Here is a 55420-nt window from a genome sequence, read left to right on the forward strand (position 1 = left end):
GCTGGTGGTGGCCCGGGAGGCCCGGCGGCCCTCCCGAGAGGTGTGGCGCGCTGGGGGCGGGCAGCCTACAGCAGGTCCTCGACGCCCAGCTGGCTTTCGGGAAGGGTGGTGAAGCGGCCGCCCTGGAAGGCGAGCGCGTCCCCGGAGCGGTATCCGAAGTCGACGACCTCGCCGACATAGAGGGTGTGGTCGCCGCCGTCGTAGGCGGCCCACGGCGTGCACTCGAAGTACGCGAGCGGCCTTGAGAGCCGCGGCGCCGTCGGTCCCTCCACCCATACAGGCTCGACACCGGGCCGCCCGGCGAAGTGGCGCGCGAGGGCCTCCTGCTCGGCGCCGAGGATGTTGACCGTGAAGGGGCGGCCGACGAGCTCGTCGTGCGCCTTCGCACGCCGGGCGATGCTCACGAGAACGAGGGGCGGCTCGAGCGACACCGAGGTGAACGAGTTGACGGTGATGCCATGGCGCTTGGTGGGGCCGTCGAAGGTCACGATCGCGACGCCGGTTGCGAACCGGCCGAGGCTCCCCCGGAAATGGTGCGAGCGCGAGTGCCTGATGCTCATGGTCGAAACCTCCGTCGTCCCGCCGCGGTCGCCGCGCCCGTCTGTGGGGGATTCTTGCCGATCGGGGCGAAACGTTCGATAATCGAACTGATCGTGCTCATATCGAACAGTGTCACTGTAGGACAGCGGTGTCCCAGGACACAAGTACCCCAGCTTCGTGCTGGGACACAGGAAACTAGGATGGTCCAATGCCTCGCACCGCCGCGGAGACCGGCCCGCACTCGCAGACCCTCTCCCGCGGGATCCGAGCCCTCGAGATCCTCGCGGACGCGCGGAGTCCCCTGACGATCGCCGAGCTCTCCACGGCCCTCGACGTGCATCGCTCCATCGCGTACCGGATCGTTCGGACGCTCGAGGACCACGCGCTCGTCACGCGGGACGACTCCGGGCGCCTCCAGCCCGGGGCGGGCCTCGCCGTCCTGGCACGGGCCGTGTCGCGGGACCTCCAGACGGCGTCGCTCCCCGAGCTGGGGACCCTCGCGGCGGACCTGCGCATGACGGCGTTCGTCGCGGTCTGGGACCGGACCGACTGCATCACACTCGCCACGGTGGAGCCGCAGCACAACGGGGCGACGCTTGCGCAGCATCCCGGAACCCGCCACCCGTTGGACCGGGGAGGGCCTGGGATCGCGATCCAGTCGGCCATCGGACGGACGGACTGGGAGCAGCGGGTCCCGGGGGTCCCGTACCGGCCGGAGGCGGACGAGTCGCGCGCGCGGGGGTATGCGCTGAGCCACGACGAGGTGATCCCGGGGCTGTCCTCGGTGGCCGTCCCGCTGATCCTGCCGCACCACCGGCCCGCGGCCCTTGCCGTCGTGTACCTGGGCACCGGGATCGATCCTGAGCCGATCGGCGCGGCACTGAACGCCGCGGCTGAGAGGATCGCGCGCGCCGTCGGCTGAGCAGTGACGGCCTCGGGTCCGGGCTCGGCGCCGGCTCGGCGCGCTCCTCAGGAGCCGCCGCCCGCTCGCCGGGCCACGAGGACGACGACGCCGAGGGCCAGCAGCGCGCCTGCCGACGCCACGGGCACCCCGAACGCCGACGCCGGGCCGCCGCTCTCGGCCAAGGCGCCCGCGAGCGCCGCTCCGAGCGCGGTCCCTGCGACGATCCCGCTGGCGAGCGCCGTCATGACCGTCCCGACCCGTCCCGCAGGGGCCACCCTGCCGCCGATCCCGAAGACGGTGACCATGATCGGGCCCACGGGCAGTCCCAGGAGAAGGAGCGTCGCCGTCATCGAGCCGAAGGTCTCCGGGACGAAGAGCAGCACCGAGAACGCGAGCATTGCGCCCGCGGCCGCGACCCACCGCATCGGCAGGCCCAGCGTGGCCGGCCACGCAGCGACGCTCAGGGCGGCGGCCGCCGAGGTCAGCCCCACCGCGGCGTAGAGCAGCCCGCCGACCTCGGCGGCCCCGCGCGCGCCCGCGAAGGCCGTCAGCCCCGCCTGGGTGCTTCCGAAGAACGTGCCCATCGCCACCATGGCGGCCACGGGCACCAGGACGAGGAGCCAGGAGCGCGCCGGGACGGGCGACGCCGCGGCGTGCGGCTGCGGGTGGGCGGCGCGGGCTGTGGGATGGAGGGCGAAGGCGGTCACAAACCCGAGCGTGAGGGCGGCCCCCACGACGAGCGGCACCCACGGGGCCACGAGTGCGGCGAGTGCTCCCACGAGGGCGGGACCGAGCACGAACGTCAGCTCGTCCGCTGTGCCCTCGTAGGACAGGGCCGCATCCAGCTCGAGCACCCGGCGCGGCCGGCCCTCGGTGAGCGCCATCCACCGCGCGCGGGCGAGCGGCCCGACCTGCGGCGTCGTGAGCCCCGCAGCGAGCGAGGCCGCCAGGACGCCCCAGGGAGCGCTCTCCCGGAGGCCGCCGTGAGGGTAGCTCGCGCCGACGAGGGCGAGCATGGCAGCGGCGTTGAGCAGGCCGGCGACGAGGACCACCCGGCGCTGCCCGCTCCTGTCGGCGAGCCAGCCGACTGCGGGCGCCCCGACGGCGGAGCCGAGACCGACGGCCCCGGCGGCAAGTCCGCCGAGCGCGTACGAGCCCGAGGCCACCGATGCGAGCGTCAGGGCACCGATGGTCAGCATGGCGAGTGGCAGCCGCGCCACCAGCGCCACCGGGATGAAGGCGGGCCCGGCCAGAGCCGGCAGGGCGGCATAGCGGGCAAGGATCGAGACACGGATCGGCATGGAGCACACCTGTTGGACGTGCGCGGCGTCCCCGCCACCCGCCGCGCCTGACCCGGTAGCCCTCACATCCTAGCGCGGGCCTACGGCCCGACGGCTGGCTCGTCAGAGCTCCTCTGCCGTGCCCACGACCGAGAGGCTCGACCCGCTCCGGCCCTTGGCGACCCGGATCTGGGCGGCGATCCGCTGCTTGAGCTCGGGGACGTGGCTCACGAGCCCGACGACGCGGCCGCCCGCCCTGAGCCCCTCGATCGAATCCATGACCTGCTCGAGAGCCTGCTCGTCGAGGCTTCCGAACCCCTCATCGACGAAGAGCGTCTCGATGTCTATGCCTCCGGCCTCCTGCTGGACGACGTCTGCGAGCCCCAAGGCGAGGGCGAGGGACGCCATGAAGGACTCCCCGCCCGAGAGGGTCGACGGGTCCCGCCGCTGCCCCGTCCACCCGTCGACGACCTCGAGCCCGAGGCCCGACGCGGCGCCGCGCGCCGCGAGCGCGTCGGTGTGCTCGAGGCTGAAGCGCCCGTCGCTCATTGCGGCCAGCCGCTCGGTGGCTGCCGCTGCCACCTGTTCGAGCCGCGCTGCCAGGACGTAGGTGTGCAGGGACATCCGCAGGGTGTTCTCGCCCTGCCCGCGGAGCGTGCGCGCGAGACCGCCGAGCATGTCGGCGCGGTCCCTGTGCCGTGCGAGGGCCGGCACGAGGTCCTCGAACGCTGCGAGGAGCCTCGCGCACCGCTCTCCCGACGCCTCGGCACGGTCAGCGGCGCGGGTCGCTGCCTCGAGGCGGGCCTCCGCCGCGGCCGCCGCAGCCCGGCGGGCCTCAAGCTGCTCGCGGGTGGCGGCGCGGCCCTCGGCCACCTCGCGGACCGCACGGTTCACCGCGGCCGAGGCGAAGAGGCCCGCGAGGTGGTCGCGTTCGGCCTCGTGCACGCGGCTGGCCTCTTCGAGCGCGCGGGCCTGCGCGGCGGGCAGCAGCGCGGCGCGCGCCGCCGCCTCGTCGGGGAAGGAGGAATCGACGAGTGCGGAGTGGAGCCGCTCGAGTGCACGGCCCCTCGCCTGCTCGGCCTGCTCACGGCGGACCAGCGAGTGCTCGAGCGCGTCGAGCGTCCTGGCCCTGGCGGCGACGTCGGCCTGCCGCGCCGCAAGCGTCGCATGGCCTCCTCGCCATTCCTGCACGTCGGCGCGGAGCCGGCGCACCTGGGCCTCGAGGAGCTCCAGCGCCTCCTCCGCGCGGGCGCGCTGGGTCCGCGCGCCGTCTAGCGCGTCCTGGGCCGCCGCGCGCCGGACGGCAAGGTCGGTGAGACGTGCTTCGGCCGTGGCGCGCGCTGCCTCGGCCTCGGCCGCAGCCTCGACCCTGCCGATGCACTCCCCCAGGACCCTTGCCGCCTTCTCGGGGTCGGTGGCCCCTCCCCTCGCGTCCACGCCCGCGAGCAGTGCGCGGGCTTCGGCGAGTGCCTCGCGGGCCCGCCGCTCATCCTCGACCGCGAGTTCGGCGGCATCGGCCGCCGACCGCTCGGCGTCGACGAGCTCGAGGGGGTCCTCGGCGCCGCGCGCGGGCGCAGGGTGGTCGGTGGACCCGCACACGGGACACGCACCGCCGTCGTCGAGCTGGGCGGCCAGCTCGGCCGCCGTGTGGTTGAGCCGCCTCTCGCGCAGTGCGAGCCATTCCTCCTTCGCGTCGAGCGCCGCGGAACGCGCACGCCCGTGCTCTGCCTCGGCGGCGCCGAGGCGCCTCGTCGCCTCCGCGTGCTCCTCGACAGCGCGCACCACCGCGCGCGCGGCCTCTTCCTCTAACCTGGCCACGGCGAGGCCGGACGCGAGAGGCTCGAGCCGGGTACGCTCGGCCCCCAGCTCGTCGAGCTCGGCCGCCAGCCGCGCGAGGGCAGCCTGCGCCCGATCTGCCTCGGCGTCCAGCCGCGATCGTTCTGTCCCGGCGTGGGCGAGGCGGACCTCGAGTCCGGCCAGCTCTCCTTCGGCGGGGACCCTCTCGGCAAGCACTGCCGCCTCGGACGCCGCAGCCGCGGCTGCGACCCGCACCGCGGCGACCGACGGGAGCGCGTTCGCCGCATAGTCGGGCGCGGACGCTGGCCCGGACCCGACGGTCCGCGACATCGAGGCCGGTCTCGTCTCCGAGCCCGCACCGGCCTCCCCCGTCCAGCCGGCGGCGTGGGCCGCCTCGAGTGCCGCGGCGCCCTCCTCGAGTGCCCGCCGCGACTCGGCGGCGGTCTCATCGGCGTCGGTGAACAGGGCCGCGAGCTGCGCTGCGGCTCGGTGGCCCGAGAGGGCCGCGAGGCGGGCCTCCTGCCCGGCGGCGTCGGCCTCCCACTCGTCCCGGCGCTGCCTCGCCACGGCGAGTTCCGCCGCGTCCTCGAGCGATCTCTCAGCCTCGCCGACCTGCCGGCGGGCGAGCTCACGGGCAGCCTTCGCCTCCTCGGCCTGGGCCGCGGCGTCCCGTCCCCGCTCCGCCAAGGCACGTCGGGCCCAGGCGAAGCGCCCCAGCGCGCTCCCGGTGTCGAGGGCAGCTCCGGCGCCGGGTGCGAATCCTGCCGAGGAGAGCCCAGGGGCTCCCCCAGGGACCGGCGTGCCGTCGGACGCCAGTCCGATGCCGGCGGCCTCAGCCTCCGCCTCCAGCTGGGAGAGGATCCCGGCGGCGTCCCGTTCGGCCGATTCGGCCGCCGAACGCGCCTGCTGCGCGCGGAGGGCGGCCTCGGATTCGACGTCCGCGAACTTCCCGGTGCCGAAGAGCTTCTCGAGCAGTTCAACCCGCTCCGAGGCCTTGGACCGCAGGAACGAGGCGAACTCGCCCTGGGGAAGCAGCACCACGCGCGTGAACTGTTCCCTGGCCATCCCCAGCACCTCGCCCAGGAGCGCCCCCGCCTCGTCGTTTCGGGCGGTGACGGCACGCCATTCTCCGTCGATGCGCTCCCTCAGGTGGGTGGAGGCCTTCTGGACCGACCATCCGCTCGACGCGCGCGCACTGGGCTTCGACCACTCCGGGGTCCGGCGGACCTCGAACCGCCGGCCCTGCGCCGTGAACTCGAGCAGGACCGAGGGCTCCGCGTCCGCTGCCGCGTGGTGGCTCTTGATCGCCTTGCTCCCGAGACGGGCCCCGGGAAGGCTGCCGTACAGGGCGAAGCACACGGCGTCGAGGACGCTCGTCTTGCCCGCGCCGGTCGGTCCATTGAGCAGGAAGATGCCCTGCGCCGCGAGCGCGTCGAAGTCGATGGCCTCCCGCTGCGCGAACGGCCCGAATGCTGTGACTTCGAGCCGGTGGATCCTCATGACGACACCTCAGCGAGCCGGACAGCCTCGAGGATCTCGTCGAGCGCGGCGGATTCCTCCTCGCTCGGGCCCCGCTGGCGGACGTGGTCGAGGAAACCGCGGCAGACGCCGAGATCGGAGGTCGCCGCGGCGAGCTTCGAGCTGTAGCTCGCCTCCGCGCGCCGCCTGCCTCCCTCCGGCTCGAACGCCAGCCCCACCGTGAGCGGGAACCGTTCGCGCAGGCGCTCCATCGCCCGCGCGGGACGCTCGGCGTCGGTCAAGGTCACGTGGCAGTACGCATCCTCGGCATGGCCGTGCTCGGTGCCTGAGAGCAGGTCGTCGAGGGCGCCGCGCAGCACCGCCAGACGATGCCTGGTGGGCCAGCCCACCGGTTCCACGGCCTCTATCCCGGCCGGCCCGACGTCGAGCATCCAGCCACCCTTGGCCTGCCTGGCCTCGGAGAAGGAGTAGGCCAGCGGCGAACCGGAGTACCGGATGGAGGGCGAGAGCTCCTGCCGCCCGTGCAGGTGGCCCAGGGCAACGTAGTCGAAGCCGTCGAACGCGGCGAGCGGCACGACGTCGAGCCCGCCGACGGAGAGGGCCCGCTCGCTGTCCGAGGCAGTCCCGCCTCCGGCGAAGGTGTGCGCCATGACGACGGAGTGGACCGTGCCGGCGGCACGCCGTTCGGCGAGATCGGCACGGACGAGGGCGAGCGCGGCCTCGGTCACCGACCCGTGCGTGGGCGATGCGACGCCGAGGGACTCGGCGACGAGGCGCGGCTCGAGGTACGGGAGGGCGTAGACCGCGACCCGGGCGCCGCCCGCGACCGGGAGCACGACCGGGGAGCCGATCTGCGCGACCCGGGTCCGCAGGTGCACGCCGCCCCGCTCGAGCAGGCTCGCGGCGAAGCCCAGACGCACCGCGGAATCATGGTTTCCGCTGCTGATGACCACCTGCGCGCCGGCCTCGGTGAGCCGCACGAGCGTGCGGTCGAGGAGGTCCACGACGTCGACCGCCGGCAGGGCGCGGTCGTAGACGTCGCCCGCGACGAGCACCGCTTCGACGCGCTCCTGGACGACGGTCGCCACGAGGCCGTCGAGCCACTCTGCCTGCGCCGCGAGCATGCCGACCCCGTGGAACGATCGGCCCAGATGCCAGTCCGAGGTGTGCAGGATCTTCATGGACGGGACGCTATCGGGTGGCTCCGACATTTCTCGACGCGCCCCGCCCTGCACGCGTGGGCCGGGCACGGAAGCGCGCGCGTGCCCACGGCCGTCAGCGGTTCTTGTCGAAGAAGTCCCGCGCGTCGTCGTCCGGCGAGGACGCGCCCTCGGCCGGCGAGGCCGTGCCCGAACCGGAAGCATGGGGGGCCGCCTCCGCCGTCGCCGACCCGGCCGGGACATCCTCGGCGCTGCGGGCAGCGGTGGGCGCGTCGGCTGCCTCGAGGCCAGGTTCCGCCTCGGCCTCCGCCTCGGCGGCCTCCGTGTCGGCGGCCTCCGTGTCGGCGATCGCTGCGCCGGCCACTGCCGGATTCTCCGCGCGCGTGGCCCGGGCGGTGGCGTCGTCGAGCGCCCCCGCCGTGGCGCCGTGGAGGTCCTCGGAGGACCCGAAGCCGCGGAAGATGAGACCGGTGAGGGCGGCGCCGAGGATGGGGGCTGCCCAGAAGATCCAGAGCTGGCCGATCGCCGAGGCATCGGCGAAGATGACCGTGGCGGTCGACCGGGCAGGGTTGAGCGAGGCGTTGGTGATCGGGGCGAGCGCCTGGATGAGGATCGCTAGGCCGAAGCCGATGGCCCAGGGGGCCATGCCCTTGGCTGCGCGCCTGCTCGTCGCGAAGAGGACGATCGCGACGAACACGGCTGAGGCCGTGACCTCCGCGAGCAGGCCCGCCGCGAGCGGGAACGCGTTGGGCGAGTGGTCGTCGACGCCGTTGGACAGCTGCGTGAAGATCGTCGAAACGTTGGTCAGGTTCGGCAGGGTGCGCACGAGGACCCACAGGACGAGGGAGCCCAGGGCTCCGCCGACGAGCTGCGCGGCGATGTAGCCGGGGACCAGCCGCCAGTTGGTGCGTCCCGCGACGGCGAGGCCGACCGTCACAGCGGGATTGAAGTGGCCGCCGGAGATGTGGCCGACCGCGGCGATGCCGACGGCGACGCTGAGGCCGAACGCGAGCGAGGTGGGCAGCGGGGCTGCGGACGGGTTGCCGAACAGGGCAACGCCGAGCGCGCCGAAGATCAGGAGGAACGTGCCGAAGGCCTCGGCGACGAGCTTCGCCACGGCGCCGTACTCGGCCGGAGCCTTGGCAGCCGCAGGGGTGGCCACGCTGGTGGTCATGGAGGAGTCCTCTTTCGTGGGGTTCGGGTTCAGTCTCACAGGGCACGGTCCGGACCGGGCCCGCGCGGGCCCGAAGTGAAGGTTACCGCTCGATGATGACCACAGCGATGGTGGCCCCCGCCAGCATGACGGCTCCCGCCGTCGCCCAGCGCAGGACGGAGGCGGGCGGCGCCGTGGTTCCGTGATGGAGCTCACGCGAGCGGGCGTGCGCGCACAGCGCGAGGACGGCGGTGGAGACGGCGGCGGCGGCAACGCACACGCCGAGCCCGACCGCATGCGCGGAACTGCCCTCGCCCGCCCTCCCAAGCGCGAGGAACCACGCCCGCACCACCAGGACGTCGAGGACCATCAGGGCAAGGAGGGTCCGGCGCCAGGCGAGGGCGGTGCGCTCGGGCTGCAGGCCCGGGTCCCGCGCCTCTCCCCCGGCCTGGGGGGCCGCGGGAACGCTCACCGGCGCATCAGGACGAGGACCGCGAACACGAAGGCGGCGATGGCCACGACGATGGTCATGCCCAGCATGACGCGCGAGAAGGGCAGCTCGCGTCCGTGCCGCATGGCCTGCTCCGCGAGCGACCACCGGCGGTACGCGTTGACGGCCAGGGCCGCCCCGACTCCGGCGAGGGCGACGGAGAGCACGCCGCGCACGATCGCCGGTGCGATGTTCGGCGTGAGCTGGTCCAGGGCCACCGCACCGGCGAGGAGCGCGAGGGAGGTGCGCAGCCACGCGAGGAAGGTGCGCTCGTTCGCGAGCGAGAACCGGTAGTCGGGCGTCGAGCCCGTCTTCCGCCACGCTGGTTCCCGCATGTCGCCTCCTGGATGTCCTCCCACTCCCGGCGCCGGCCGGCTCCCGTGAAGGATACCGTCCGCCGGACGCCGACGGCTGACGGGACGGCCAGCCGGTAGATTGGGCGGCATGAGCGCCCCCTCTGCGTTGTCCCGCATCCACGGGTGCCTCGTCGGCGCCGTCGTCGGCGAGGCTTCGGCCCTCGCCGGCCTCGCCGGGGCTCACGGCCGCGGCACCGGCCTCGAGCCCGGGCCCGGCCCTCTCGGCCTGGGGCCCGCCGGGCAGCTGACCCTGTTCACCGCCGACGGCCTCCTCGAGGCGATCGAGTGGGCAAACGACGGAGTGCACGCGGACGAGGCGGCGTGCGTCTGGCTCGCGTCGCTCAGGTGGGTGTCCGGCCAGGGCATTCCGCTGTCGCCGTCGGCCCCAGCCGCCCAGCCGAGGTGGCTCGACTCGCAGGAGGGTGTCCGCGTGCCCGCCGCCGCCCAGCCCGCGTGGGTCGTCTCGCTCGCGGGGGGCGAGATGGGCAGCACGGCGCGTCCGCTCGGTCTCGAGTTCGACGACGCCGGCGCCGCGGCGCATGCGGCTCCCTTCGGCCTCGTCCCCCATATCCCGGCCGCCGGGGTGCTCAAGATGAGCGCCGAGGGGGCGGCGCTCACCCATGGGGCCCCGGTCGCGGTGCAGACCGCGGTCGCGGTGGCCTCGTTCACCCACTTCCTCTCGCTCGGAGCGGACGCACTCACGGCCCTCGGGTCCGCCCGCGCCCAGGTGGCCAGCCTCCGCTCTCCCGACGCCAAGGTCCTCGGGGCGCTCGACGCCGCGGTCCGCGAAGGCGTCGCGGGCGACGCCGCAACCGCGCACGACGGCGACGCCTCAGTCGCGCTGCGGGGCGCCGCGGCCGCCGTGCTCGCCGCCGAGAGCGCCGTCCAGTCCGGAGACCGCCACGATGCCGCGTTCGCCACGGGTGTCAGCCTTGCTGCCGCCGCCGGGAGCGACGCGGCAGCCATCGCCGGGGCACTGTTGGGCACGCTGTGGGGGCGGGACTCGGTGACGGACGCGTGGTCGTCGAGGACCGCGGGGGTCGCAGCCGCCGATGGGCTCGCGGACCGGTTCGCGCGCCTCACAGGCGCCTAGAACCGCCCAGCGGGGCGGCTCGGGCTGCTGCCGCGCCCGGTCGCGCTACCTGGAGCGGCGCTGCGCGATGTCGCTGCAGGCCTCGCAGACCGAGGCGGGGACCAGCCCAGCGAGCTGCAGACGGCCGAAGATCCAGCACCCGAGGCAGAATCCGGCGAATGCCTCGAGGGACGCGGCGACGATGAGGACTTCGAGCGCGATCCATGCGCCGGCGGGCAGGCCGGCGGCAGCGAAGACCACTGCAGTGCTCGAGACCACGGCTCCGATGCCCTGCGCGAAGCGCTTGGGCGGTCCGGCGACGAGCTTGGCAGCCCCCAGCCGCGGGGCAATGACGTGCACGGCGAGCCGGCCGGCTGGCGAGTAGCGGGGGCCGCCGGCCACCCGGAGCCAGAATCCGAGCGCTATGGCCCACAGCGGCCACGTCGCGCCCGTCGCGAGCCCGAGCACCAGGGCCATCGTGCTGAGGCAGACCACAATGGCGGCAGTCGAACGCGCGGCGTACTCGTTGACCGGGTTCGGGAACGCGAACGCGCGGCTGAGGACTCCGGGCCTGTGCGACGGCGCCTGGACGAAGAGGGCTGGCTCCGGCCCGGCGAACAGCGTGTCGACGGATTCGGCGCGCGAGGGTGCAGGGCCTTGGGTCATGCCCACCATGCTAGGAACTGCAGCGGCAGGGTCCGAAGCAGTGTTGCGCCGCGTGACGCCCCGAACCGGAACGCCGGGCCTCAGGCGCTCTGTGCTGGCCAGCGGCCTCCCAGCATCTGCAGGAACTCGCCTTCGGAGAGCACCTCGACGCGCTGCCCCTTGGCGCGCAGCTCGAGTGCCCGCCGGGCCTTCGTGGTCACGCGCCCGACCGTCAGGTCCGTCGCCGTGAAGCCGTCGCCCACCACGAGGATCGTCGTGGCCCGCGTGACCGAGCTCGCCGGCTGGGCGCCGAGCTCGGCGGACCGCGACTTCGCCTCGGCCCGCGTCATCCCGAGGGCCCCCGTGAAGACGATCCGGTGGCCGTAGAGCGGGTGGCTCGGATCAGCGCCCTCGTTGGCAGGCGGGTTCGCCCCCTCCTGCGGCCACGGCACCCAGGCGCGGCCCGCGCCACGGGGACCACTCGCCGTCGTGCGTAGCCGTCCCGACCGGCCCGGTGCGCTGCCCCCGCCGAGAGCCCGCGCCGTCGCGGCCGAGACCTCGTCGACGCCCGGGACGAATGCGGGCTGCCGCGGGAGCGAGAGCCCCAGCGTGGCGTACAGCCCGTCGATGTCGGTGGCGCCGTGCCGCGCGGCGATGTCGACCAGGATCCCGGCGCACGCAGCCGCGTCCTCACTCGCGTCGTGGTGCCGTTCGAGCGGGACGCCTGCCGCCTGCGCCGCGAACGGGAGCGAATGGGAGGGGAGGTCGTAGGTGCGGCGGGAGAGGATCACCGTGCACGCGTAGTCGTAGGCCGGGGCACCCATCCCGCTGACCTCGAGGGCCGAGCGGATGACGCCGAGGTCGAACGCCGCGTTGTGCGCCACGAGGACGTCGTCTCCGATGAAGCCGCCCACCTCGGGGAAGAGCTCGGCGAACCGGGGCGCCTGCTCCACGTCCTGCGGGCGTATGCCGTGGATCGCGACGTTGCGCGGGTCGAAGCGGTCGTGCCCGGCGGGCGGCCGCATGAGCCAGTGGGCGCGTTCGACGGCGCGTCCCCCGCGGACCTTGACGAGTCCCACCGAGCAGGGGGAGCCCCGGAAGCCGTTGGCCGTCTCGAAGTCGATCGCGGTGAAGTCCAGGGCCACGCCGAGAAGCCTAGCCGCAGCGGGCAGAGCGTCCCGCCATCGCCACGCGGGGCCGGTGCCCTTCGCGCTGGCCCGGTACCCTTGAAGAGTGATTCCCTCCGCGCTGACCTCCCTTGCCGCTGCCCCTGAGGCGTTCCACAGCCTTGCTGTGCAGACCCTGGCCGTCCAGCCGAAGACGGCCTCGTTCCTGCCCGACTGGCTCAACCCCGACGTCTTCCTCAGGGACTCCCCGCTGGGCCCGTGGGTCGTGCTGCTCGTGTGCGGGATCGTCTTCGCGGAGACCGGCCTCCTCGTCGGGTTCTTCCTGCCGGGCGACTCCATGCTCTTCACCGCGGGCCTGCTGGTTGCGACCGGAGCCATCCAGTTCAACCTCTGGGCCATGGCGGGCCTCATCATCGTCGCGGCCGTCATCGGCAACCAGTGCGGGTACCTCATCGGCTCCAAGGCCGGCCCGGCCATCTTCAACCGCCCCGACTCGAGGCTGTTCAAGCGCGAGAACGTCGAGAAGGCCCATGCGTTCTTCGAGAAGCACGGCGGCAAGGCACTCGTCCTCGCGCGGTTCGTGCCCATCATCCGCACCTTCGTGCCCGTGATCGTCGGTGTCGCCGGGATGAACCGGGCCAAGTTCTTCCTCTACAACGTCATCGGCGCGGTGCTCTGGGGCGGCGGCGTGACGCTCCTGGGCGCGTGGCTCGGCCAGTACGAGTGGGTCGGGAAGAACATCGACGTGATCTTCATCGCCATCGTCCTGGTCTCGGTCCTGCCGATCGTCATCGAGTTCGTGCGCGGGCTCTCGGCCAAGAAGCAGTCCGAGCACTTCGGCACCGACGTGGTCGAGGAGTTCATCGAGGAGCACGAGCCCGTCGAGGAGCGCAAGACCAACCCCGACTGGAAGTAGCCCGGAGGGCCCTGGGTCAGCGGCTCAGGGCCTCCACTATCGCCGGCAGGAGCGCGCGGAAGGCGTGGCCACGATGGCTGATCGCGTTCTTCTCCTCGCCCGTGAGCTCGGCGACGCTGACCTGCAGCCCCTGCGGCTGCAGGATCGGGTCGTAGCCGAATCCGCCGTCGCCGCGGGGCTCGCGCAGGAGCGATCCGGGCATCTCTCCCAGCCGGACGGTCTCGCGCCGGGCCCCGTCAGGTCCCGGCACGGCGAGCGCGGCGGCGCAGACGAACGCGGCCTGCCGATGCTCGTCCTTCACGTCCTGGAGCTGGGCCAGAAGGAGCTCCAGGTTCGCCCGGTCGTCCCCATGGCGTCCGGCCCAGCGGGCCGAGAAGATGCCGGGGGCACCCCCGAGGACCTCCACGGAGAGGCCGGAGTCGTCGGCGATCGCCGGCAGGCCGGTGGCCTCGGCGACGGCGCGGGCCTTCTTGAGCGCGTTCTCCTCGAATGTCACCCCGTCCTCGACGACGTCCGGCCCGCCCACGGCTCCCGCATCGACGACCTGGCTGTCGACGTCGAGCCCCGGCACCTGGCCGCGCAGCAGTTCCCTCAGCTCGCGCAGCTTGCCTTGGTTGTGCGTCGCCAGCACGAGGCGCGGCCCGCTGCCTGCCTCGCTCACCGGAGCGCCTCGGCGAGGGTCTCGCGTTGGATGTCGGCGAGCTGCGCCGTCCCCAGGAGGGCGAGGTCGAGGAGGCTGTCGAGCTCGTCGCGGTCGAACGGGGCTCCCTCCGCCGTGCCCTGGACCTCGACGAACTTGCCGGAGCCGGTCACGACCACGTTCATGTCGGTCTCCGCTCGCACGTCCTCGACGTAGGGCAGGTCCAGCATCGGCACGCCGTCGATGATGCCGACCGACACTGCCGAGACGGTGTCCACGAGCGGATCCGCTCCGCGCTCGACGAGGCCCTTCTCCTTGGCCCACCGGATCGCCTCGGCGAGCGCCACGAAGGCGCCGGTGATGGCCGCGGTGCGGGTCCCGCCGTCGGCCTGCAGAACGTCGCAGTCGAGCACGATCGTGTTCTCCCCGAGCGCCTGCGTGTCGATGATGGAGCGGAGGGAGCGCCCGATGAGGCGCGAGATCTCGTGGGTGCGTCCGCCGATCCTGCCCTTGACGGACTCGCGGTCGGAGCGGGTGTTGGTGGCGCGGGGGAGCATCGCGTACTCGGCGGTGACCCACCCGCGGCCCTCGCCCTTGAGCCACCGCGGAACGCCCTCGGTGAACGACGCCGTGCACAGGACGCGCGTGTTGCCGAACTCGATCAGCGCCGAGCCCTCCGCCTGCTTGGACCATCCGCGCGTGATCGAGATGGGCCTCAGCTGGTCGGGGGCGCGCCCGTCGGCGCGCACAACAGTAGGGGAATCAGCGGTGCTCGGGGTCATGCGTCCAGCTTATAGACTCAGCGGCATGGCCGACGATATGCGCCCCGTGACCCTGCCCAATGGCACCGCCGTGCCGGCACTCGGACAGGGGACCTGGTATCTGGGCGACTCCGTCTCGAGCCGCGATGAGGAGATCAAGGCGCTCCGCACGGGCATCGACGCCGGCATGACGCTCATCGACACCGCGGAGATGTACGGCGACGGCCGGGCGGAGGAGCTCGTGGGAGAGGCCATCGCGGGCCGGCGCGATGAGGTCTTCCTCGTGAGCAAGGTCCTGCCGTGGAACGCGACCCGGCGCGGGACGTCGGCTGCGCTCGAGGCGAGCCTCACGCGACTCGGCACGGACTACCTTGACCTGTACCTCTACCACTGGCGCGGAAGCGCGCCCCTCGCGGAGACGGTCGCGGCGCTGTCCGCGCTCCAGACCGAGGGCAAGATCCGGGCTTGGGGCGTGAGCAATTTCGGGCCCGACGACCTCGCCGAGCTCGAGGGGCTCCCTGAGGCGGCCGGCCCCTCCGGCCTGCAGACCGACCAGATCCTGTACAACCTCACGCGCCGCGGAATCGAGGCGGACCTCCTCCCCCGGCTTCAGAGCTCGGGCATCCCGGCCATGGCCTACTCCCCGATCGAGCAGTCGCGGCTCCTCGGGCACGCAGCTCTCGCCGCGATCGCCAGGCGGCGGGGTGTGAGTGAGGCGGCTGTCGCCCTCGCATGGGTCCTCCGCCTTCCCGGCGTCATCGCGATCCCCAAGGCGTCGAAGGCAGAACATGTCCTGGCCAACCGCGCCGCCCTCGAGCTGACGCTGGATCCCGACGAGCTCGCAGCGCTTGACGCCGCGTTCCCGGCACCCCTCCACCCCGTTCCCCTCGAAGTGCTCTAGGCTCCGGGCGCTGGTGACGTTGGGCCCTGTCGGCCCCGATGGCCGCTGGCCTATCGTGGGCTCCGACGGGGCACACCGTCGGAGGCGCTCGAGCTCTGGAGGGGCTGCGATGGACGTCGATCTCGGCAAGGGCGCGGGCGCCGGCGACGGCATGCACCCGGGAGGGGACGCGGCGCTGCGGATGCGCGCCCTCGAATCGCTCAAGAAGAAGGCGGACTTCCGCACGCACCTGCTGATGTACGTGCTCGTCAACGGACTGCTCGTCCTCATCTGGGCCATGACGGGAGCCTCGTTCTTCTGGCCGGCCTTCCCGATGGGCGGCTGGGCCATCGGCCTCATCGCCCATGCGTGGGAAGTCTACTGGACGCGGACGCCGACCGAGGCGCAGGTTGCGCGGGAGATGAACAGGCTCCGCGGCGCCCGATGAGTGGCCGGTGGGCTCAGACGATGTAGTGCACGCCCGCGACGGCGACCGCGATCGGCCCGTCGTAGGCCTCCTGTGCCTCGGCGACTGAACGGTTCGCGTCGTTCCACACCGGAAGGTGCGTCAGTAGCAGGCGCTTCGCGGCGGCGTCGTGCGCCGCCTGGCCGGCACGCAGCCCGGTGAGGTGCACGCCGTCGATCGCGTCGTCGCGGCCCTCGTGGTACGCGGCCTCGCACAGGAACAGGTCGGCGCCCTGTGCCGCCTCCACAAGCTCCGGGCAGGAGTCCGTGTCCCCCGAGTAGGCCAGGATGCTGCGCCTGACGGTCCCGTCCACGCCGGGCTCTGAGGCCTCGACGCGGATTGCATACGGCTCCGCGATCGGGTGCCGCACGGGGAAGGCCTGGAAGGTGAACGGCCCGAGCTCGATCTTCTCGCCCGCGCTCCAGCGGTGGAACTCGAAGTCCTCGTCGAGATCCGCCGGCGGCTCCATGTCGAGCGCCGTGACGATGCGCTTGGGCGTCTCCGCCGGGCCCCACACGCGCACACGGCCAGCCGTCCAGCCGTCCGGATCCCAGTGCACCGCCACGTGCAGGCCAGTGAGGTCCATGCAGTGGTCCGGGTGGAGATGGCTCAGGAGCACGCCGTCGATGTCGGAGAGGTGGATGTATCGCTGAAGCACGCCGAGCGCCCCCGAGCCGAGATCGAGGAGGACGCGCCAGTCCCGCTCGCCGTCGTTGGCGGTCAGCAGGTAGCAGGATGCCGGGGAACTCGGACCCGGGAAGGAGCCCGAGCAGCCGACGATGGTGAGCTTCACGGTGCCATCCTGCCCTCATCGATCGCAGCGAAGTGGGAGATCCGGGCCGACCCGCCGCGGGACCGGGCCTCTGCGAGCATCTCCGGGGTGATCTGCGCCAGGCTCGCTGTCGGGTACCTCGCGGAGACGTGGTCCGCGTGCTGCACCCCCTGTACCTCGGGGCCCAGGAAGCGCCGCGCCAGGACCTCGAACTGCGCCGGGTCGCCCGTCGCGACGAAGCGGTGCACGGGAGGCGTGGACGCCGTCCGCTCGAGCCCGTGGGTCACGAGCGCGCGGTAGACGTCCTTCGCGGTCTCCTCCGCGCTCGAGACGAGGGTCACCCCGTCCCCCATTACATACGAGATCACGCCCGTCAGGAGCGGGTAGTGCGTGCACCCGAGCACGAGCGTGTCCACCTCGGCAGCCTTGAGCGGGGCGAGGTACTCCTCCGCCACGGCCAGGAGCTCCGGGCCCGTGGTGACACCGGCCTCGACAAACTGGACGAACTCAGGGCAGGCTGCCGAGGTGATCTGCAGCTCCGGCGCGGCCGCGAAGGTGTCCTCGTAGGCCCGCGAGCCGACGGTCGCGCTCGTGCCGATCACGCCGACCCGTCCGTTCCGGGTCGCGACGACAGCCCTGCGCACGGCGGGCTGGATGACCTCGATCACGGGGATGCCGTAGCGGGCCGTGTACCGCTCGCGGGCGTCGCGCAGGACGGCGGCGGACGCCGAGTTGCAGGCGATGGTGAGGGCCTTGACGCCGGAGTCGACGAGCTCGTCCATGACCCCGAGCGCGAACGCGCGGACCTCTGCGATGGGGAGCGGGCCGTAGGGGCCGTGGGCGGTGTCCCCGACGTACACGACCGACTCGTTCGGCAGCTGGTCGATCACCGCGCGGGCCACCGTGAGGCCGCCGACCCCGGAGTCGAAGATGCCGATGGGCCGCTCGGAGGGTGCCAGCTCAGCCATTCGCGCCCCCGTTCAGGCGCACCCGGTGCGCATCGAGCATGGCCTCCACGAGTGTGGTCTGCAGCCACGTGATGAAGTTGTAGACGAGCGCGAGGTACTTCTCGACGTCGTCCGCGTCCGCCCAGTCCGTGATCCCGTGGATCCGCTCGGCATCCTCCTCGCTGCGGATCCCCAGCCGCTCGGCGAGGACGAGCCGGACATCGTTGAGCGCCGTGGACCAGTGCCGTGACGCGGCGTCGTCGAGCAGCACGTGCCCCGACTCGAGGCCCATCGCCGCCGCCCGCAGCGCTCCCACCTTGCTCTCCCTCAGCGAGCGTTCGGTGAGGCGGCGGAACTCGAGGGAGGACTCGGCGTCGTCCTTGACCGCGTTCGGGAGGAGGCGCAGAAGCGCCGGATCCTCCGGCTCTGCGGCGTTGGGGGTCAGTCCCACGAGGGCCTCGAGCGGATCGGCGTCTGCCGGGCCGACCTCGAGCATGCCGATGACGTCGTTGAACAGGCCCCGCAGGAGCTCGCGCTCCGCGTCCTCGAACCGGGCAGCGATCCCGCGGCGCCCATAGGTGAACGGTTCAGCCATCCTGCCCGGACCTTTCGACCGTGGCCCACAGGCCGAAGGTGTGCATCGCCACGGCGTGCTGCTCGACCGATTCCTTCGATCCCTGCGCCACGATCGAGCGGCCCTCGGTGTGCACCTGCATCATGAGGGCCTCCGCCTTGGACTCCGAGAACCCGAAGTAGGTCTGGAAGACGTAGCTGACATAGCTCATGAGGTTGACCGGGTCATTCCACACGACGAGGTTCCACGGCGTCAGCCGGGAGGCGTCCTCCCTCTCCTGGGTCTGCCCGGCGACCTCCTGGGAGGGCTCGGTGGCCACGCTGATGCTCATGGGCTCCATTCTAGGCAGGCCCGATAGAGTGGCTCCGTGACCGAAACGAGCCCTTGGGACCAGCCCCGCACCTCGCTGTTCACGGACCACTACGAGCTCACCATGCTCCAGGCCTCGCTCCATTCCGGGGCCGCACACCGGCAGTGCGTGTTCGAGGCCTTCGCCCGGAGGCTTCCCGACGGACGCCGCTACGGCGTGGTCGGGGGCACCGGGAGGCTCCTCGAGGGCATCACGAAGTTCCGCTTCACGGACGAGGAGCTGTCTTTCCTCGAGCGCACGCGCGTGGTCAACGCCGAGACGCTCGACTTCCTGGCCGGATACCGGTTCTCCGGCAACGTGTTCGGCTACGCCGAGGGCGAGGCGTACTTCCCCAACTCCCCCATCCTCATCGTCGAGTCCACCTTCGCCGAGGCGTGCATCCTCGAGACGTACATCCTGTCCGTCCTCAACCACGACTCCGCGATCGCCTCCGCCGCCTCGCGCATGACGACCGCGGCGAACGGCCGGCCCTGCATCGAGATGGGCTCGCGGCGCACGCACGACGAGTCGGCGGTCGCTGCGGCGCGCGCCGCCGTCATCGCGGGCTTCTCCAGCACGTCCAACCTCGCGGCGGGCCTCCGCTACGGCATCCCCACGGTCGGCACCGCGGCGCACTCCTTCACCCTCCTGCATGACACGGAGCGCGAGGCATTCGAGGCGCAGGTCGCCTCCATGGGGCCGGGAACCTCGCTGCTCGTGGACACGTACGACGTCGAGCGGGCCGTGCGCACCGCTGTGGAGATCGCGGGCGACAAGCTCGGCGCCGTGCGGCTCGACTCCGGGGACCTCATCGACCAGGCCCACTGGGTGCGGCAGCTTCTGGACGAACTCGGCAACGAGAACACGCGCATCATGGTCACCTCGGACCTCGACGAGTACGCCATCGCTGCCCTCCAGTCAGCGCCGGTCGACGCCTACGGCGTCGGGACCGCGCTCGTGACCGGCTCCGGGGCGCCGACAGCGTCCATGGTCTACAAGCTTGTGGCGCACACAGACGACTCGGGTGAGTTCGTCTCGGTCGCGAAGGCCGCCAAGAACAAGGCGAGCGTAGGCGGGCGGAAGTACGCGCTGCGCAGGCTCGACGAGCGCGGCGTCGCGTCGCACGAGGTCGTCGGGGTCGGGCGGCGTCCGGTCGACGACGGCAACGACCGCTCGCTCCTGCAGCACTTCATCGTCGATGGCGAGCTCAAGCCCGGCTGGATCGGGGCGGAGGGAGTCACGAAGGCGCGGGAGCGACACGCGGCCTCGCTCGCCGAGCTGCCGGCCTCGGTGCACCGGATGCACCGCGGTGAGCCAGCGATCCCGACGGTCTACGAAGAGCACTGAGCCCGGGCGCGGGTCGAGCGGCGGGGGTAAGGCGGCGGGGGTTAGGCGGCGGGGGTTAGGCGGCGGGGGTTAGGCGGCGGTACCTCTCCAGCGCCGTCCCTTCCCGTTCCGTCTGAGGGTCACCTCCTGAAGGTCACGTCCTGAAGGTCACGTCCTGATCCGGGGTGCTGCACGTCATGCAGCCGCAGCTGCCAGATGCCCGCGGATCTCGCGTATGACGGCGCGGAAGCCGTCCCTCAGGTCCTCCAGCCGAACGAGAAGGACTGTCCAGCCTGCATCGCGGAATGCCCGGTCCCGTCGAGCATCCCGAAGCCTCTGGGCCTCATCGTCATGGTGCGCACCCTCGTATTGGATCACCAGCTTGATGCGGGGGTACCCCATGTCACCGGACGGCGAGTATGGGTCCAGCGGGACCAGTGAGATCTGGAGCTCTGGCTCCGGCAGACCGGCCGCGGCAATCGCCTGGCGGAGGAGTGACTCGGGTACCGAATCGGCTCCGACGCGCATGTGCTCGAGCGCGGCTCTCGCCAATCCAACGCCTTTCATCCACACGTGGGCGTCCAGGAGCTCCCTCAGTTCGGATGTGGTGGCCAGTGGCTTCTCACGGCCTTTCTCCAGTCCGGACCTCGGACGCCTGATGAGCTGGTCGCCAAGGGCGATCCGGAACTCTTCTCCGAGCTCCACGGCGAGGTCCAGCCAGGTGCGTGCGGGGGTAGTCATGAGCAGCCCGTCGACGTGATGGAGTTCGCCGGGCCGGATCCGCACCCGATGGCCCGCAACCCCCTTCCTGCGAGCGCGCGGGAGGTGAGTGGGCTTGCTCAAGTGGATCTGCGCATGGTCGTCCACCCAGGGCGGGAGGAACAGGTCCTGGAGAGCGGCCGCTGTCCGGTGCGAGACCCACGCGTCCGCCGTCGCAGCCAGATGCACTTCGGCCCGCTCCCGAAGGGTTACATCTCGCCCAGCCGGACCGTAGATGCCCCTGCTCCAGCGTTCGAGGTCGTGTGCTCGCAGCCTGCTCACGGAAACCCCCGCCTGTCTGGCGGCAACGAAGGTGAAGGCGCGATCGTGGAGGTCCGCCGGAAGGTCATCTCGTGCAGTCATGGACCCATAATGTTCGACGCCGCGTCGAGCTCACCGCGCTTGTCCACAGGAACTCGCACTTGGTGACCCCCAGAATGTGACCTTCAGAGTCCCTCAGGAGGTGACTGCCAAGAGGTGACCTCCAGACGGGCATCACGCGAGCGTGACGTGCCCCGCTTCGAGGTCGTGGTATGTCGGGCCGAGGTCGTCGGCGATCCCCGCGCACAGCTCGCGGAGGACTCGGGTCTCATAGCCGGCCGCCGCGGCGTCGAGCGCTGTTGCCTTGACGCAGTAATCGGTCGCGATGCCCACGACGTCGACGGCGCCGATCCCGTGTTCCCGAAGCCATTCGTCGAGCGTGGGCGAGTCGTCCGAGTCGCCTTGGGCGTCCCCGAACTGGGCAAGATGGCCTTCGAACCCGGAGTAGGCGGCCGCGTACTGGCCCTTGCGGAACATCGCGTCGACGCCCGCGAGCTCCAGGCCCGGGTGGAACGCGGCCCCGTCCGTCCCGGCGACGCAGTGCGGCGGCCACGAATCGACGAAGTCCGGCTGGGCGGAGAAGTGCCTCCCAGGGTCGATGTGCCAGTCCTGGGTGGTGACGACGGCGTCGTAGTCGTCCGCGTGGTCCGCGAGGAATGAGGTGATCCGCGACGCGGTGGCGGCTCCGCCGTCGACCGCGAGGGAACCTCCCTCACAGAAGTCGTTCTGGACGTCGACGATCACGAGTGCGCGCGCTGGGGCCATGACTCCATTGTGGCCCACCGTCCGGGAGCTGCCCTTCAGGACGTGACCTTCAGGAGGTGACCCCCAGACGGAGGGCGGGGCGAGGCGGGGGTCAGGTGCGGCCGACGAACCAGTCCCGGAGCTTCGCCAGCCGCGCGTGGAGCTGGTCCTCGCTCGCCTGCGCAACGGCCGGGCCACCGCACAGCTCGCGGAGCTTGTTGTGCACGACCCCGTGCGGGGTCCCTGTGCGCGCGCTCCACGCGGAGACATTCTTCGCGAGCTCGTTGCGCAGGTCCATGAGCCGCCGGTGGTCCGGGACGCCCGCGGGGGACGACGTCGCGGGCGCCGGCCGGCCCTTCCGGCGCGAGACCTGGTCCTGCTGCCGCTGCCGCAGCAGCGTCGCCACCTGGTCGGCGTCGAGCAGGCCGGGGATGCCGAGGAAGTCGAGCTCCTCGTCGGAGCCGACGTCGCCGCCCATGCCGAACTCGCCGCCGTCGAACAGCACCCGGTCGAACGCCGCCTGCGACTCGAGGGCCTCGTACTTGCCCTTGACGAGCGTGTCGGAGGCCTTCTCCTCGCGGTTGGCCTCGTCCATGAGGGATTCCTCGAGGTCCATGAGCCCGTCCTCGTCCTTCGAGGGGCGGTCGAGCGCATGGTCGCGCTCCGCCTCCATCGAGTTCGCGAGTGCGGTCAGCTGCGGCACCGAGGGCAGGAAGACCGACGCCGTCTCCCCGCGCCGTCGTGCCCGCACGAAGCGCCCCACGGCCTGGGCGAAGAACAGCGGGGTCGAGGTGGAGGTGGCGTAGACGCCGACGGCGAGGCGCGGCACGTCGACGCCCTCGGACACCATGCGGACGGCGACCATCCACCGCTTGTCCCCCGCGGAGAACTCCTCGATCTTGTTCGAGGCCTTCGCGTCGTCCGAGAGGATCACCGTGGGCGACTCTCCCGAGACCTTCTTGAGCAGCCCGGCGTAGGCGCGCGCGTCGTCGTGGTCGGTGGCGATGACGAGGCCGCCGGCGTCCGGGACGGAGCGGCGCACCTCGGTCAGGCGGCGGTCGGCGCCGGCGAGGACGGCGGGGATCCACTCCCCCTGCGGGTTGAGTGCGGTACGCCATGCCTGGGCGGTGACGTCCTTCGTCACGGCAGCCTCGCCGAGCGAGGCGGCCATCTCCTCCCCGGCGCTCGTGCGCCAGCGCATCTGGCCCGAGTAGGCCATGAAGATCACGGGCCGGACCACGTGGTCGCGCAGGGCCTGCCCGTAGCCGTAGGTGTAGTCCGCCTTGGAGCGGCGGATCCCGTCCGCGTCCTCGGCGTACTCGACGAATGGGATGGGAGACGTGTCCGAGCGGAACGGGGTGCCGGTGAGGGCCAGACGCCGGACCGCCGGGTCGAACGCCTCGCGCAGTCCGTCGCCCCACGAGAGCGACTCGCCGCCGTGGTGGATCTCGTCCAGGATCACGAGTGTGCGCGCGGCCTCGGTCTTGGCCCGGTGCAGCAGGGGCTTGCTCGCGACCTGCGCGTACGTCACGGCCACGCCCATGAAGCCGCGGCCGTGCGCGCCGTCGGCATTCTTGAAGTTGGGGTCGATCGCGATGCCCACCCGCGCGGCGGCGTCCGCCCACTGGCGCTTGAGGTGGTCGGTCGGCGCAACGATCGTGACGCGGTTGACGGCGCCCTGCTCGATGAGCGTCGAGGCGACGCGCAGCGCGAACGTGGTCTTGCCCGCGCCGGGCGTCGCGACGGCGAGGTAGTCCCGCGGCGCGAGGGCGAGGTACTTGTCGAGCGCCTCCTGCTGCCAGGCGCGGAGCTTGGGAGCGGTGCCCCACGCGGCCCGCTCAGGATAGGCGGGGGGCAGGGCCGTGGGCGACGCGCCGGAGTGCGACGACGGGTCGCCGCCGAAGAGCGTGTCCGTCATGCGCGGCGCGCCTCCTGGTCGGCGGACGACGGCGCGTGGGCGCGTACGCCTGCGAGCGCGCCGAACAGAGCGGGAACCGAGAGGACCGCGGCGATGAGGGCGAAGCCCGCCGCCCCCGGGGCGCTGCCCGAATCGAGCATGTGGGCGTACAGCGTTCCGGCTCCGGCGGTTCCAATCACTCCACCGAGCATATCGGCCAACTGGAGGCTGGCCGAATTCCGGCCGCGTTCGGCCGCGTCGCTGAGCTCGAGGGTCAGGACGGAGGTCGTCGACATCGACAGGCCCATCCCCGCCCCGGCGACGAACCAGCACAGGGCGATCGCCCAAGGGGACGTCTGGGTGCCCACGGACAGCGCGACGGCGGCTAGGCAAGCGCCGACGGCCGCCGGCCCGAGGACCAGGTAGAGGCGCCGCGGCAGCCAGGAGCGGGCCTGCGCGAAAGATCCCGCGGTCCAGCCCAGTGCGCCGCCCGTGAGCGCGAGGCCGGCGATCGAGGGTTCGAGGCCGTACCGGTTCACGAGGATCAGCGGGATGAACGCCTCCGAGCCGAAGAAGGCGAACGTGATGAGGCCGCGCACCGCCATGACGGCCGGCAGACCCCTGCGGGCGACCCACGTGCCGGCGAGGATGAGGCGGGGAACGGACAGCACGGCGAGGGCGGCCCCGGCGACACCGACGGCGGCGAGGAGGGCCGGCGCGTCGGACCTCAGGTTCGATCCGGGGTCGGCTGCGGACACGAGCGCCCACTGCGCCGCACCGACGCCACAGGCGAGCGCCGCGCCCCGGAGGGCGCGCCGTCGCCCGTCATGGCCGCCTCCCTCGGGGGCGGCCGGCAGCCCGAGGGAGCGCACGCGCGGCCACACGAGGGCCACGGCGACAAGGACGATCGGGGCGACGCCGAGGAAGGGCCAGCGCCAGCTGACGTGCTGCGCGAGGAGCCCCGACACGTACGGCCCGACGAGCGACGGCACAACCCACGCCGCCGAGAACCACCCGAACATCACCGGCTGGAGGACGGACGGGAGCGCCTGCCCGATGACGACGTAGACGGCGACGATCATCGACCCGGCCCCGAGCCCGGAGACCATGCGGCCGAGCGTGAACAGGCCGAAGTCGGTCGCGGCGCCGCCGAGCACGAGGCCCGAGAACATGAGCGCGAGGCCGGTCAGGAGCGCCGGCCGCGCGCCTCTCGCGTCGCACCATGGCCCCGCTGCGGCGGTCGCGGCCATCGAGGCGGTGAGGAAGAGCGAGAAGGCGAGCCCGTAGGAGCCCTGCCCGCCGAGCTCGGCCGCCACGACCGGCATCGCGGTGGTGACGGCCATCGCCTCGAACGCACCGCACGTGACGATCGCGAGGAGCCCGACGACGAGCGCCCGGTACGGCGGGGAAAGGAGCCCGCCGGCACCTTCGTCGGCGTCGTCACCGGCCGGGGATCCCCGTCCCGGGGTCACGCCTTGTCGTCGTCTCCGCCCGAACGCAGGCCCTCGTAGATCTCCTTGCAGGTGGGGCACACGGGGAACTTCTTGGGGTCGCGGCCGGGGGTCCACACCTTGCCGCACAGTGCGATCACGGGTTCGCCGGTGAGCGCAGACTCCATGATCTTCTCCTTGCGCACGTAGTGCGAGAAGCGTTCGCGGTCGCCCGGCTCGAGCTCCTCGCGCACTTCCTCCCGCTCGATCGTGGCGGTGGACCCGCCGCGGGCGGGGTCACGCGGGTCGGCGCCGTACGGGTCGCCGGGCTGTGAGCTGAAGGGGTCCGGAGGCATCGTGGTCATGGATTCATGGTAGTCGCGCCCGGAGTGGGGCGGCCGGTCAGAGGCCCTGCCAGTCCGGCTTGCCGTCGTAGACCTGACGGTAGTAGTCGGCCAGGAGCAGCGCCGACGCGGCGGCCTCGTCGACGATCACGGTCGTGTGCGGGTGGAACTGGAGCACGGAGCCGACGCACATCGCCGTGACCGGCCCTTCCACGAGGCCGTGGACGGCCTGTGCCTTCGCGGCGCCCCCGGCGAGGAGGACCACGTGCCGGGCATCCATGATGGTCCCCACGCCCTGGGTCACGACGTGGTGGGGCACCTCGGACAGCGAGGAGAAGAAGCGTGCGTTGTCGCGCCGGGTCTGCTCCGTGAGGGTCTTGATGCGGGTGCGCGAGGCCAGCGAGGAGCCGGGCTCGTTGAAGCCGATGTGGCCGTCGGCGCCGAGCCCAAGGATCTGCAGGTCGATCCCGCCCGCGTCGCGGATCGCGTCCTCGTACGCGGCGCACGAGGCCACGAGGTCGCCCGCCAGTCCGTCGGGGGTGTGGACGCGGGCCGGGTCGATCGTGACGCGCTCGGAGAACTCGCGCCGGATCACGCTCCGGTAGGACGCGGGATGGTCGCGGCGAAGGCCCACGTACTCGTCGAGGGCGAACGCGGTGGCCCGCGAGAGGTCGAGTCCCTCCTCGGTGCTCCTGCGGGCCAGTTCGTCGTACAGCGGGAGCGGCGAGGACCCGGTCGCGAGGCCGAGGACCGCGTCCGGCGTGCGGGCGAGCAGCGCCGTGACCGCCGAGGCGGCGAGCCGCCCCGCCTCGCGGGCGTCCTTGACGACGACGACTTCCATGCGGGCGCTCCCCTCGGGGGCCTCTCGGCGCAGGTCGCACGCCCCCGCCGAGGATATCCAGCCCGGGCGCGACCCGCTAGGGCGTGACCCGCAAGGGCGCTGGCCGGACCGTCACCGGGCGCGCGTGAGGGAGGCGAACGTCTCGGGGCCGCGCGCATCCAGCCAGCGGCCCCCGAGCACGACCCCACCGGCGGCCAGGGCCGGGCCGAGGACTGCGCCGGCAGCGAGCCCGAGCCATCCCCAGTGGGCCTGCCCCGTCCCGGCCCACAGGAGCGCGAGGGCGATCTCGGGTGAGATCAGGGCACCGAGCACCAGGAGCCCGCCCGTCTGGACGAGCATCGTCTGGGCCACGTTCCCCGAGGGCTTCTTGAAGGGGCTCTCGCCCGGGAGGGGGACCGCCACCGTGTACCTCGCCGACACCACCGAGGAGAGCCCGACGCCGCTCAGGAGTGACCCGAGCGCGAGCCCCAGAAGGGCGGGGAACGCCTCCCACTGGCCCGCCACCACGCACGGCACCGCGGTGGCCACGAGGGTCACGGGCAGCCCGAAGGCCAGGAGCGCGAGCGCCCGACCGAGGCGGTCGTCGCGGCCGCGGACCCCCGCGGCGAGATGCAGCGCGAACGCGGTCGAGTCGTAGGAGACGTCCGCGCTGATGCTCCACGCGAGCACGAAGCCGACGATCGGCCCGCTCACGGCGAAGGGCCCGGCCAACGGATCGCCCCCGCCGCCCGCGGAGGCCATGTATAGCACCACCGGCAGCAGCGGCACGACCACGAGGCCTGAGCCGTAGCGCGGATCCCGCAGCCAGTAGACCAGGCACCGGGCGGCCACTGCCCCGGCCGGTGTGGCGGGCAGGAGGCCGAAGAGCCCCGCGCCCCGGTGGCGCTTCCCCGCACGCCGGCGCCCCGCACCTGCGGGGTGGAGGAGGGCACGGGCCAGCGCCGCCGACCAGCCCCACGCAGCGAGTGCGAGCGCCGCCGCGGCGACGCCGATCTTGGCGAGGGCCTCGAGGCCGTTGCCCTGGGCCGCGGCGGCCGGTGCAGAGAACGCCGCGCCGAGCGGCGTCCAGCCCAGCACCTCGCCGGCGGCGACGAGACCGGACGCGCCGACGGCGTCGAGTGACTGCGCGGCGAGCGCGATGATCGGGCCGAGGAGGACGAGCGGGATGAGCAGAAGCACACTGCTCACGTCGCGGAACCGCCGCGAGGCCGCGAGCTCGGAGGCAAGCGCCGCGGCGAGCCGGCTCACGGCGACGCACAGGCCGAGCGCCACGACGGCGCAGACCAGCGCCGTCACGAGCGGCGCCCACCCGCGGGCCCAGGTCAGCGCCGTCGCCGCGAGCAGCAGCACCGTGCACAGCCCGGGCACACCGATCAGCCCGGCCAGGCCCTGCCCGAGGAGGAGCTGGCGCCGTGGAATCGGGAACAGCGCGAAGCGCGCCGGATCGAGCGTGAGGTCCACGCCCGCGACGAGGATGGGCGCGAGGGCCCAGCCGAGCACGAGCGCCGACCCTCCGAGGACTACGAGGGTCTCGGCCACCGGCACCTCCGCGAGCCTCAGGACGCCCAGCCCCGCGATCCCGAGGGCCACGGCGCCGAGTCCGTAGAGGGCTCCCAGGATCAGGCCGATGAGCTGCAGGGGACTGCGGCGGAGACCGTTGCGCAGGAGTGCGAGCTTGAGCCTGATCAGGTGTGCAACCACGTCAGGCCCTCTGACTTCCCCGGGCCGCCGACGAGCTGGACGAAGCGCTCCTCGAGAGATTCCCCCGCGCGGACCTGGTCGACGGTGCCCGCGGCCAGGATCCGGCCGGCGGCGACGACGGCGACGTGGTCGCACATGCGCTGGACGAGGTCCATGACGTGGCTCGAGACGATGACCGTCCCCCCGCCTGCCGTGAAGTCGGTGAGGATCGAGCGGATGTTCGCGGCCGAGATCGGGTCCACGGACTCGAACGGCTCATCCAGGACCAGCAGCCGCGGGGCATCCACGAGGGCCGCGGCGAGGGCCACCTTCTTCGTCATGCCGGCCGAGTAGTCCACGACGAGGGTGGATGCGGCGTCGGCGAGCCCGAACGCGGCGAGCAGGTCGCGGGCCCGCGCGGAGGCGGTCGGGCGGTCGAGTCCGTGCAGGAGCCCCGAGTAGAGGATGAGCTGCTCGCCGGAGAGCCTGTCGAAGAGGCGCACCCCGTCCGGGAGGACGCCCATGAGGCGCTTCGCAGTGATCGGGTCCTTCCAGACGTCGGTCCCCAGCACGTACGCCGTCCCGGCGTCGGGCCGCAGGAGCCCGGTCGCCATCGAGAGCGTCGTGGTCTTGCCCGCGCCATTGGGACCCACCAGCCCGTAGAACGAGCCGACGGGGACGTCGAGGCTCACCCCGTCCACGGCCAGCTTCCCGTCGAACGCCTTGACGAGGCCGCGCAGTGCCAGCGCAGGAGGGGCCCCGGCAGGGGGCGCGGGCGCCGCCGAGGGAAGGCGCCCGGCCACGGGCACTCCCTCCGCGTCTGAGTGGGACACGGCGATCAGAACAGGGCGCGGGCGAGCTGCTGGCGCGCAGCACCCACCCTCGGGTCCGCGCTGCCGACGACCTCGAAGAGCTCGAGCAGCCGCACGCGGGCGGCCTCCCTGTCATCGCCCGAGCTGCGCGCGATGAAGCCCACCAGCCGGGAGAAGGCGTCCTCGACGTGCCCTCCGGTGAGGTCGAGGTCGGCGACGGCCAGCTGGGCCTGGAGGTCGTCGGGCGACTCGGCGGCCACGGCACGCGCACGCTCCGCGGCGGGCTGGTCCACCTCGGCGACGCGCGCCATGAGCTGGACCTGGGCGAGGCCGGCCTTGGCCTCGCGGTCGGCGGGCTGCTCGGCGAGGGCCTTGCGGTACGCGGCCTCGGCGGCGGCGAAGTCGCCGCGGTCGATCGCGTCGAACGCCTCCTGGTGAAGCGGCGGGAGCTGCGGCTCGGGGGACGCCTCGGCGGGGGCGCCGTCGGCCGTGCCGGTCACGCCGTTCGCCTCGGCGACGCGCAGCAGCTCGTCGAAGAGCGCACGCGCCTGGGGCTCCGCGGCGGCGCCCTGGAAGAGGGGGATCGGCTGGCCCTTGAGGATCGCGACGGCGGTCGGCACCGCCTGGGCCTGGAAGGCCTGGGCGAGCTGGGGGAACGCCTCGACGTCCGCCGTCGCGTAGACCAGGCGGCCGCCGTAGCTGTCCACGATCGCACCCAGGTCGTCACGCGCCGTGAGCGACTCGGGCGAGTACGCGGCCCAGAGGAGCACGACGACGGGCACGGTCGCGGAGCGCTGGACGAGGTCTCCGAAGGTGCGCTCGTCGACCTCGATCGCGCCGGACGGCCCCGGTGCTCCGGCGTCCGCTCCCGCCGGGGCGGCGGGGTGCGACGAGGAGGCCGGCGGGGTCGCCGTCGCGCGTGCCTTGAGGGCCGAGAGGTCGACGGCGCCGCGGAGGTTCAGCTGCGGCTGGGGAGGGCGGGAACCGGGAACACTCATGGCTCCACCATAGTGTGAGGGGCGGGCCCGCACACAGCGGTCCCGCCCCCCACAATGGCGTGATCGCCTACTTCAGCGCGGCACCCGTCAGGTTGCGGGTCGCCCCGATGAGCGTGACTTCCTTGGCCCCGCCGTCGGCAGGCACGACGATCACGAGGGACTCGCGGAACGTCAGCGATATCCCGGCGGTGGTCTCCTTGCCCCCGGCGAGCGCGGCGGCGTCGTCGGCGAGGGTGAGCTTGTCCCCCGATGCCTTCGGAGTGCCCTCAAACAAGAAGTCCAGGGGCGCGAGGATGACGGCGCCGCCGTCGGCCGTGCGGAAGGCCGCGGCCTCGTTGCCCACGAGGGTGTGCTTGGCGGTGAAGTTGCCGTTCGGGCCGTTCTTCACGATGTCGCCCTGGTAGCCGATCGTGTCCTTGATGTAAGCGTTCTCGGGCACGCGGTCCGCCCAGACGCTGTCCGGGTAGGTGAGGCGGTCCGCGACGCCCGCGATGGCCTCGGCCGGCGTGTAGGCGAGCCCGGCCTTGCTGTCCAGCGGCACCTGCTCGGCCCCGGAGCGCGGCGTGGCGGGGAAGGTGGCACCGGGCAGGAGCGGCGCGGCTTCGATGAGCTTGTAGTTGCTCCGGGCAGACTCCTGGCGCAGGGTGAGCAGCTGGGGCGTGGTGTTCCCCTCGCCCTGCGTGACCGCCATGACGGTGCGCGGCCACTCACGCTGGGTGGTGATCACGCTCGTGCGCAGGTCGGCCGCGCGGACCGGCGAGAGGGCGGGCGCGCTCGCGACGGCGGCCCTGACCTTGTAGTTCTGGGTACGGGCCAGGAGAGCGCTGCCACCCACGCGCAGGCTGAGCTTGCCGGCGTCCTTCGCGTCATCCCCGGCCTGGACCGCGTTCGCGGTCTGCTCGAGGATGCGGGTGAGCTGGTCGTCGAGGAGCACGCGGCCTGCCGAGGGCGCCTGCGCGGCGCTCGGCGAGGGCGCGGTGGTCGCCTGGGCGGCGGGGGCGGCGCTGAGCCCGAGGACGACGACGGCGAGCCCGGCTCCCAGCCGGACGGTCCCGGGGCGGCGCGTGGCGCCGTCGGCCATCCGCGGAGCCTTCCCCGGCGTGCGCGGAATGGCTGCCGTGGCGGTGGACCCGGTCGTGCGGCGTCGTGGCCAGGGCCCGGTCGCCGAGCCTGCCGGGCCGCCGTGCGATCCGGCCTGGCGGGTGTGCAGGAAGGCGAGGACGCCGGCCGCGACGACCAGCAGGGCGCCGATCACGATGAGCGGGACGGCCCATGGGGTGGTCGCGTGGCTCGGCCACGTGATGGAGATGTCGCGGGGCGCGGGGGCGCTGCCGTCGGTGGCGAGCATGAGCTGCCACTCGCCGTTGTCCGGGACGTCCCAGTGGTACTCGTACTCGCCGCTGGCGTTCTGCGTCGAGGCGAACACGTCCGCACCGGCCGGGTTCGGCGACGAGGCCTCGCCGTCGGCGTGCTGGACCGTGAGGACCCTGCCGTCGTCGGAGGCGCCCGCGATCGTGTTGTGGGCGGCCGGGCCCACCCAGCCGGCAACGTCGTCGGGACGGCCCGTCGCCAGGACGAAGCTGCCCTCGGATCGGATCGTCAAGGTTGCCTCTCCCCCACGGAGGTCGCCCAGCCGGTTGTCGATCACGGTGAGAGGGGCATCCTGGGTGCCGGCGGGAATCGTTGCCGTCACACGGTCATTGGGAGCCCACCACGATAGCTGGCCGATGCCAGCCACGAGGGCTACAAGGCCGAGCAGCAGGAGTGCAGCTGCGGTCTTAAGTCGCACGGAAAACACCTCACGTCGGGGAATTAGACCTCTCAATGGTAACCAAATCGTGACAATCCAGTCAGATCGGCCCTGCTGGTAGGGTTTGCGCGGGGCGCAGGGTGCCGGGGCAGCGGCATCGTCGGGGGCGGACTGGACCGGGGCCGGCACTGCTGTCCCGCGACCAGACGGCGAGAGAAGAGCAGAAGGCGAGTCGAGTGCCAGAGAACCGCGAGGCCCAGCCCATCGAACCGGAGTCCACGGGCGAGAACCCCCCGCTCGCGACGCCCGTCCTCGGTGAGGCGGCCGGCCGGTCCCACCACCGTCTCGGCGCCTTCGTCCACGGGGTGGCCGACCGTCTCAAGACCCCCATTCCGGGAGCGCAGCCGCGCGTGCGCTTCGAGATGCCCCCGCTGCAGGAGGCCGAGCCCCCCGCGGCCGAGGATGACGAGACGCCGTTCGGCCACCCGGGTCCCCGCATGTCCTCGCGCCACCCGCTGTACATGGGCTTCATGGGCACGGTGGGCGTCGGTGCGGCGCTGGCCATCTACTACATCGCGCAGCACACCACGCAGCTGCTGCTGTGGATCCTCGCCGCGCTCTTCATCGCGCTCGGCCTCGACCCGGTGGTCCGGTGGCTCGAGACCCGGCGGGTCCCCCGCGCGGTCGGCATCGCGGGCACGATCCTGGCTCTCTTCGCGGTCCTCGGCGCGTTCGTGGGGACGCTCATCCCGACCATGGTGGACCAGATCACCCAGCTCGTGAACAACGTGCCGGGCTGGATCGCGGACTTCCTGGCCTCGGACTTCTACAAGAGCATCGACGAGCAGTTCGGCATCAAGAATCGCGTCACCGAGGAGCTGACGAAGCTCGGCCAGAACTCGGAGGCGATCACGAACGTCTTCGGCGGCGTGCTCGGCTTCGGCACCACCGTGGCGAACTCGCTCTTCGGGGTGCTCGTCGTGGTGGTTCTCAGCCTGTACTTCCTCTCGGCGCTGCCCGCCATGAAGACGTGGGGGTACCGGCTCGCGCCGCGCTCGCGCCGCTCGCGGGTCGAGGCGCTGAGCGAGGAGATCACACGCTCAGTGGGCAACTACGTGATCGGCCAGGTGTGCGTGGCTGGCCTGAATGCGACATACGCCTTCGTGGTCATGACCATCCTCCAGGTCCCGTTCGCCGCCCTGCTCGCCTTCGTCGTGGGCTTCCTCGCGTTCATCCCGCTCGTGGGAGGGGTCGTGGCCGGCGTCCTCATCTCGGTCGTGGCCCTCACGGCCGGGTGGCAGACGGCCGTCATCCTCGCGATCGCCTACTTCGCGTACCTGCAGTTCGAGGCCTACTTCATCTCCCCGCGCATCATGCAGAAGGCCGTCGCGGTTCCCGGGCCCGTGGCGGTCATCTCCGTCATCGCCGGCGGCAGCCTCCTGGGCGTGCTGGGGGCGCTCATCGCGATCCCGACGGCGGCGGCCGTGATGCTGCTCATCCGGGAAGTCTTCATCACGCGGCAGGACCAGCACTAGGGAGCCGCGGCGAGCTCCCCGTCCCACTCCCCCGGCAGCCCGGCTGAGCCTGAGGGCGCGGCCGATCCCAGCACGTCGGCGACGATCTCGCTGAGCACCCTGTGGACGTACTTCTCCCCCACCCAGAGGTGCTTGCCGCCATCGACGCCGACGAGCCGGGCCTGCGGCACGCGTGCGAAACGCTCGGCGGCCTCGGCGGGGCGAAGGTAGTCGTCGAACTCGGGGACGAGGACCGTCAGCGGCTTGCCCGAGGCGGCCCATGCGTCCAGGTCCGAGTCGCCCGCCCGGTGCAGCGGGGGCGAGAGGAGGACGGCGCCGTCGATCTCGTCCGCGACCGGCGGCACGGCGCCGTACTTGAGCGCGAGCTCGGTGCCGAACGACCAGCCCACAAGCCATCGGCGCGGCAGCCCGCGCTCGACGGCGAACCGCACCGCTGCCTCGACGTCGGCACGCTCGCCGACCCCCTCGTCGAACTGGCCCCCGCTGGTCCCCCGGGGGCTCGACGTCCCGCGGGTGTTGAAGCGGAGGACGGCGATGCCCGCGAGCGCGGGCAGGCGGAAGGAGGCCTTGCGGTAGACGTGGGAGTCCATGAACCCGCCGTGGGTCGGAAGCGGGTGGAGCGTGACGAGCGTGGCGAGCGGGTCCCGGTCGGCGGGCAGGGCGAGCTCCCCCACGAGCGTCAGCCCATCGTCGGTCCGCAGCTCGATGTTCTCCCGCCGCGCGGGCAGGACCGTGTTCGCGCGGATCGGCTCGGGGCCTGCGGTGCTGGTGAACGCGTACGAGGAGGGGTCGAAGCTCATGGGGCCTAAGCGTATCGCTGGCGCCAGCGGTACCTGCGTCAGCGGTACCTGAACGTCCGGGTGCGCCAGCAGTGGGTGTGCCAGTGGCGCCGCTCCGCGATCCCTGCCGCCTCTCCGAAGAGGTGGTCGTCGGCCCACACGACAAGGTGCGCCACCCCGGGCGGGATGGTGCGGGAGCAGCCGGGGCACGTGTACTCCTTGGCGGCGTTGCGCGTGGTCACCTGCCTGACCCGCCAGTCGCCGTCGGGCGCGGACTCGAGGCGGGCGAAGCCGGCAAGCACGCGCTCGGGGTCGAAGTCGTCGCGGTCCTCCCGGGACTCCTCCGCGGCCTTGGCGCTCCGTGGGACAGCGGGACGGCGACGGGGTCGGTTGGAGCGCGGCATGGCTCCATTCTGCCGTGCCCCCCGGCGGGGTCGCCGTCCGCCTCCAGACGCCGCCACGGTAGAGTTCTCGGGTGCGTCTCGTCATTGCCCAGTGCTCCGTCGACTATGTGGGCCGCCTCAAGGCCCACCTTCCGCTGGCCACCCGTCTCCTCGTGGTCAAGGCCGATGGCTCGGTGCTCGTGCACTCGGACGGCGGGTCGTACAAGCCCCTCAACTGGATGAGCCCTCCGGCTACGCTCCGGGTGGCTTCCCCGGCCGAGGCCGAGCTCGAGGAGGGAGTGCTCGAGCAGTGGACGGTCCAGTCGGCCAAGACCGACGACCGCCTCATCGTCAACATCCACGAGGTCGTGCATGACTCGAGCCACGAGCTCGGGCTGGACCCCGGCCTCATCAAGGACGGCGTCGAGTCCGACCTCCAACGCCTGCTCGCGGAGCAGATCGAGACGCTCGGAGAAGGCTTCACCCTGATCCGCCGGGAGTACTTCACCGCGATCGGCCCCGTGGACATCCTCGCCCGCGACGCCTCCGGCGCCACGGTCGCCGTCGAGCTCAAGCGCCGCGGCGACATCGACGGCGTCGAGCAGCTCACGCGCTACCTGGAGCTCCTCAACCGCGATCCGCTCCTCGCCCCGGTGCGCGGCATCTTCGCGGCCCAGCAGATCAAGCCCCAGGCCCGCACGCTCGCGCAGGACCGGGGGATCGACTGCGTGACCCTGGACTACGACGCGATGCGCGGGGTCGACGACGTGGAGTCCCGCCTCTTCTGACCTCCCGCCTCTTCTGACCTCGCAGGGCGCCGGAGGCGGGCCCGAGGCCGCCTGCCTCGCCTAAGATGCATGGCATGAGCCCCACCGATATCCCAGGACCTGGCGGAACCGGCACGTCGCGGCTCATCGCCCGTGGCCGGATCGTGAGCGACGGATCCTCGATCGACGACGCCGTGGTCGCCGTCGAGGACGACCGGATCGAGTACGCCGGGCCTGCCGCGGACTTCGACGCGGTGGCCTTCGGCGGCACCGTCCTCGAGCTTCCGCCCGACGCCGTCCTCCTGCCCGGCCTTGTCGACCTCCACTGCCACGGCGCGGCAGGGGTCGACTTCCCGAGCGCCGACGAGGAGTCTGCGCGCCGCGGCGTCGGCTACCTCCACCGCAGCGGCACGACGATGCCCCTCGCGAGCCTCGTCGCCGCCCCGCGCGACGACCTGCTGCGCGGGATCGACGTGTTCGCGCAGCTCGACGCGGAGGACCTCGTGGCCGGGATCCACCTCGAGGGCCCCTTCCTCTCCCCCGCGCAGTGCGGCGCGCAGGATCCTGCCCACCTCCTCGACCCGGACACCGATCTCGCGATGGAGCTCATCGAGGCGGCCTCGGGCGCGCTCGCGACGATGACCTACGCGCCCGAGCTGCCCGGAGCCGCCGACCTCGTGGACCTCCTCACGACACACGGGGTGACGCCCTCCCTGGGGCACACCGACTGCGACGACGCCACGGCGGACGCCTCGCTCGAGCAGGCCCGGGACGGACTGAGCGCGGCCGGGTACGACGGCGCGGAGGGCGTTCCGACGGTCACCCACCTGTTCAACGCCATGCCGCCGCTGCACCATCGCTCGCCCGGGCCCGTCGCGGCATCCCTGAGGGCCGCGGCGGCGGGCGGCGCCGTCGTCGAGCTGGTGGGGGACGCCGTCCACCTCGACCCGGCGATGGTGCGGACCGTGTACGCACTCGTCGGAGCTGCCAACATCGCGCTCGTGACGGACTCGATGGCCGCGGCCGGGCTGACGGACGGCCACTACACGCTGGGGACCTCGCCGGTGACGGTCGCGGGAGGCATCGCCACCCTCGACTCCTCGGGCGCGATCGCCGGCGGGACCGCGACGCTCCTGGAGGTGGTCTGCCGTGCCGCCTCGGCCGGAGTGCCCCTCGAGGAGGCAGTGCTCTCCGCGACGGCGGTCCCCGCCGCAGTGCTCGGGCGTGCGGATGAATTCGGCAGCCTGCGCCGCGGGCTCAGAGCCGATTTCGTGGCGACGGACGGTGCGCTCAATCTCGTCTCGGTGGTGCGCGGTGGCGAACTCCTGCCCGCCCCTGCAGCCGACCACTCGCGTTAGCACGACGTTTTCCATCATTTATCCAGACTGTTGATCTCGAAATGGGCGGGTGCCGTTGACCGTGCATCGGCGGCGTGGTTGGCTAGGAGCAGTCTTGATGTAGGTAGCAGTGTTTTTCATGCAATGCATGCTCGCAAGACCGTTGCGAGCGTGGAGTTCCCGGCCCTCCGGGTCCTCCCGCGGAGTAACCCGGCCGGCACACAAGTGGCGGCGTCTCGTTGCAGATCCACAGGAGAACGCAGGAATGGCACAGGGAACCGTCAAGTGGTTCAACGCCGAGAAGGGCTTCGGCTTCATCACCCCGGATGACGCCGAATCGGACGTGTTCGTCCACTACTCGGAGATCAAGTCGAGCGGCTTCCGCACGCTCGAGGAGAACCAGCGGGTCGAGTTCGAAATCGGCCAGGGCGCAAAGGGCCCGCAGGCCACGGGCGTGACCGCTCTCTGAGCAGCACGCGCAACCGGCCGTGAAGGTCAGGGAGGGGCTCCGGTCAGACCGGGGCCCCTCCCCCTTTTGCGTTCCATGGGACGCGGGGAAATGCAGTCACGCGTTCTTGACTGGAAAGTAAATAATCACCGCGGGTGCGGATTATCCGACGATCTGGCGCAGGAGCCTCATGCGGTGCCGCATCGTGAGGCCCGGAAGGTACGCCTGCGCGAGAGCGCGGCCGATGGCCGGCAGCTGGAGCGGGTCGAGATAGTACATGTAGAGGGCGTGGTACTCGGGCTGGAACCGCGACTTGAACTTCGCGAGCGACCGGAACCCGTAGACCGGTTCGAGCGCCTGCCCGACGGCGTCGAGCAGGGTCGAGAGCAGTTCGTCCCGGGACTCGACCTCCGCCCGCTCCCCCGAGGGGTCGGCCGCGAGCGGGGATCCCGAGAGGGAGATCCACTCGACCTCGGCGCGCAGCCGATTGACCGCGGAGGCGATGAGGAACTCCATGACCCCGGGGAAGCCGTCGGGACTGCGGCGCATGAAGTCGAGCGTCCACCCCACCACCCGGCCGTTCTCGAACACGGGCAGCCAGCTCGTGACCCCGTGCAGGCGGCCCTCCTCGTCCTGGGCGAGGCACATGAGGACCTCCGGGTCGTCGAGCTCGTCGATCCCGCCGAGCGTGAAGCCCATGTCCGGCAGGGACTTCTGGGCGGACCAGTCCTCCGAGAGGATGCTCAGCTGGACACGCTGGGACGGCGTCAGCGCGTGGTAGCGCGTCCACGCGGCGTGCACCCCGAGCTTGCCGGCCCGGTTGACGGCCGTGCGCACGTTCTGCCACTCCTTGCCTTTGAAGCTCAGCTCGCCCACGCGGAGCCTGGTCTCCTGGGCGACCTCGACGCGCTGGAAGCCGCGCGACCTCAGGAAGGGCCACAGTTCCGAGGTGAGGGAGTAGAAGCACGGGACGAGCGCGTGCTTGGAGCAGTACGCGATGAACTCCTCCACGGCCGCGGGCCCCCTGCCCGGGGCACCGATGGGCCCGGCGACGGAGAGAGCGACTCCGCCGTGCTGCTGGAACGCGAGCCCTGCCGTGGCGTGGCTGTCGAACCAGAAGCGGTTCGGCGGCCACAGCGTCATCCAGGACAGCGAGCCGCCGCCCCTCCGCACCAGGCTGCGGGCGAGTTCGAGGCTGTCATCCCGGGTCCCGAGGGTCTGCCGGCCGCGCAGGATCGCGACCGCGACGAGCATGAACGCCGCAAGCCACAGGATGAGGCCGCTGTAGGTGAACAGCCACAGCTCGGCCGGGTCCCGGGTGCGGAAGACCGCGAGGTAGTAGCGCGGGATCGGGGCGGGGATGTACTGCCTGACGACCTCCGATGCCAGTCCCCACAGTCCTTCCCGCCGCTCGAGGCCCCCGCCCCGCACCCAGAGCACCGTGTAGGCGGCCACGAGCCCCCCGGCGAGGGCGAGCCCGACGGCCGCGAGGCGCCGTCGCATGCCCCGGGCCGTCTGCACGGGGAACAGTTCCCGGTTGAGCCAGAGCACGACGACGAGCGCGAGGGCCGTGAGCACGCTCGGGAGGAGGTGGACGGCCCCGGAGGCGAGGACGCTGTAGCGGTTGCGCTGCGGTGAGAAGGGGATGCGGAGGAAGAGTGCCACGTAGCCGACCGCGAGGACGGCCACGGCGAGCTGCACGGCCAGCGCGACCTGCAGCGCCACGGTGCGGCCGCGGCGGAGGCCGAGGGCACAGACGAGCAGGATCGCCGGAGGCACGAGGGCCGTGATGTAGCCCTCCGGCGAGAGTGCGAGGGGCTGGGCCGACTGCAGGCAGGAGCCGGTGATCGAGCCGCCGCAGTCCTCCTGCAGCTGGCTGAGGACCGGCAGCGGGTTAAGGACCATGTCTCGCACGAGCGCGAGGGGGCCCGAGGGGCTCAGCGAGAGTGCTGTGAGCACGGGACCCACGGCCGCGAGGGCGACGAGGAGCGAGAGCAGGTTCCTCCGCTCGCGGGGGCTGGGCAGGACGGGGTGCGGCTCGTGGCGCCTGACTGTCCACCACGAGGCGGCGAGCCCCAGCAGCGCGCCGATGAGCCCGAGGACCGTCTCCGAGTGGCCGACGTACAGGGTGAGCATGCCCGAGATCCCGAGGACCCCCGCGCGCAGCCGGCGGCGCCAGAGCACTCCGAGCGTCGGGCTCGCCACCATGGCCGTGAACAGGGCCGCCGGGTACGGCCCGAGCACCGGGTCCTCGACCATGGACCCGAGCCACCCGTCCCCGCCCAGGCGGGCCATCTGGGTCACGATGAAGAAGACGGTCACGGCCGCGAAGTCGCCGACGAAGAAGAGGACGGCAGCCCGGATCGAGCCGTAGGCGATCTCCGCTACGGGGACCAGGACCGCGACCACCACCGTTGCCGCGAGGTAGGCCAACGGGTTCGTGACGAAGAAGATCGAGGTGAAGGCGGCCCACCACTGGCCTGAGCGCAGCGAGCCGACGTCGCCGCCGACGACGTCGAGCACGGAGGGACTGGGCCCGGACAGGATGCTACCGGTGGCCGCGCCGGCCACCCAGAGTGCCGCGATGACGCCGAGGGTGAACGGAACCCGCCGCGCGCCCCGCAGGGCCCCCCGCGCAGCGCTGCCCAGAGGCTGCAGGAAGCTCACGGGAACCCCCACCGCCCGGCGAGCATCTCGAGCCCGACCGGCATGGCCTTGGCGATCATCTCCCACGAATGGCCCTCACCCTGCACGATCTCCTCATGGACCTCGGTGCCTCCGCCGCGCGCCTGGTCGGCGATCACGTGCGCCTGCGCGATAAAGTCAGGATCGCGCGTTCCTGCCGCGAGGAACAGGAACTGGCCCTCGTGCCCTCCCTGAGCGAAGAAGTGCGCGGGCAGCTGGGCCTCGAACGCCGCGGTGTCGCCGTCGAACGCCGTGTCGATCGTCTTGCTCCGCTCCTTTGCGAGCGCTGGCTCCTTCTCGGCCGCGAAGCCCAGCGCGGAGCCGAAGAGCTCTGGGTGCTTGGCCAGCAGCTGCACGGAGCACGTGGCGCCGAAAGAGAAGCCGCCAGCCGCCCAGCGCGCCGGATCGGTCGAAACGCTCAGGTGCTCCTTGATCCACGGCGCGACATCCTGCACGAGATAGGTCTCGGCCTTGCCGAGCTTGGTGTCCATGCACAGCGTGTTCGCCGAGGGGTTCCCGATGGGATCGACCACGACAACCACCGGCGCGACGCCGTCGTGCTCCCGGGCGAAGCGGTCCATGCGGCCACGGAGCTGGCCTCCGCTGAGCCAGTCGGCCGGTCCCCCGGGCTGGCCCGCCATGAGGACCAGAACCGGCAGCTCGGGGCGCACGGCCGCGGAGTAGGCGGGCGGGAAGTACACGTAGGCGTCCCGCGCCGCGAAACCGGAGGCGGGGTTGGGTATCTGGACCTTGCGCAGTTCCCCGGTGCTGGGCAGGTCGCCGGGAGGCCTCCACCCGCTGAGGGGCACCGCCGTCGCCCCACCGCGCTCGAGGGCTGGCTCCAAAGGAGCGATCCGGCTCAGGCTCGAGCCCGTGAGATCACCCACGGTCAGGTTGAGGCCGAAGTACGCGTTGATCTGCTGTCCCGCGAGGAGTACGACGGCGAGCGCGGAGCCCACTGCCGCGATGCGCCGGCCCCATCGGCGCCTGGCCCGGCCGAGCCGGACCATGCAGAGGACGGCAAGCAGGATCCCGAAGACGCCGATGCCCACGTCGAGGAGCACCTCGGACGGGAGGTCTTCGGGGAAGACGCTGGCCACGTCCACGAGGATCCAGTGGACCAGCAGGGTGATTGCGGGGGCCAGAACGGCCGCACCCGCGAGGAATGCCAGACCGCGCCAGCGCGGCCGGGGGGCGAGGACCGCCCAGAGGAGGTACAGGGCCCCGGCGACGGCAAGGACCCAGCACGCGACGGCGAGTGGCCCGTCGACGACCCGGAGTTCGAGGATCGCGTCCATGGCGGCCCGTTCAGCGCCACGTGCCGACGCCCACCACGGGGCCGGCCTCCAGCCACGCGGCGAGGCCCGCGTAGGCGCTGAAGTCCATTGCGAATCGGACGCTCTCGCCCAGATAGAGCAGCTCGACGATCACGACGTCGGCCTGCACCTTGGTGCGCTCAGCCTCGGTGGGTGCGCGCCTCCCCTGCAGCTCGAGCGAGCTGCGGGTGAAGCGGTGCTTTGCCACCGGGCTCAGGGAGAGGAGGTTGAACCATTCCAGTTCGGTGTCCTGATAGCGGCAAACCCCCATCCTCCAGGGCCCTGAGGCCATGGAGATGGAGGCATCCACTGTGCCCAGGGTGCGCCGCAGGACGAAGCGGCGCACCCCAAGGACACAGAGCAGCCCTGCGAGGAGCAGGAAGAGCGCTGCCAGGACGATGAACGGAAGGGCAGAATCGTCCATCGAGGTCTGGCTAACGAGTCCCCGCGGCTGGTTCGCCGATCTTCGCGTTGTCGGCGACGATCACAACCCGGTCCGAGTCGACGGAGAAGAACCCGCCGTCCACGGTGGCCGTGATCCGCGAGCCGTTGACCGGCTCGATCGCAATCTCGCCCGCGTGCATGATTGCCAGCAGCGGCGTGTGGCCGGGAAGGATCCCGACCTCGCCGTCCGCCGTGCGGGCCTTGACCATCTTCGCCGGGCCTGACCACACGAAGTGGTCCGCCGCGACGATCTCGACCTCGAGCTCAGCCATGCTACTTGGTCTGCTCCTGGATCTTGGCCCAGTTGCGCTCGACGTCGTCGAGCCCGCCGACGTTGAAGAACGCCTGCTCGGCCACGTGGTCCAGCTCACCATCGCAGATCGCCTTGAAGCCCTCGATCGTGTCCTTGATGGAGACGGTCGAGCCCTCGACACCGGTGAACTGCTTCGCGGTGTAGGTGTTCTGCGAGAGGAACTGCTGGATGCGGCGCGCACGGGCCACGACGATCTTGTCCTCTTCGGAGAGCTCGTCGACGCCGAGGATCGCGATGATGTCCTGCAGCTCCTTGTTCTTCTGCAGGATCTGCTTCACGCGGACGGCCGTGTTGTAGTGGTCGTGCCCGATGTACTGCGGGTCGAGGATGCGCGACGTCGAGGTCAGCGGGTCCACGGCCGGGTAGAGGCCGCGCGAGGCGATCTCGCGGGAGAGCTCGGTCGTCGCGTCGAGGTGCGCGAACGTCGTCGCCGGCGCCGGGTCGGTGTAGTCGTCGGCGGGGACGTAGATGGCCTGCATCGACGTGATCGAGTGGCCACGCGTCGAGGTGATGCGCTCCTGGAGGAGACCCATCTCGTCGGCGAGGTTCGGCTGGTAGCCGACGGCCGAGGGCATGCGGCCCAGGAGCGTCGACACCTCGGAACCCGCCTGCGTGAAGCGGAAGATGTTGTCGATGAACAGCAGCACGTCCTGGTTCTGGACATCGCGGAAGTACTCCGCCATCGTCAGAGCCGTGAGCGCAACGCGCAGGCGCGTTCCCGGCGGCTCGTCCATCTGGCCGAACACGAGCGCGGTGTCCTTGAGGACCCCTGCCTCGTCCATCTCGACCCAGAGGTCGTTGCCCTCGCGGGTGCGCTCCCCCACGCCGGCGAACACCGAGGTGCCGCCGAAGTTGCGCGCCACGCGGGTGATCATCTCCTGGATGAGGACGGTCTTGCCGACGCCGGCGCCGCCGAACAGGCCGATCTTGCCGCCCTTGATGTACGGCGTGAGGAGGTCGATGACCTTGATGCCGGTCTCGAGCATCTCGGTCGAGCCCTCGAGCTGGGCGAAGGACGGGGCCTTGCGGTGGATCGGCCAGTAGTCCGAGGCCTGGATCTCGGACTCGTCGACGTCGAGCGGCTTGCCGAGGACGTTGAAGATGTGGCCCTTGACGCCGTCGCCGACGGGGACGGAGATCGGCGAGCCCGTGTCGGCGACCTTGGTGCCGCGCACGAGGCCGTCGGTCGCCTGCAGGGAGATGGCGCGGACGAGGTTGTCGCCGAGGTGCTGGGCGGTCTCGAAGGTGATCTCGCGCGTGTGGTCGCCGAGCGTGATCGTCGTGGTCAGCGCGTTGTAGATCTCCGGGATCGCGTCGGACGGGAACTCGACGTCGACAACCGGCCCGATCACGCGGGCAATGCGGCCCGTCGCGCCAGCGGTGGCAACCGCTTCAGAGGCAGTGGCAGTCATCTCTCTCACTTCTTTGCGTAGATGGCGTGGAATCAGTCTATGGGGTGGTGCCTGCTCAGCCGGCGGCTCAGGCGTTGAGGGCGTCCGCGCCCGCGATGATCTCAGTCAGCTCCTGCGTGATCTCCGCCTGGCGGGCGGTGTTGCGCAGGCGCGTGTACTTCTTGATCAGGTCGGTCGCGTTGTCCCCAGCGTTCTTCATGGCCCGCTGGCGCGAGGCGAGCTCGCTCGCCGCCGACTGCAGCATGGCCGCAAAGATCCGCGACTCGATGTAGCGCGGCAGGAGCGCGTCGAGCACCTGCTCGGGCTCCGGCTCGAACTCGTACAGCGGAAGGAGGTCCTTCGCGTCCGCCGCGTTCTCCTCGACGACCTCGAGGGGAAGGAGGCGGACAACGGTCGGCTCCTGCACCACCATTGACTTGAACTGGGTGTAGACGACATGGATCTCGTCGACCCCGCCGTCCTCGTAGCGCTCAGCGAAGGCCTCGAGGAGGACCTTGCTGATCTCCTGTGCGGTCGCGAAATCGGGGCTGTCGGTGCCACCGGTCCACACGCGCGCGTAGTCGCGGTTGCGGAAGTCGAAGTAGGCCTGGCCCTTGCGGCCGACCAGGTAGGTGGCCACCTCCTTGCCCTCTTCGCGCAGCAGCTCCGCAAGCGATTCGGCCCGCTTGAGGATGCTGGCCGAGTAGGCGCCGGCCTGGCCGCGGTCTGCCGTCAGCACCAGCACCGCCGCGCGCCGCACCTGAGCGGGCTCGGTGGTCAGCGGGTGGTCGATCTCGGACGAAGAGGAGACAGCAGAAACGGCGCGAGTAATGGCATTCGCGTACGGCAGGGAGGCGGCCACGCGGGCACGCGCCTTACCGATGCGGGAGGTGGCAATCAGCTCCATCGCCTTGAACATCTTGCGCATCGACGTCGTCGATGCGATCTTCTGGCGGTAGACCCGGATCTGGGCTCCCATTCTTGTCCTTTCCTCACCCTTGCTGGCCGGACGGGCCGCGGCTGTGGGCCACGGCCCGTCCGGTCAACAGCAGGGAATCAGCGCTTCTGCTTGACGATCTTTTCCTGGTTGACGTCGCCCTCGGCAAGAGCATCGTGCTCTTCGTGGCCGGCGCCGACCAGCTGGTTGTCGCCCTCGCCGAAGAAGCCCTTCTTGAACTCCGTCACCGCGGTCTTGAGGGCCTCGACGGTGTCGTCCTCGAGCTTGCCGGTCTGAGCCAGCGTCGTGAGGATCGACGTCTTGCGCTTGAGGTAGTCGATGAAGTCAGCCTCGAAGCGGCGGACGTCCTCGACCGGGACATCGTCCAGGTAGCCGCGTGTGCCGGCCCAGATGGAGACGACCTGCTCCTCCACGGGGTACGGGGAGTACTGGCCCTGCTTGAGAAGCTCCATGAGGCGGGCGCCACGGGTGAGCTGCTGGCGGGACGCGGCGTCGAGGTCGGACGCGAACATCGCGAACGCCTGCATGTCGCGGTACTGCGCGAGGTCGAGCTTCAGCGTGCCGGAGACCGACTTCATCGACTTGACCTGGGCGGCACCACCGACACGGGAGACCGAGATGCCGACGTCGACGGCCGGGCGCTGGTTGGCGTTGAACAGATCCGACTGGAGGAAGATCTGGCCGTCGGTGATGGAGATGACGTTGGTCGGGATGTACGCCGAGACGTCGTTCGCCTTGGTCTCGATGATCGGCAGGCCGGTCATCGAGCCCGCACCGAGCTCGTCCGAGAGCTTCGCGCAGCGCTCGAGGAGGCGGGAGTGCAAGTAGAACACGTCGCCCGGGTACGCCTCGCGGCCCGGCGGGCGGCGCAGGAGGAGGGACACCGCACGGTATGCCTCGGCCTGCTTCGAGAGGTCATCGAAGATGATGAGGACGTGCTTGCCGCCGTACATCCAGTGCTGGCCGATGGCCGAGCCGGCGTACGGAGCGAGGTACTTGAAGCCGGCGGGGTCCGAGGCCGGCGACGCCACGATCGTGGTGTACTCGAGGGCACCGTGGTCCTCGAGGGTCTGGCGCACGGCCGCGATCGTCGAGGCCTTCTGGCCGATTGCGACGTAGATGCAGCGGACCTGCTTCGTGGTGTCGCCCGAGGCCCAGTTCGCCTTCTGGTTGATGATCGTGTCGACCGCGATGGCGGTCTTGCCGGTCTGGCGGTCACCGATGATCAGCTGGCGCTGGCCGCGGCCGATCGGGATCATGGCGTCGATCGCCTTGAGGCCGGTCTGCATCGGCTCGTGGACCGACTTGCGCTGGGTCACACCCGGGGCCTGGAGCTCGAGTGCGCGAGTGCCCTCGGCAGCGATCGGACCGAGGTCGTCGATCGGGGTGCCGAGCGGGTCGACAACGCGGCCGAGGAAGGCGTCGCCGACGGGCACGGAAAGGATCTGGCCGGTGCGGTGCACCTCCTGGCCCTCCTCGATCCCACCGAAGTCGCCGAGGATGATGACGCCGATCTCGCGGACGTCGAGGTTCTGGGCGAGGCCGAGCGTTCCATCCTCGAAGCGGAGGAGCTCGTTTGCCATGACCGAGGGGAGACCCTCGACACGGGCGATGCCGTCGCCGGCGGTGGTGACGCGGCCGACCTCGACGCGCTCAGCCGTCCCGGGCTCGTAGGAAGCCGCGAAATCGTTAAGCGCGCTGCGGACGTCGTCGGCGTTGATGGTCAGTTCGGCCATCTGCAGTCCCTGCTCTCTTGATTCTCATGGTCATCGTAAGAGGTCCTGCGATGACCGGATTGTCTGGTACGAAGTGTGCTGATGCCTCAGCGTGCCTGGCTGGCCAGCTGACGGCGCAGCTCACCGAGCCGCGACACCGTCGAGGCATCGAGCACCTCGTCGCCGACCGTCACGCGGAGTCCGCCGACAAGCAGCGGGTCCACAGTCGTGTTCATCTTCAGCTCCCGCCCGTAGAGGCGGTTGAGCCCAGTCTGGAGCCGCTCAGCCTGCGACCCGGTGAGCGGGCGCGCGACGGCGACGTCGGCGATCCAGCGCTTCTGCCGGCCGGCCGCAAGGGCTGCGAACCTCTCGATCAGCTTCGCTGGCTTGAGCCCGCGCGGGGCGGCAGCCGCCTGGCCGATGAGGAGCTTGGCCTCCTCCGACGCCTGCGGCACGAGCCGGAGGGCGAGGGAACGCTTGGCCTCGGGCGAGGCCTGCTGCTCGGTCAGTGCATTCTGGAGCTCGTGGCTCTCTTCGACGGCGTGGTTGAACGCGAAGAGGTCATTCTGCAGCTTCTCCAGGCCGCTGAGTCCGCTCGCGGTCCCCGCGCCCTGCTCGGCCACGGCGATAGCCACGGTCGAGGCGAGGGTCTCGAGTGCATCGCTGACATCGCGGGCGTCGGCCCAGCGCGAGGCGGCCAGCTTGGCCGTGATCTCGACGGCGTCAGCGGACGCCTTGCCGTCCAGCAGGCTGTGCACGAGAGCCGACTTCTCCGAGCCCTCGCGGGACGGATCGGTCAGCGCCCGGCGGAGCCCGGCGGAGCCGTCAAGGACACCCACGATGCCGAAGAGCTCACGCGCCAGCGACAGCGACGCCGTCGGCAGCGTGGTCTCCAGGTCCGCGAGTGCGGCGGACAGCGATTCGCTCGATACTCCTGCCATTACTTCGCTGCACCTGCGTTCTGGGACTCCAGCTCGTCGAGGAAGCGGTCCACCACGCGGGCGGCACGGGCATCGTCGTCGAGGGACTCTCCGACGATCCGGCCGGCCAGGGTCGTGGCCAGCGTGCCGACCTCGGCGCGCAGCGAGGCGACCGCCTGCTGGCGCTCGGCCTCGATCTGCACGTGGGCCTGCTCGGTGATGCGGTGGGCCTCGGCCGTGGCCTTCTCCTTGAGCTCGGCAAGGATCTGGGCGCCCTCGGCACGGGCCTCCTCACGGATGCGGTTCGCCTCCGTGCGGGCATCGGTGAGCTGCTGCTTGTACTCCTCGAGGGCGGCAGAAGCCTCCGCCTGGGCCTTCTCGGCCTTGGCGATGCCACCCTCGATGGCCTCGGCGCGCTCCGCAAAGGTCTTCTCGAACGCCGGGACAACGAACTTGACCACGATGAAGAGAAGGACGGCGAAACCGACGGCGGTGACGAGCACCTCCCACCAGTTCGGCATGAGCGGGCTGCTCTGGCCTTCGGTGGCGGCGCGGACAATGATCTGATTCATGTGTTCCACCCCTCCTATCTACTCGGTACTGGCTGTGTGTGCCTCGTGCGAAATCAGAGCACGAAGGCGAACACGAGACCGAGGATCGCAAGCGCCTCGGTCAGCGCGAGGCCCAGGAACGCGATGGGCTGGAGGACGCGCTGCGCCTCCGGCTGGCGGGCGACGCCGTTGATGTACGCAGCAAAGACGAGACCCACGCCGATGGCACCGCCGATGGCGGAGAGACCATAGCCGACGAGGTTGAGGTTGCCGGTCATTGTGTTCCTTTCAGGTTGCCCAGCGGGCTTGTTTGAGTGATCGGTTCATCCCCCTTCGCGGGGGAATTCTCAGTGGGCGTCGGCGTGCAGCGCGCCCTGGATGTAGATCGCGGTCAGCAGCGTGAAGACGTAGGCCTGCAGGACCATGATCAGAGCTTCAAGCATGTACATGGCGATCGCGCCGACGAGCACGAGGAGCGAGGTGCCCTTCAGCAGCACGCTCTCCTGCGAGATGAGGAACGCGATGCCCGATCCTGCCAGCGCCACGACGAGGTGGCCGGCGAGCATGGTCGCGAAGAGACGGAGGCTGTGGGTCATCGGGCGGACGATGAAGTTCGAGATGATCTCGATCGGCACGACGATCGGGAGGATGAACCACGGCACGCCGGAGGGGACGATCGTGAGCTTGATGAACTTCGGGCCGAACTTGCGCAGGCCCACGCCGATCCAGATGACGTAGACGAGGGCGGCCAGGAAGTACGGGCTGCCGACGTGGGACATCGTCGGGAGCTGGAAGAACGGGATCGCGCCGTAGATGTTGTTCAGGAGGATGAAGAAGAACAGCGCGAAGAGCAGGGGCACGAACTTCATGAAGTCCTTGCCGCCGATGATGTCCTTGCCAATCGAGTTGCGAACGAAGCCGTACAGGTACTCGCCAGCGAACTGGAGCTTGCCCGGGACGAGCTGGCCCTTGCGCGCGGCTGCGAGGAAGAACCACGCGATGAAGGCGACCGACAGGAGCACCAGGAGCATCTGCTTCGAGAAGCCCTCGGCCTCGCCCCACGGGAAGATGGCCGGGAGGTGCATGTCCTCGAGGGTTGGCGGGGTGAAGGCGCCGTCATCGGCCGGAAGCGTGAGCGGGGTCAACGCAATTCCTCTCTGCAGTGTCCATCGTCGGGCAGATGCTGGGGCGAGTGGCTTCGACCCCCACATGTGAAATTTTCGGGTGCTCCATCAGCTGTCGTCCTCCGGCGCACCGCCGTCTGCCGGTCCCTTCCGCCGCGGTGCGAGGAGGCCGTGCTTCATGGTCAGGTAGATGCCGCCGGCAATCCCCACCAGGGCGCCAGCGAGCACGAGCCAGCGTGTTTTCAGGAGATTGTCCAGCCCCCACCCTATCAAACTCCAGACAACGATCCCGCCAATGACGTAGCTGAAGACGGCCATGCCGGAGTTGTAGCCGCCGTCACCTTCGGGGGCGCCGGAGGCGCCTCCGGTGGGGTCCTCGCGGTCAGCCACGGGTGCCCTCCGTCCCGGAATCCCGGACGGGTGCGTCGTCGAAGATCTGCAGCCGGAGGCGGCTGAAGACGAACACCTCGACGGCCTGCCAGACGACCACCGTCACGATGCCCGAGGCGCCGAACCAGGGTCCATCGATCCAGGCCGGCGTGCCGAGCCAGATCAGGAGGGCGGCGAAGCCGACGATCTTGAGCACGTACACGACGGCGAAGACGCCGATCGCCCCCGAAGGGTTGCGCCGCCCGGCGATGTGGCCGGCGAGCAGGCTCAGGGCGAAGAAGGCGATGACGACCGCCGCCGCGAAGAGGACACTGCCCGCAGCGCCCGCGCCGGAGGCGAGGAGCGCCGCAGCCGCGAGGACGAGGGCAGCACCGGCAGACGCCGCCGTGCACTTGGCCGCGAGGCCGAGCCACGGTGATGCGGCGGCGGCCGGGGACCCGAAATCTCCCTCGGTGCGCGTCGCTCGTGTCATGTTCTGGTGCCATTCGTCGGCGGCCTGCATGTCAGGAGGCCGGCGGGGTTGGGGTGCAGTCCTATTCTACACGCCATAGAAGTCGTCCCGTCCCCAGCCGGCACCGCGCGAGGCGGGGCAGGCCGCCGTCGTGGGCCGCGCACGGCGGTCACCGCGCGAGGCGGACACGCAGCCAGAGCGGGGAGGTCAGGTAGGCGATGACGACGGCGGCGGCGCCCACCTGGGCGACGAGGCTGCCTGCCGGCGGGGCGGTCACGGCATAGAAGCCCGCGAGCCCGGTCGCGACCGACGCGGCGGTGACGAGCAGCGCGACCTGGACGTGGCTGAGCCCGTTGTCGGTGAGCCGCTGGTAGACGTGCTCGCGGTGTGAGGCGTACCACCGCTTGCCGGCAGCGGCACGGCGCACGAGGGTCGTGAAGGTGTCTGCGAGGTAGATGAGAACCGGAGAGAAGACGTACTCGAGGCGCACTTCGGCGAGGAAGGCCGCGACCCCTGTCAGGGCGATCCCTGCGCCGAGGAGGTAGCTGCCGACATCGCCCATGAACATGGCACCCCGCAGGATGTTCCACGGGAGGAAGCCGGCGAACGAGGCGGCGATCAGCACCCCGGCGGCGACGAGCCAGGCGTGCCCCGTCACTGCGCCGGCCGCGGCGTAGAGCAGGCCGACCGCGACCCCGTGGAGGCCCGAGATGCCGTTGACCCCGTCCATGAAGTTCGCCACATTGATGTAGGCCGCTACAGCGAGCGCACCGAACGGGAGCCACCACAGTCCCTTGCCGGTCACGAGCAGGATGGCGAGCGTGCCGCCGAGGCCGACGGCGAGCTGGAGCGCGGCGCGGCTGCCGATGGAGAGCCCGCGCAGGTCCTCGGTCCATCCGACGACGGCGGCCGCGGTGGCCCCGGCGACGATGCACAGCGCGAGGCCCACGCCGTCGGACGCCGCGCCGGTGGCCAGGGCCGAAGCCCACCCTGCGAGGAAGCCGGCGCCGATCGTGAGGCCGAGTCCCCGGACGGTCGGTCGGGTGTGGGAGGAGCGCTCCCCAGGCAGGTCGATGACGCCGAGCCGGAACAGGACCGGGCGGGCGAGCACGGGAAGCACGGCGCTCACGGCGAGGGCCACCAGTGCGGACACCAGGGCCGGGACGAGGGCAGCCGGCACGCTCACGGGGTGCCTGCCCGGCGGGAAGGCTCCGTCCCGGTGACCCGGGCGGCCCCGCTGATTCGCTCGGGGCTCGTGATCCGTTCCGGACCCGCCACCGGCTCGTGCGAGAGTTCGGTCTCCTCCTGGACCTGCGCCTCGAGCATGGCCTCCTCGCTCCGCTCGCACGCGGCGAGCCAGCGGTCGTAGTCGAGCTGGTCAGGGGCGATGCCGGCCGAGGCGGCGTGGGAGATCTTCGGGTGCAGGGGCCGCGCGTCGACGACGTCCGGGTCGACGAGGTCCTCGTGCAGCTTCTCCGCAGGGCGCAGGCCCGTGTAGACGATCTCGATGTCCTTGCCGGACATGGCGATCATGCGCTGGGCGACGTCGAGGATCCGCACGGGCTCGCCCATGTCCAGGATGAGGACCTCTCCCCCGCTGCCGATCGCCCCGGCCTGGATGACGAGCTGGCACGCCTCCGGGATCGTCATGAAGAAGCGCGTGACCTCGGGGTGGGTGACGGTGACGGGACCGCCGTTGCGGATCTGCTCGGAGAACAACGGCAGCATCGATCCGCGGCTGCCCATCACGTTGCCGAAGCGCACCGAGACGTACCGGCGGCCGGTGCGTCCGGCCATCCACGCGGTGAGCCGCTCGGCAACGCGCTTGGAGTGGCCGAGGACGGTCGTGGGCGCGGCGGCCTTGTCGGTGGAGATGTTCACGAACGCCTCGACGCCCACAGCCTCGGCTGCGCGCAGGACGTTGAGGGTGCCCAGCACGTTCGTCTTCCAGGCCTCGGCCGGGTACTGCTGCAGGAGGGGGGCGTGCTTGAGCGCCGCGGCGTGGAACACGACCTCGGGCCGGCGTTCGCGGAAGACCTCAGCCAGGGACCCGGCGTCCCGGATGCTCGCGAGCACGGTGTCCCGGCCGTCGAGCAGCCCGCGCCCGGTCATCGAGATCTGGGTGGCCTGGAGGGCGGTCTCGTCGTGGTCCACCATGATCAGCTCGGCGGGGGCGAACGGGTGGATCTGGCGGCACAGCTCGGAGCCGATCGAACCTCCTGCGCCGGTCACGAGGACGCGCTTGCCGGTGATGTACCCGGCGATCTCCTCCACCTTGATGTCCACGGGGCGGCGGCCGATGAGGTCCTCGACGTCCACTTCGCGGAAGTCGGTGACGCTGTGGTCCCCGCCGCCGAGCATGTCCTTCAGCGGGGGCAGGACGAGGACCTTCACGCCGAGCCCGGCGACGCGGTCCGAGACTCCGCGGATGAACGCCGAGTCCGCGGCGGCGAAGGCGAGGATGAGCACCGTCGCCCGCGTGCGCCTGATGAGCTCGGGGAGGTCCTCCCCGGTGCCGAGGACCTGGACCGAGGAGACGCGGAGGTGCTTCTTGGCGGGATCGTCGTCGACGAAGCCGGCGGGGAAGTACGGCGACGCCGGGTCCTGCATCATCCGCGTGACGAGGTTGGTCCCGAGGAAGCCGGCGCCGTAGATGAGCGCCTGCTGCGCATTCGCGCCGGGCTTCTGCTTGCTCTCGACGAACATGCGCTTGACGTAGCGCGTCGCCGCCATGAAGAGGGCGGCGAAGGGGAACGCGATGACGCCCGTGCTCCTCGGGATCTGGAGCGTAAAGCCCAGGAACGTGCTGAGCAGCACGAGGATCGTCGCGACGATGATGGTCACCGCGATGAGGAGCCTGGCCTCTTCGAAGGAGCCGAAGCTGTGGCGGCCCTGGTACAGGGCCATGCTGAATCCCACGAGGGCCTGGCTGCCGATGGCCAGGAGGCTGAAGACCACGACGCCGTTGGGGGCGAGGGTCTGCTCGGTCAGCTCGTAGCGCAGCACGACCGCCATGAGGATGGCCAGCGTCCATGCTCCGGCGTCGAGGGCGAACTGGATCCAGCGCCACAGCACCGGTCTGGGGGCCTCCGGCGGGATTGCGGACAAGCTCATCGGTATTTCAGTGACTCTCTTCTGGGGAGGGGGTGGCGGGAATCCGTCCCCCATGCGTGTCCAAGATACTCCGGTCGGCAGGGTGGACCGTGCGCGTGACGGCGTCTCTGCGGCCCTGCGGTCACCGCCTGGGTGCAACCATGCTCCGGTAGCGGCCGGCCCGCACCTGGGTGGGCAGCAGGCGGTAGGCCGCGCGCAGGGCGACATTGCGGAACCACTGGCCGCCTGTGATGAAGCCGCCGGCGTGCAGCTGGCCCTGGACCACGAGGTCGCGCGCGAATGCGCCGAGGCCCCCGCGCCGCTCGTAGGCGCCGCCAGAGACGCGGTACCGCACGAGCGGCTCGGCGAGGTTCCGCACAGTGGCCCCCGCGGCCATCATGCGCGCCCACAGCCAGTAGTCCTCGGCCGCCGGCACGACTTGGTACCCGCCGACGGCCTCGGCCGCCGCGCGGCGGAAGACGGCGGTCGGGTGGCAGATCGGGTTCCGGAACGGCGCGGCGGAGAGGATCTCGGGCGACGAGGTCGGGACCGAGCGGGTGGCGAGGACGACCGCCTCGTCGTCGCCGATCTCCTCCATCGCGCTGCCCACGAGGTCCGCGCCGCCCTCGATGACGGGCACCTGGGCGGCGAAGCGGTGCGGGACGGAGACGTCGTCGGCATCGGCCCGGGCCACGATCCCGTGGCGGCACTCCGCGAGGCCCCGCCCGAGCGCGGCCGTGATCCCGACGTTCTCGGGCAGAGCCACAACGCGCACGGAGGTGGCCGGGCCGGCGATCGCGGCGGCGTCGTCGATGGCGGCCTGCAGCTCGGGGCGCACGGGACCGTCCCGGACGATCACCGCCTCGGCGGGCGGCCGCTCCTGCTCGGCGGTGCTGGAGGCGAGGGCACGACGGAAGCGCTCGGGGGTGTCGCCGTCGTACACGGGCATGAGGAGGCTGAAGGGCTCCCCGGTCGCGAACTCCTCCGCCGGCTGCAGGTCAGGCACCGGGCGCAGCGGGTAGACCCCCGCGAGGACGTCGGCGTTGGGGCGGGGGGGCCGCCCGGCATCGCGTGCGCCCCGGACCAGGCAGTCGGCGAGCGTGCGGCGGTCCGTGGACTTCGCGAACGTGCGCGCCCAGATCCTCGCTGTCGCGAACGTGAAGGCGAGCCGCTCCCACGGCGCGAGGGACCGGCCCCGCCCGTACAGCCAGAACCGGTTGCGGACCTCGTAGTAGAAGCGGGGGCCCGGGTCGACGTCGGTCGTGCCGAACTTCTTGGTGTGGTGGGTCACGACCGAGGCGGGCACCTGGACCGCGTCGTGGAACCGGGCAAGCCGGGTCGTGTACTCGAAGTCGTCGCCCCACAGGAAGTAGTCCGCAATCGGCAGGCCGAGCGCGCGGACGGCGTCGCCCGAGAGGAAGCAGGAGACGAACGACGCGCTGCGGATGGCCTTGCCGCCGACGGCGGCGGCGCGGCGCCGCTGGGCGGGGGTCGCGGCGAACCACTCGTCCATGGTGTTCATCGGATGTTCCCGCCCGTCGGTCCACTCGACGCGGCTGGCCATGACGGTGGGCCGGTGCTCGGGCGCGGGCGCATAGCGCTCCCACGCGTCCACCGCGGCCGCGAGCGTCTCGGCGTGCGGCTCCGTGTCGTCGTCCATGACCCAGACGAGGTCCGCGGCGTGGTCGAGCACGGCCCGCTCGATCCCGACCGTGAACCCCCCGGCGCCGCCGACATTGGACTCCAAGCAGACGAGGTCGATCGCCAGCGGTGTCTCGAGGTTGCGCACGAAGTCTGCCGAGCCGTCGGCGGAGGCGTTGTCGACGACGACGACGGTGTCGGGGCGCCGGGTGCCTCCGGCGATCCCCGCGAGGGTCTTCGCGAGCAGTTCGCGGCGGTTGAAGCTGACGACGACGGCGACGACGCGGGGCGTTGAGCTCATGCTGTGGGGGGACCTTCTCACGGCGGGGCGGGCACGTTCACGATACCTGCTTGACGGGCACTGCCCCCGCGCCGCCCCTACGATGGACCTATGGCTCACCACGGCACGCCCTCGGGGCGGAATACGGTCGCGCGCGAAATCCAGCGTCCCCACTGGTGGGTCTTCGGCTCGAACGGCTTCGTCGGCGGCGGCATCGTCGCAGAGCTCCGCGGCCGCGGCATCGAGCCTGCCGGGGCACGGGCACTGCGGCTCACCACCGCGGCGCGGGACACGGCCGGAGTCGTGGCCGACGCCGAGGCCTCGGCCAGCCTGGCGGACCTCGCCGCGCGCATCCCTGCCGGGGCGGTCGTGGTGAACGCCGCGGGCCTCGCCGCCCCTGATTCCGCCGACGACGACGCCCTCTACGGGGCGAATGCCCTGTGGCCCTCGGTCCTCGCGCTCGCGTGCGCCGAGGCCGGGGCCGCGCGGCTCGTGCACCTTTCGAGCGCCGCCGTCCAGGGATACCGTCCCGTGCTCGACGAATCGTGGGACACGAGCCCCTTCTCGCCGTACTCGCGCTCGAAGGCGCTGGGCGAGGCCGCACTCCGAGCCCTGCAGCCCCGGCTCCCCGACGGGATGCTGAGCATCGTCCGCGCCACGAGCGTCCAGGGAGCCGGCCGGCGCACGACGGCGTCGTTCGCCCGCGTCGCCTCCTCGCCGCTCGCGTCGGTCGCCGGGGCCGGGGACGCGCCGTCGCCCGTGAGCTCGCTGCCGGCCCTGTCCCAGTTCGTCGTGGACGTGGGGCTCCGCCGCCCGGACCAGACGGTGCTCCTGCAGCCGTGGGAGGGCCTGTCCGTGCGGGAGGCGCTCGCCGCGGCCGGGGGCCGCGAGCCTGCCCGGGTGCCGGCGTGGCTGTGCCGCGCCGCGGTCCGGACCGGATTCGCCGTGTCGAAGGTCGCCGGGGAGTCCCTCCACGGCCCCGTGCGAAGGGCCGAGGTCATGTGGTTCGGCCAGGCGCAGGAATCCGGCTGGGCCGAGGCCAACGGCGTGCTGCCGACTCCCCGGGCCGAGCAGGTCCTGCGGCAGGCCGCCCCCGGCTCCGGCTCCGGCTCCGGCTCCGGCTCCGGGGAACGCTAGCCGGAGGCTCCCCCGGGGGCTTCCGCCGGCCCCGCGGTCGGGGTCTGGCGCTCGCCGGGCTCCTCGGCCGGCTCCGGCTCCTCGGCAGCCGGCTCGGCCCCGCCGGAACCCGTACTGGGCTCCTCGGCGGCCGGCTCCGGCTCCTCGCCCAGGCCCAGGACGTCCGGGGCCACCTCGCGCAGGGCCGCGAGCGGGAGCGCTCCCTGGCGCACGACTTTCAGCCGCTCCCCCGTGCAGTCCACGATCGTGGAGGGGACGCCGCCCTGCCCCGCCGCGTCCGTGCCCCCGGCATCCGACCCGGCCACCGGCCTGGTGCCGTCCTCGAGGTACACCTCGACACTCTCAGCGAGCTGCTCGCGGGCCTCGGCCGCAGTTTGGGCCGCCGCGTGCCCGGTGCGGTTCGCGCTCGAGACGGCGAGCGGGCCGGTGATGGTCAGAAGGGCCTGGGCCAGCTCGTCGTCCGGGATGCGGAGGGCGACGGTCCCCTTCGTCTCGCCCAGGTCCCACGTGAGGGACGGCTGCGCGTGGAGGATGAGCGTGAGCGGCCCGGGC

At 71.7% G+C, this 55420-nt stretch carries 55 protein-coding genes (1 of these 55 only partly in view); 11 read left to right on the top strand and 44 right to left on the bottom strand.

Translation table 11 applies throughout. The features are described 5' to 3' along the window. Positions 1-65 precede the first annotated feature (65 nt). Positions 66-560, bottom strand: coding sequence for a flavin reductase family protein (locus ABD298_RS04305; RefSeq protein WP_344298423.1), 495 nt, complete (start codon positions 558-560; stop codon positions 66-68). A gap of 188 nt (positions 561-748) precedes the next feature. On the opposite strand from ABD298_RS04305, the gene ABD298_RS04310 reads away from it, so the two are divergent. Next, positions 749-1462, top strand: a complete 714-nt coding sequence (locus ABD298_RS04310) for an IclR family transcriptional regulator (RefSeq protein ID WP_208709117.1) — start codon at positions 749-751, stop codon at positions 1460-1462. 47 nt (positions 1463-1509) lie between these two features. Here the strand turns inward: ABD298_RS04310 and ABD298_RS04315 are convergent, their stop codons facing one another. The 6 genes from ABD298_RS04315 to ABD298_RS04340 all read right to left on the bottom strand — a co-directional run bounded on the left by ABD298_RS04315 (position 1510) and on the right by ABD298_RS04340 (position 9138). Further along, on the bottom strand, positions 1510-2745 hold the full coding sequence (locus ABD298_RS04315) for an MFS transporter (RefSeq protein WP_344298424.1): 1236 nt from the start codon (positions 2743-2745) through the stop codon (positions 1510-1512). Between the two features lie 102 nt (positions 2746-2847). Further along, positions 2848-6021 (bottom strand): AAA family ATPase, encoded by a 3174-nt coding sequence (locus ABD298_RS04320; protein ID WP_344298425.1) that lies wholly within the window; start codon positions 6019-6021, stop codon positions 2848-2850. Further along, the gene (locus tag ABD298_RS04325; protein ID WP_344298426.1) at positions 6018-7181 is read right to left on the bottom strand and encodes an exonuclease SbcCD subunit D; all 1164 of its coding nucleotides are present in this window, start codon (positions 7179-7181) and stop codon (positions 6018-6020) included. Before ABD298_RS04325 ends, ABD298_RS04320 begins: the two co-directional genes overlap by 4 nt. 94 nt (positions 7182-7275) lie before the next feature. Next, positions 7276-8334 (bottom strand): aquaporin, encoded by a 1059-nt coding sequence (locus ABD298_RS04330; RefSeq protein WP_344298427.1) that lies wholly within the window; start codon positions 8332-8334, stop codon positions 7276-7278. An 82-nt stretch (positions 8335-8416) separates the two neighbouring features. Beyond that, a complete protein-coding gene (locus ABD298_RS04335) occupies positions 8417-8785 on the bottom strand; it encodes a DUF202 domain-containing protein (RefSeq protein WP_344298428.1) in 369 nt (122 codons plus the stop codon). After that, on the bottom strand, positions 8782-9138 hold the full coding sequence (locus ABD298_RS04340) for a YidH family protein (RefSeq protein ID WP_208709129.1): 357 nt from the start codon (positions 9136-9138) through the stop codon (positions 8782-8784). Before ABD298_RS04340 ends, ABD298_RS04335 begins: the two co-directional genes overlap by 4 nt. A 109-nt stretch (positions 9139-9247) precedes the next feature. Here ABD298_RS04340 and ABD298_RS04345 point away from each other — a divergent pair, with 109 nt between their 5' ends. Then, on the top strand, positions 9248-10252 hold the full coding sequence (locus ABD298_RS04345) for an ADP-ribosylglycohydrolase family protein (RefSeq protein ID WP_344298429.1): 1005 nt from the start codon (positions 9248-9250) through the stop codon (positions 10250-10252). A 45-nt stretch (positions 10253-10297) separates the two neighbouring features. On the opposite strand, the gene ABD298_RS04350 is transcribed toward ABD298_RS04345, so the two are convergent. Continuing rightward, complete coding sequence (locus tag ABD298_RS04350) at positions 10298-10897, bottom strand: DUF4395 domain-containing protein (protein ID WP_344298430.1); 600 nt, start codon at positions 10895-10897, stop codon at positions 10298-10300. 80 nt (positions 10898-10977) lie between these two features. Continuing rightward, complete coding sequence (locus ABD298_RS04355) at positions 10978-12021, bottom strand: exonuclease domain-containing protein (protein ID WP_344298431.1); 1044 nt, start codon at positions 12019-12021, stop codon at positions 10978-10980. 88 nt (positions 12022-12109) lie between these two features. On the opposite strand from ABD298_RS04355, the gene ABD298_RS04360 reads away from it, so the two are divergent. Further along, positions 12110-12919, top strand: coding sequence for a DedA family protein (locus tag ABD298_RS04360; protein ID WP_425564304.1), 810 nt, complete (start codon positions 12110-12112; stop codon positions 12917-12919). Between the two features lie 16 nt (positions 12920-12935). Here ABD298_RS04360 and rdgB read toward each other — a convergent pair whose 3' ends face one another. Further along, positions 12936-13580, bottom strand: a complete 645-nt coding sequence (gene rdgB / locus ABD298_RS04365; protein ID WP_344298432.1) for an RdgB/HAM1 family non-canonical purine NTP pyrophosphatase — start codon at positions 13578-13580, stop codon at positions 12936-12938. Next, positions 13577-14341, bottom strand: coding sequence for a ribonuclease PH (gene rph, locus ABD298_RS04370; protein WP_344298433.1), 765 nt, complete (start codon positions 14339-14341; stop codon positions 13577-13579). Before rph ends, rdgB begins: the two co-directional genes overlap by 4 nt. A 25-nt stretch (positions 14342-14366) precedes the next feature. On the opposite strand from rph, the gene ABD298_RS04375 reads away from it, so the two are divergent. After that, a complete protein-coding gene (locus ABD298_RS04375; RefSeq protein ID WP_344298434.1) occupies positions 14367-15221 on the top strand; it encodes an aldo/keto reductase in 855 nt (284 codons plus the stop codon). Positions 15222-15330: 109 nt separating this feature from the next. After that, positions 15331-15648, top strand: coding sequence for a 2TM domain-containing protein (locus ABD298_RS04380; RefSeq protein ID WP_344298435.1), 318 nt, complete (start codon positions 15331-15333; stop codon positions 15646-15648). A gap of 13 nt (positions 15649-15661) precedes the next feature. On the opposite strand, the gene ABD298_RS04385 is transcribed toward ABD298_RS04380, so the two are convergent. Genes ABD298_RS04385 through clpS form a run of 4 tightly spaced genes read right to left on the bottom strand, consistent with a single transcriptional unit; the run spans position 15662 to position 18290 of the window. Continuing rightward, positions 15662-16459 (bottom strand): MBL fold metallo-hydrolase, encoded by a 798-nt coding sequence (locus ABD298_RS04385; RefSeq protein WP_344298436.1) that lies wholly within the window; start codon positions 16457-16459, stop codon positions 15662-15664. Then, positions 16456-17406 carry a glutamate racemase gene (gene murI, locus ABD298_RS04390; RefSeq protein WP_344298437.1) on the bottom strand — a complete coding sequence of 317 codons (951 nt, stop codon included), beginning with the start codon at positions 17404-17406 and terminating at the stop codon, positions 16456-16458. Before murI ends, ABD298_RS04385 begins: the two co-directional genes overlap by 4 nt. Beyond that, a complete protein-coding gene (locus ABD298_RS04395; RefSeq protein ID WP_344298438.1) occupies positions 17399-17980 on the bottom strand; it encodes a DUF2017 domain-containing protein in 582 nt (193 codons plus the stop codon). The genes murI and ABD298_RS04395 overlap by 8 nt, the downstream gene beginning before the upstream one ends. After that, entirely contained in the window at positions 17973-18290 is a 318-nt protein-coding gene (gene clpS / locus ABD298_RS04400) for an ATP-dependent Clp protease adapter ClpS (protein ID WP_255405223.1), read from the bottom strand. Before clpS ends, ABD298_RS04395 begins: the two co-directional genes overlap by 8 nt. Before the next feature lie 36 nt (positions 18291-18326). Here clpS and ABD298_RS04405 point away from each other — a divergent pair, with 36 nt between their 5' ends. Then, positions 18327-19655, top strand: coding sequence for a nicotinate phosphoribosyltransferase (locus tag ABD298_RS04405; protein ID WP_344298439.1), 1329 nt, complete (start codon positions 18327-18329; stop codon positions 19653-19655). Positions 19656-19829: 174 nt separating this feature from the next. Here the strand turns inward: ABD298_RS04405 and ABD298_RS04410 are convergent, their stop codons facing one another. The 10 genes from ABD298_RS04410 to ABD298_RS04455 all read right to left on the bottom strand — a co-directional run bounded on the left by ABD298_RS04410 (position 19830) and on the right by ABD298_RS04455 (position 31249). After that, positions 19830-20756: a DUF559 domain-containing protein gene (locus tag ABD298_RS04410; protein ID WP_344298440.1), complete on the bottom strand. Its 927-nt coding sequence runs from the start codon at positions 20754-20756 to the stop codon at positions 19830-19832. Between the two features lie 132 nt (positions 20757-20888). Continuing rightward, positions 20889-21479: an isochorismatase family protein gene (locus ABD298_RS04415; RefSeq protein ID WP_344298441.1), complete on the bottom strand. Its 591-nt coding sequence runs from the start codon at positions 21477-21479 to the stop codon at positions 20889-20891. A gap of 91 nt (positions 21480-21570) precedes the next feature. Next, the gene (locus tag ABD298_RS04420) at positions 21571-23376 is read right to left on the bottom strand and encodes a DEAD/DEAH box helicase (protein ID WP_344298442.1); all 1806 of its coding nucleotides are present in this window, start codon (positions 23374-23376) and stop codon (positions 21571-21573) included. Next, positions 23373-24827, bottom strand: a complete 1455-nt coding sequence (locus ABD298_RS04425) for an MFS transporter (protein ID WP_344298443.1) — start codon at positions 24825-24827, stop codon at positions 23373-23375. The genes ABD298_RS04420 and ABD298_RS04425 overlap by 4 nt, the downstream gene beginning before the upstream one ends. Continuing rightward, on the bottom strand, positions 24824-25150 hold the full coding sequence (locus tag ABD298_RS04430; protein WP_344298444.1) for a DUF3039 domain-containing protein: 327 nt from the start codon (positions 25148-25150) through the stop codon (positions 24824-24826). The genes ABD298_RS04425 and ABD298_RS04430 overlap by 4 nt, the downstream gene beginning before the upstream one ends. A gap of 37 nt (positions 25151-25187) precedes the next feature. Then, complete coding sequence (nagB, locus tag ABD298_RS04435) at positions 25188-25970, bottom strand: glucosamine-6-phosphate deaminase (RefSeq protein WP_344298445.1); 783 nt, start codon at positions 25968-25970, stop codon at positions 25188-25190. 111 nt (positions 25971-26081) lie between these two features. Then, entirely contained in the window at positions 26082-27671 is a 1590-nt protein-coding gene (locus tag ABD298_RS04440; RefSeq protein ID WP_344298446.1) for a transporter, read from the bottom strand. Then, positions 27656-28459: an ABC transporter ATP-binding protein gene (locus ABD298_RS04445; protein ID WP_344299044.1), complete on the bottom strand. Its 804-nt coding sequence runs from the start codon at positions 28457-28459 to the stop codon at positions 27656-27658. The genes ABD298_RS04440 and ABD298_RS04445 overlap by 16 nt, the downstream gene beginning before the upstream one ends. Positions 28460-28488: 29 nt before the next feature. Next, entirely contained in the window at positions 28489-29460 is a 972-nt protein-coding gene (locus ABD298_RS04450) for a co-chaperone YbbN (RefSeq protein ID WP_344298447.1), read from the bottom strand. 67 nt (positions 29461-29527) lie between these two features. Beyond that, complete coding sequence (locus tag ABD298_RS04455) at positions 29528-31249, bottom strand: DUF8094 domain-containing protein (protein ID WP_344298448.1); 1722 nt, start codon at positions 31247-31249, stop codon at positions 29528-29530. 197 nt (positions 31250-31446) lie between these two features. On the opposite strand from ABD298_RS04455, the gene ABD298_RS04460 reads away from it, so the two are divergent. Next, positions 31447-32745 (top strand): AI-2E family transporter, encoded by a 1299-nt coding sequence (locus ABD298_RS04460; RefSeq protein WP_425564305.1) that lies wholly within the window; start codon positions 31447-31449, stop codon positions 32743-32745. Here ABD298_RS04460 and ABD298_RS04465 read toward each other — a convergent pair. Both ABD298_RS04465 and ABD298_RS04470 read right to left on the bottom strand, forming a co-directional pair. Further along, positions 32742-33545 (bottom strand): alpha/beta hydrolase, encoded by an 804-nt coding sequence (locus ABD298_RS04465; RefSeq protein ID WP_344298449.1) that lies wholly within the window; start codon positions 33543-33545, stop codon positions 32742-32744. The two genes, ABD298_RS04460 and ABD298_RS04465, sit on opposite strands and share 4 nt — an antisense overlap. Positions 33546-33583: 38 nt before the next feature. Beyond that, entirely contained in the window at positions 33584-33928 is a 345-nt protein-coding gene (locus ABD298_RS04470) for an ATP/GTP-binding protein (RefSeq protein ID WP_208709171.1), read from the bottom strand. Between the two features lie 71 nt (positions 33929-33999). Here ABD298_RS04470 and nucS point away from each other — a divergent pair, with 71 nt between their 5' ends. The 3 genes from nucS (at position 34000) to ABD298_RS04485 (ending at position 36480) form a co-directional block, all read left to right on the top strand. Continuing rightward, a complete protein-coding gene (gene nucS, locus ABD298_RS04475) occupies positions 34000-34695 on the top strand; it encodes an endonuclease NucS (RefSeq protein WP_208709173.1) in 696 nt (231 codons plus the stop codon). Positions 34696-34769: 74 nt separating this feature from the next. Continuing rightward, positions 34770-36032, top strand: a complete 1263-nt coding sequence (locus tag ABD298_RS04480; protein WP_344298450.1) for an N-acetylglucosamine-6-phosphate deacetylase — start codon at positions 34770-34772, stop codon at positions 36030-36032. Positions 36033-36276: 244 nt separating this feature from the next. Beyond that, positions 36277-36480, top strand: a complete 204-nt coding sequence (locus tag ABD298_RS04485; protein ID WP_208709177.1) for a cold-shock protein — start codon at positions 36277-36279, stop codon at positions 36478-36480. 141 nt (positions 36481-36621) lie between these two features. Here the strand turns inward: ABD298_RS04485 and ABD298_RS04490 are convergent, their stop codons facing one another. From ABD298_RS04490 to ABD298_RS04565, 16 genes are all read right to left on the bottom strand, one after another. Further along, a complete protein-coding gene (locus ABD298_RS04490) occupies positions 36622-39126 on the bottom strand; it encodes a phosphatidylglycerol lysyltransferase domain-containing protein (protein ID WP_344298451.1) in 2505 nt (834 codons plus the stop codon). Then, positions 39123-40442, bottom strand: coding sequence for an alpha/beta hydrolase (locus ABD298_RS04495; RefSeq protein WP_344298452.1), 1320 nt, complete (start codon positions 40440-40442; stop codon positions 39123-39125). The genes ABD298_RS04490 and ABD298_RS04495 overlap by 4 nt, the downstream gene beginning before the upstream one ends. A 10-nt stretch (positions 40443-40452) precedes the next feature. Further along, positions 40453-40884, bottom strand: coding sequence for a DUF2550 domain-containing protein (locus tag ABD298_RS04500; RefSeq protein WP_344298453.1), 432 nt, complete (start codon positions 40882-40884; stop codon positions 40453-40455). Between the two features lie 10 nt (positions 40885-40894). After that, positions 40895-41176 (bottom strand): F0F1 ATP synthase subunit epsilon, encoded by a 282-nt coding sequence (locus ABD298_RS04505; protein ID WP_208709185.1) that lies wholly within the window; start codon positions 41174-41176, stop codon positions 40895-40897. A gap of 1 nt (position 41177) precedes the next feature. Continuing rightward, positions 41178-42629: a F0F1 ATP synthase subunit beta gene (gene atpD / locus ABD298_RS04510; RefSeq protein ID WP_344298454.1), complete on the bottom strand. Its 1452-nt coding sequence runs from the start codon at positions 42627-42629 to the stop codon at positions 41178-41180. A 67-nt stretch (positions 42630-42696) separates the two neighbouring features. After that, a complete protein-coding gene (locus ABD298_RS04515; RefSeq protein WP_344298455.1) occupies positions 42697-43587 on the bottom strand; it encodes a F0F1 ATP synthase subunit gamma in 891 nt (296 codons plus the stop codon). Between the two features lie 77 nt (positions 43588-43664). After that, the gene (gene atpA / locus ABD298_RS04520; protein ID WP_344298456.1) at positions 43665-45302 is read right to left on the bottom strand and encodes a F0F1 ATP synthase subunit alpha; all 1638 of its coding nucleotides are present in this window, start codon (positions 45300-45302) and stop codon (positions 43665-43667) included. A gap of 86 nt (positions 45303-45388) precedes the next feature. After that, positions 45389-46222 (bottom strand): F0F1 ATP synthase subunit delta, encoded by an 834-nt coding sequence (locus ABD298_RS04525; protein ID WP_344298457.1) that lies wholly within the window; start codon positions 46220-46222, stop codon positions 45389-45391. After that, a complete protein-coding gene (locus tag ABD298_RS04530; protein WP_344298458.1) occupies positions 46222-46773 on the bottom strand; it encodes a F0F1 ATP synthase subunit B in 552 nt (183 codons plus the stop codon). Before ABD298_RS04530 ends, ABD298_RS04525 begins: the two co-directional genes overlap by 1 nt. 53 nt (positions 46774-46826) lie before the next feature. Then, positions 46827-47030: an ATP synthase F0 subunit C gene (gene atpE, locus ABD298_RS04535; protein WP_066498570.1), complete on the bottom strand. Its 204-nt coding sequence runs from the start codon at positions 47028-47030 to the stop codon at positions 46827-46829. Between the two features lie 69 nt (positions 47031-47099). Continuing rightward, complete coding sequence (atpB, locus tag ABD298_RS04540) at positions 47100-47897, bottom strand: F0F1 ATP synthase subunit A (RefSeq protein WP_344298460.1); 798 nt, start codon at positions 47895-47897, stop codon at positions 47100-47102. An 87-nt stretch (positions 47898-47984) separates the two neighbouring features. Beyond that, positions 47985-48266: an AtpZ/AtpI family protein gene (locus ABD298_RS04545; RefSeq protein ID WP_255405228.1), complete on the bottom strand. Its 282-nt coding sequence runs from the start codon at positions 48264-48266 to the stop codon at positions 47985-47987. Next, complete coding sequence (locus tag ABD298_RS04550) at positions 48259-48738, bottom strand: hypothetical protein (RefSeq protein ID WP_344298461.1); 480 nt, start codon at positions 48736-48738, stop codon at positions 48259-48261. Before ABD298_RS04550 ends, ABD298_RS04545 begins: the two co-directional genes overlap by 8 nt. A 148-nt stretch (positions 48739-48886) precedes the next feature. After that, positions 48887-49903 (bottom strand): MraY family glycosyltransferase, encoded by a 1017-nt coding sequence (locus tag ABD298_RS04555; RefSeq protein ID WP_344298462.1) that lies wholly within the window; start codon positions 49901-49903, stop codon positions 48887-48889. Beyond that, positions 49900-51831 carry a polysaccharide biosynthesis protein gene (locus ABD298_RS04560; RefSeq protein ID WP_344298463.1) on the bottom strand — a complete coding sequence of 644 codons (1932 nt, stop codon included), beginning with the start codon at positions 51829-51831 and terminating at the stop codon, positions 49900-49902. The genes ABD298_RS04555 and ABD298_RS04560 overlap by 4 nt, the downstream gene beginning before the upstream one ends. 121 nt (positions 51832-51952) lie before the next feature. Beyond that, positions 51953-53752: a glycosyltransferase gene (locus ABD298_RS04565; RefSeq protein WP_344298464.1), complete on the bottom strand. Its 1800-nt coding sequence runs from the start codon at positions 53750-53752 to the stop codon at positions 51953-51955. A 90-nt stretch (positions 53753-53842) separates the two neighbouring features. On the opposite strand from ABD298_RS04565, the gene ABD298_RS04570 reads away from it, so the two are divergent. Beyond that, positions 53843-54868, top strand: coding sequence for an NAD-dependent epimerase/dehydratase family protein (locus ABD298_RS04570; protein WP_344298465.1), 1026 nt, complete (start codon positions 53843-53845; stop codon positions 54866-54868). On the opposite strand, the gene ABD298_RS04575 is transcribed toward ABD298_RS04570, so the two are convergent. After that, a protein-coding gene (locus tag ABD298_RS04575) for an L-threonylcarbamoyladenylate synthase (RefSeq protein WP_425564307.1) crosses the window boundary here: on the bottom strand, positions 54865-55420 show its 3' portion. It continues 284 nt past the right edge of the window; the window shows 556 of its 840 coding nt (coding positions 285-840); the start codon falls outside the window, past its right edge — the gene reads right to left on this strand; it ends in the stop codon at positions 54865-54867. The two genes, ABD298_RS04570 and ABD298_RS04575, sit on opposite strands and share 4 nt — an antisense overlap.

The sequence above is a fragment of the Sinomonas flava genome, assembly GCF_039531875.1.
Taxonomy (GTDB): Bacteria; Actinomycetota; Actinomycetes; order Actinomycetales; family Micrococcaceae; genus Sinomonas; species Sinomonas flava.

Coding starts and splice junctions, on each gene's coding strand:
- ABD298_RS04525 (WP_344298457.1), bottom strand. CDS start 46,222: ATGGCAGGAGTATCGAGCGAATCGCTGTCCGCCGCACTCGCGGACCTG.
- ABD298_RS04410 (WP_344298440.1), bottom strand. CDS start 20,756: ATGACTGCACGAGATGACCTTCCGGCGGACCTCCACGATCGCGCCTTC.
- ABD298_RS04480 (WP_344298450.1), top strand. CDS start 34,770: ATGAGCCCCACCGATATCCCAGGACCTGGCGGAACCGGCACGTCGCGG.
- ABD298_RS04315 (WP_344298424.1), bottom strand. CDS start 2,745: ATGCCGATCCGTGTCTCGATCCTTGCCCGCTATGCCGCCCTGCCGGCT.
- ABD298_RS04505 (WP_208709185.1), bottom strand. CDS start 41,176: ATGGCTGAGCTCGAGGTCGAGATCGTCGCGGCGGACCACTTCGTGTGG.
- ABD298_RS04305 (WP_344298423.1), bottom strand. CDS start 560: ATGAGCATCAGGCACTCGCGCTCGCACCATTTCCGGGGGAGCCTCGGC.
- ABD298_RS04530 (WP_344298458.1), bottom strand. CDS start 46,773: ATGAATCAGATCATTGTCCGCGCCGCCACCGAAGGCCAGAGCAGCCCG.
- ABD298_RS04320 (WP_344298425.1), bottom strand. CDS start 6,021: ATGAGGATCCACCGGCTCGAAGTCACAGCATTCGGGCCGTTCGCGCAG.
- rph (WP_344298433.1), bottom strand. CDS start 14,341: ATGACCCCGAGCACCGCTGATTCCCCTACTGTTGTGCGCGCCGACGGG.
- ABD298_RS04565 (WP_344298464.1), bottom strand. CDS start 53,752: ATGAGCTCAACGCCCCGCGTCGTCGCCGTCGTCGTCAGCTTCAACCGC.
- ABD298_RS04380 (WP_344298435.1), top strand. CDS start 15,331: ATGGACGTCGATCTCGGCAAGGGCGCGGGCGCCGGCGACGGCATGCAC.
- ABD298_RS04395 (WP_344298438.1), bottom strand. CDS start 17,980: ATGGCTGAACCGTTCACCTATGGGCGCCGCGGGATCGCTGCCCGGTTC.
- nagB (WP_344298445.1), bottom strand. CDS start 25,970: ATGGAAGTCGTCGTCGTCAAGGACGCCCGCGAGGCGGGGCGGCTCGCC.
- ABD298_RS04560 (WP_344298463.1), bottom strand. CDS start 51,831: ATGAGCTTGTCCGCAATCCCGCCGGAGGCCCCCAGACCGGTGCTGTGG.
- atpD (WP_344298454.1), bottom strand. CDS start 42,629: ATGACTGCCACTGCCTCTGAAGCGGTTGCCACCGCTGGCGCGACGGGC.
- clpS (WP_255405223.1), bottom strand. CDS start 18,290: ATGAGCATCAGCGTGGCCACCGAGCCCTCCCAGGAGGTCGCCGGGCAG.
- ABD298_RS04550 (WP_344298461.1), bottom strand. CDS start 48,738: ATGACACGAGCGACGCGCACCGAGGGAGATTTCGGGTCCCCGGCCGCC.
- ABD298_RS04340 (WP_208709129.1), bottom strand. CDS start 9,138: ATGCGGGAACCAGCGTGGCGGAAGACGGGCTCGACGCCCGACTACCGG.
- atpA (WP_344298456.1), bottom strand. CDS start 45,302: ATGGCCGAACTGACCATCAACGCCGACGACGTCCGCAGCGCGCTTAAC.
- ABD298_RS04430 (WP_344298444.1), bottom strand. CDS start 25,150: ATGACCACGATGCCTCCGGACCCCTTCAGCTCACAGCCCGGCGACCCG.
- ABD298_RS04310 (WP_208709117.1), top strand. CDS start 749: ATGCCTCGCACCGCCGCGGAGACCGGCCCGCACTCGCAGACCCTCTCC.
- ABD298_RS04330 (WP_344298427.1), bottom strand. CDS start 8,334: ATGACCACCAGCGTGGCCACCCCTGCGGCTGCCAAGGCTCCGGCCGAG.
- ABD298_RS04485 (WP_208709177.1), top strand. CDS start 36,277: ATGGCACAGGGAACCGTCAAGTGGTTCAACGCCGAGAAGGGCTTCGGC.
- ABD298_RS04420 (WP_344298442.1), bottom strand. CDS start 23,376: ATGACGGACACGCTCTTCGGCGGCGACCCGTCGTCGCACTCCGGCGCG.
- ABD298_RS04325 (WP_344298426.1), bottom strand. CDS start 7,181: ATGAAGATCCTGCACACCTCGGACTGGCATCTGGGCCGATCGTTCCAC.
- ABD298_RS04500 (WP_344298453.1), bottom strand. CDS start 40,884: ATGGACGATTCTGCCCTTCCGTTCATCGTCCTGGCAGCGCTCTTCCTG.
- ABD298_RS04515 (WP_344298455.1), bottom strand. CDS start 43,587: ATGGGAGCCCAGATCCGGGTCTACCGCCAGAAGATCGCATCGACGACG.
- ABD298_RS04465 (WP_344298449.1), bottom strand. CDS start 33,545: ATGAGCTTCGACCCCTCCTCGTACGCGTTCACCAGCACCGCAGGCCCC.
- murI (WP_344298437.1), bottom strand. CDS start 17,406: ATGGCTGAGCTGGCACCCTCCGAGCGGCCCATCGGCATCTTCGACTCC.
- ABD298_RS04345 (WP_344298429.1), top strand. CDS start 9,248: ATGAGCGCCCCCTCTGCGTTGTCCCGCATCCACGGGTGCCTCGTCGGC.
- ABD298_RS04495 (WP_344298452.1), bottom strand. CDS start 40,442: ATGGACGCGATCCTCGAACTCCGGGTCGTCGACGGGCCACTCGCCGTC.
- ABD298_RS04450 (WP_344298447.1), bottom strand. CDS start 29,460: ATGAGTGTTCCCGGTTCCCGCCCTCCCCAGCCGCAGCTGAACCTCCGC.
- ABD298_RS04350 (WP_344298430.1), bottom strand. CDS start 10,897: ATGACCCAAGGCCCTGCACCCTCGCGCGCCGAATCCGTCGACACGCTG.
- ABD298_RS04375 (WP_344298434.1), top strand. CDS start 14,367: ATGGCCGACGATATGCGCCCCGTGACCCTGCCCAATGGCACCGCCGTG.
- ABD298_RS04415 (WP_344298441.1), bottom strand. CDS start 21,479: ATGGCCCCAGCGCGCGCACTCGTGATCGTCGACGTCCAGAACGACTTC.
- ABD298_RS04570 (WP_344298465.1), top strand. CDS start 53,843: ATGGCTCACCACGGCACGCCCTCGGGGCGGAATACGGTCGCGCGCGAA.
- ABD298_RS04470 (WP_208709171.1), bottom strand. CDS start 33,928: ATGCCGCGCTCCAACCGACCCCGTCGCCGTCCCGCTGTCCCACGGAGC.
- atpE (WP_066498570.1), bottom strand. CDS start 47,030: ATGACCGGCAACCTCAACCTCGTCGGCTATGGTCTCTCCGCCATCGGC.